This is a genomic window from Azospirillum argentinense, from assembly GCF_000632475.1.
GTDB classification, from domain to species: domain Bacteria; phylum Pseudomonadota; class Alphaproteobacteria; order Azospirillales; family Azospirillaceae; genus Azospirillum; species Azospirillum baldaniorum.
Map to the genome: position 1 here is coordinate 875,172 of NZ_CP007795.1, position 55,913 is coordinate 931,084.

A 55,913-nucleotide genomic window follows, 5' to 3' on the forward strand; every position below is an offset into this window, starting at 1 on the left:
GTTGTGCGAAACGACGCAATTCGGGTTGCATCGACCATGAACAAGAACAGGCATCCCGGCGGCCCTTCGCCGGACATGCGCAAACTGTCGGACGCCCTGGCCTTGGCCCAGAAAGGCGATTTGGCACGCGCCGTCGCGTTGTACGAACAGGCGACCAGGGGCGCCGCCCTGACCCTGCAGATCGCGGGGTTCGGGCGGGACCTCCATGCGGCGGTCGGCAACGCCGCCTTCGGAAGCCAGCGCTACGACGACGCCATGAGCGCGTTCGAGCGGGCGCGTCGTTGCGATCCGCATCACCCCGGAATCCTGCTCAACATCGGCAACACCCTGTTCAGGATGGCCGCTTATGACCGGGCCGCCGGGGTGCTCGAGCAGGCGCGGTCGCTGCATCCGGCGAGTCCGGACACGCTGCTCAGCCTCTCGGCAGTGCTGTTCCAACTGGGACGCCTCGCGGAGGCGGAGCGTTTGGGCCGTCAGGCAGCGGCGGTGGCGCCGAACGCTCCGGCGGTGTGGTTCAATCTGGGGACCGCTCGCAAGGGGCAGGACAAGCTGGCGGCCGCCGCAGAGGCCTACCGCCGCGCGCTGAGGATCATGCCCGGGAACCCGACCGCGACGGTCGGGCTGATCCAGACCAAGCAACGGTCCTGCGACTGGTCCAGCTTCGACGACGACGCGGTTGCGCTGGATTCCATCGCTGCGCAGGGCGCGCCGGTCCAAGCCTCCATGATGCTGTCCCACCGCGTTTCCGCCCGGTCGCTCCTGGCGGCGGCGCGGGCGCACGCGCAGACGATCCGGTCGAAGCCGGTGCGGCCGAAGACGAAGCCCGGCAAAGCGGACGTCGCCACCATCGCCTACCTGTCGAACGATTTCCGCCAGCACCCGGTCGCGCAGCTGCTGGCGGAGGTGCTGGCGCTGCACGACCGGTCGCGCTTCCGCGTGCTCGCCTACAGCTATGGCCCGGACGACGACAGCGTCGAGCGTGGCCGCATCCGCGAAGGCGTCGACCGCTTCATCGACATCGACTCGCTGTCCGCGGAGGAGGCCGCCGAGACGATCCGTCGGGATGGCGTCGACATCCTGATCGACCTCAAGGGCTACACCGGCCACCCGCGGCCGCACATCCTCGCCGCCCGGCCGGCACCGGTGCAGGCCCAGTTCCTGGGCTATCCGGGCACCATGGGCGCCCCCTGGATCGACTACATCGTCGCCGATCCCGTCTCCCTGCCGCCGGAGTTGGAAAGCGGCTTCACCGAGGCGGTCGCGCGGATGCCGCGCTGTTTCCTGCCGCGGGACCGGCGTCATGGGGTCCCGCCAGCACCGCCGCGGCCGGCCTGCGGTCTTCCGGCGGGCGGCTTCGTGCTCGCCTGCTTCAACAACGCCTACAAGATCACACCCGAGATCTGGGCCGTCTGGATGGCGTTGCTGCACAAAATCCCAGACGCGGTGCTGTGGCTTGCCCGGACAACCGCGGAGGCTGAGCAGAATCTGCTGCGAGCCGCCCAATCGGCAGGGATAGCCACGGACCGCATCGTCTTCGCGCCCTGGGCGCCGACCTTGGGGGATCACCTGTCCCGGCTCCAGAACGCCGACCTGATGCTGGACACCCTGCATTACGGCGCCCACACGACGGCGAGCGACGCGCTGTGGGCCGGGCTTCCGCTGGTGACGTGCCAGGGACACACGTTGCAATCGCGCGTGGCCGCCAGCCTTCTCCACACCGCCGGCCTGCCCGACTTCGTGACGGGGTCCCTGGCGCAATACGAAAGGGCGGTTCTTCATTGGGCGAACAACCGCACCGGTCTGGAGGCGGTTCGGACCCGACTGCGCGCCGAGCGCGACGGCGGGCCGCTGTTCGACATGAACGCCTACACGCGCCTGCTCGATCAGGCGTTGCTGACGATGCTGGAGCGCCAGCGCCAAGGCAAGCCGCCGGCGACATTCACGGTCGCCGGGTAAAACAGCGCGCAAAACGAAAAAGGACCGCTCCAGAGGAGTCGGTCCTTTTTTCCGGCCCGGATGGGCGGGCCGCCGCGTCGTGGGGCCGAAAGGCCCTGGCGCCGGTCATTCGCGCATCAGCGTCGGCAGGTCGAGCGTCGAGGTGCCGGCCGCCGGGGCGTAGGTGCCGGACGAGACAGCTTGGAATACGATATACAGCGGAGTGGCCGAGAACCAAGCGCTGGCGAATTCCGTAACACCCTTGGCGATGCTCGACAGAAGGCCGTCGTGATGGCTGTGATGGGCGGAAGCGTATGCCATGATGTGTCTCCTCTTTGCTGATGGGGTTATTGTGCCGTGGTATACCCGATACCAGAAGCGCTATGCCCGCAGAGCAGCAAGACCGAAAAATTACAGCTTCCTCAAGCGTTTAGGAACAAAACAGTCGGCTTGGCGAACCAAAAAATGGATACTCCGGTATGACTTCTGCCACATGATTGCGTATGTGTTTGCCGGGGAATCGCGTACTCTCCCATCATTACCCCCGGAGATAATCTGGAGAGCCGTCTGTGCCGGTGCATGAGTGGCCGCAGATCGTGCGCGCGTTGCGAAGGCTGCACGGCCTGACCGCCGCGCAGTTCGCCGTCATGCTGGCCACCACCGAGGAAACCGTCACCCGCTGGGAGTCCGGCACCACCCTGCCCGACCCGCGGGAACAGGCGCTGTTGCGCGACGTGCTGACCGGCCATTTCCGGCACCACCCCACCTTCCTCGGCCTGAAGGCGATGGTGCGGAGCATGGGTGAGAAATGCACCCTCTACACACCCGGACTAATCGCGCAGGCTGTATCCCCGCCGCTGGCGCAATGGCTCGAGCGGCACCGCTTCGACATCGTCGGCTCCTCCCTGCTGCCGCGCATCGACGGGCTGACCGCGGAGATGATGGAGCGCTACGCCCTGCCCATGCTGGAAGGGGCGAGCGACGCCCTGTCGGTCACCTACAACGACCGGGCCGTGGCCTTCCGCAACGCCGTCATCAACCGGCGGCTGAGCGTCGTCCCGGTGGACGGCGTGCGAGTCCTGGTGCTGGTGGACCGGGTGCTCTACCTGGACGATGGTCGGGACACGCCGGACCCGGATGTCCACATGCTCACCGCCGACCAACTGGTCGACGACTGACCGGCCCTTCGAAGGTCCGGCTTGCCCCTGGCGGCGTTGTCTGCTCCATGGACGCCGGTACGGAGGGGAGCCAAGGCCTTGAGCACGGGACTGATTGCACTGTTGGACGATGTGGCCGGGTTGGCGAAGGTCGCCGCCGCCTCGCTGGACGACGCCGCGGGGCAGGCGGCGCGGGCGGGGGCCAAGGCCGCCGGGGTGGTGGTGGACGACGCCGCGGTGACGCCGCGCTATGTGGTCGGCTTCACCGCCGACCGTGAACTGCCGATCATCGGCAAGATCGCGCTGGGCTCGCTGAAGAACAAGCTGGTGTTCCTGCTGCCCCTGGCGTTGGCGCTCAGCCTCGTGGCGCCCTGGGCGATCACACCGCTGCTGATGCTGGGCGGCGGCTTCCTCTGCTACGAGGGGGCGGAGAAGGTGTGGGAGGCGCTGCGTCCACACGCGGCGCACCACGACGCCGACGGAGCGGGCGCCGCCGGGCAGGACGCCGCCCAGTTCGAGCGGGAGAAGGTCAACAGCGCCATCAAGACCGACCTGATCCTGTCCGCAGAAATCATGGCCATTGTCCTGTCCACGGTCGCCGCCGAGACTTCGTCCTTCTGGATGCAGGCCGCCGTCCTCGCGGTCGTCGGGGCGGGCATCACCGGCCTCGTCTACGGCGCGGTGGCGCTGATTGTGAAGGCGGACGACGTCGGCCTGTCGCTGGCGCAGAACGGACGTCCGGCGGTCAGCCTGCTGGGGCTGCGCACCCCCTCCCCCGACGCGCCAGGCGGCGCCGACCGGGCGCTCGCCCCGGTGACCCAGGCAATCGGGCGTGGACTGGTCAAGGGGATGCCGGTCTTTTTGAGGCTGCTCGCCCTGGTCGGCACCGCGGCCATGCTGTGGGTCGGCGGCGGCATCATCATCCATGGGCTGGAGGGCTTCGGCCTGACCGCGGTCGGTCACGCGATCCATGGTGCCGCCGTGGCGGCGGGAGAGGCCGTGCCGGCAGCGAAGGCCGCGGTGGAATGGCTGGTCGGGGCGGCCGGAGCCGGGGTCTTCGGCCTGTTGCTGGGTGCCCTGCTGATCCCCCTGGTGCACAAGGTGATCGAACCGCTCTGGCGCATGGTGACGGGCAAATAGGGCGGCTGGGAGCGAAGCGCGAAGGGGCGGCCCTGCCCGGACCGCCCCTTGGCGTTTGCCCTTCACACGCGGCCCTGCCCCGTTTCCACAATGACAAGGACGCTCCATGGACGGGGCTTGGTGTGCCCGGACCGGCCGTGGGTCCGCCGAGAGATCGGAGCGCTATATACTAGTATATCAGAGCCCCGTCCCTTGGCAAGCCCCCCTTTCCCCTCACATCAGCATGTTCGGCAGGAACAGCACCAGCCCCGGCCACAGCGTCAGCACGGCGACCAGCAGGACGATGGTGCCGACGAAGGGCAGCGATTCGACGACATACTCCTCGATCGGGCAGTCGAGCAGGCTGCACACCGTGTACATGGCCACGCCCACCGGCGGCGTCATCGAGCCCAGCGTGACGATGGTCATCATCAGGATGCCGAAATGCACCGGATCGACACCCAGCGGCGTGACGATGGGCAGGAAGATCGGCGTCAGCAGCAGGACCAGCACCGTGCTTTCGACGAACAGGCCGGCAATGAACAGGAAGATCAGAATCAGCGCCACCACCAGCAGCGGATTGCTGGTCAGTTGGGTCATCGCCTCGGCGATGGTCTGGGGCGCCTGCTCGAAGATGATGGCGTAGCCGACCATGCCCGAGAACAGGATGATGAGCATGATCAGGCCGGTGTCCACCACCGCTTCCTGAAGCGCCTCGGCCACCCCAGCCCAGGTCAGTTCCCGGTGCAGGAGGAAGCCGACCACGGCGGCGTAGACGACGGCGAAGGCGCCGACCTCCGACGGGGTGAACAGGCCGCCGCGGATGGCGAACAGCAGGGCCACCGGGAACAGCAGCGCCCATTTGGCATCGGCCACCGCCCGCCACACGGCGCGCAGGGTCGGACGCTCGGCCATTTCCGGGCGGTAGCCGCGGCGGCGGGCGATCAGCCACACGGTCAGCATCAGCCCGGCCATCATCATGAAGCCCGGAATGACGCCGGCCAGGAACAGCCGCCCGATCGACACGTTGCCGACGAAGCCGTAAAGGATCAGCCCAAGGCTGGGCGGGATCGTCGCGGTGATCAGCGAACCGACCGCGATGGCGGCGGCGGTGAAGCCCTTCGAGTAGCCGCGGGCGATCAGGCTGGGGCCGAGGATGCGGGCCTCCATCGCCGCGTCGGCCACCGCCGAGCCGGAGACGCCGCCCATGAGTGTGGACAGCACGATGCAGACCTGCGCCAGCCCGCCGGACATCCAGGACACCAGCACGTTGGAGCAGTTGATCAGGCGGCTGGTGATGCCCGTCCGGTTCATCATGTGCCCGGCGAGCACGAAGAAGGGCACGGCCAGCAGCGGGAAACTCTGCGAAGCCGAGGCGACCTGCTGCACCCCGATGGACATCGGGATGATGTCGTTCGTGGCGAAGAAGGAGAAGCCGGCGATGCCGATGGCGAAGGCGATCGGAAGCCCAAAGGCCATCAGCGCGAAGAAGGTGACGGCAAGCAGGGTCACGGCACGACCTCCTCGATGTCGCCGGCCTTGGGGGCCGGCGCGAAGACCGGTTTGGGGTGGCTGCGCAGTTCGCGCAGCGTTTCCAGGATCTGAGCGGTCAGCGTGATGGCGAGCAGCAGGCAGCCCACCGGCACCGCGGCGGTCACGAAGGCGTAGCTGATGCCGCTGTCGCCGAACTGGCGTTCCAGGTTCAGCATGGTCAGCCGGTAGCCCATCACCGTCATGGTGACGAGGAAGGCGAGGACCAGCACGCCCAGCACGAGGTCGAGCACGGCCCGGGTGGAGTTCGGCAGGCGCTTGACCAGATAGTCGATGCCGATGTGGGCGCGCTTGCGCAGCGCCATGTCGGCGCCGAGGAAGGCGACCCAGACGAACAGGAGCTGCGCCACGTCCACCGACCAGACCAGGGGATGGCCGAACCAGCGCATGACGCCGGCTGCGAAGACGAGCAGAACAATGGCGGCGAGGAGAAGCATCGCCAGGACGGCTTCCCCCTTGTGAAACAAGGACGACATGATGGCGGTCCCTTGATGGCAGCGGACGGCTTTGGATTCAGAAAGCATCGCCCCCACCCCGACCCTCCCCCGCCCTTTCGTCGGGAGAGGGTGCCTTCCGCAAGGGCGGCCGAACCGACCCCCCGTCAGTTCTGCAGCAGCTTTTCCACGTCCTTGTGGAGTTCGGCGTAGCCCAGCTTCTCGTAGACTGGCGCGGTGGCCTTGCGGAACGGCGTCACGTCGATTTCCTCGATCGTCACGCCCTTCTCCTTCATCTGCTTCTCGAAGTCGGCGAGCGACGCCTGGGTGGCGCGCGACGCGCTGTCGCCGGCCTTCAGCGCCTCTTCCTTCAGGATCGTCTGCTGCTCCGGCGGCAGCTTGTCGAACCAGGCGGCGCTGGTGACGAGTCCGGTGATCAGATTGATGTGGCCGGTCTTGGTGACGCGGTTCGTCACCTCGTACAGGCGGGCGCCGAAGCTGGCCGGGTGCTGGGCCTCGACGCCGTCGATCACCTTCTGCTGCAGGCCGGTGTAGACCTCCGACCAGCCCATCGGGGTCGGGGTGGCGCCCATGGCGCGGATCGTCTCCATCCACACCGGGGCGCCCGGCGTGCGCATGCGGATGCCGGCGAGGTCTTCCGGACCCTTCACCGGCTTGTTGGTCAGCAGGTGCCGTTCACCCTGCCACCAGTTGAAGGACAGCACCTGATGGCCCGACGCCTTGCGCAGCTTGTCCGACCACTGGTCGAACATCGGCGAGGTGACGACCTTGCGGATGCCGTCGTAGCCCTGGGCGAGGTACGGGCCGCCCAGGACGCCGAACTCCTTCACGAAGACGGCGAGGCGCCCGCCGTCCACGACGACCGCGACACCGGCCCCGGCGCGGGCCTGCTCCAGCACGTCCTCGTCCTTGCCGAGCTGCGAACCGGGAAACAGGCGGACGGCCATCTTGCCGCCGGACCGCACCTCGACGTTCTTCTTGAACTCCTCCAGCCCCTTGTAGAGCGGGTCCTGCTGGGCCAGCGCCGTGTTGACGCTGAGCGTGTAATCGGCGGCCAGCGCGCCCCCGGCGACGGTGGCCAGCGCAAAGCCGAGGGCGGCCACGCGCCAGGTGCGGGTGATGATGCTCATGTTTCCTCCCTTTGAGGACAACGCCTCTTGCACGGAGGCGATTGTTCGGTACGCGACTGGTATGGTAGTATACAAGAATGGTGTTGTCCATGGGATTGCAAACGGTGCAGGATGAATCCGCCGTCCAGGATCGTCCGGGCGGGCATCGGCGGGACGGACTGCAAAAAGAAGGGATGGGGAGAGCATGTTGAGGAGGATCGAGCCGGATTCGACGGAACCGGTGGCGCGCCGCGTCTTTCGGGAATTGCGTCATGCCATCGTGACGATGCAGTTCCAGCCTGGCCAGCCGCTGTCCGAGCAGGAGGTCGCCGGCCAACTCGGCGTCAGCCGCCAGCCGGTGCGCGAGGCCTTCATCAAGCTGAGCGAGTCCGGGCTGGTCGTCATCCGCCCGCAGCGTGGCACCTTCGTCGTGAAGATCTCGGCCAAGCAGGTGATGGACGCCCGTTTCGTCCGTGAAGCGGTGGAACTGGCCGTGGCCCGCAAGGCCGGCGAGGGGTTGCCCGCGCGCGCCGTCGCGGAACTGGAGACCAACCTGAAGGCGCAGCGGGAAGCCGCCCAGAGCACCAACCCGGCGGCCTTCCTGGAATTGGACGAAGCCTTCCACCGCACCATCGCGCTGGGGGTCGACTGCGAATACGCTTGGCGGGTGGTGGAGGAAACCAAGGCCCAGATGGACCGCGTGCGCTATCTCAGCCTGCCGCAGGCGACCCCGTTGGACCGGCTGATCACCCAGCACGAGCAGATCGTCGAGGGCATCCGGGCGCGCTGTCCCGACGCCGCCGAGGTCGCCATGCGCGTGCACCTGCGCGAGATCCTGAACTCCCTGCCCGAACTGGCCCAGCGCTTCCCCGATCTGTTCGACAGCGATTCCGCTCCGGCCGAACCGATCGCCGAATCCGCATGAACACTGGGATCGCAGCGCTGCAGAATCCCCAATAGCAGCGCTGTGAGGAGCGCTACGAATACTTCGCTTCGTCAAGGATTCGACTTATAACAGCGCTATGTTGCGCTGCAATATCGATATGGAAGGCATGCGAATTGCGCGGTTTGTCTTTGAGGCGCGCGGTGCGAACATTGGCTCAACACGACAACGGGGCTCGCCCCGCCGCCCGCCAAAGCCAATCGGAGCCTTGCCATGAAGATCCACATCATCGCCCGCCTCGTCATCGTCAGCGGCTTCGCCCTCGCCTCCCTGCTGACCGCCGCCATCCAATAATCCGCCCCTCCACATCAAAAAGGGCCGCGCGGCCCGGGTCTTCCCGGATCGCGCGGCCCCATGGTGTGAGACGAGGGGACGCCGGGCTCAGTCGGCGTGGGCACCGCTCGGCACCGCCGGGGGCGTGACCTTGTTCCGGCCCCACTGGCCGAGGACCACCAGCACCACGATGAAGGCCGTGATGTCGAAGACCGACAGGCAGACGAACAGCGGCTCGTAACCGATCGTGCTGGCGAGCTGGCCGATGATCAGCGAGAAGATCATGCCGCCCATGTAGCCGGCCATGCCGCCAAAGCCGGTCGCCGTGGCGACGTCCTGCTTCTCGAAGGTGTCGGTGACCAGGGCGTAGAGCAGGCTCGACAGCATCTGGTGCGCGAAGGCGCCGACCGAGAACAGGAAGATGGCGGTGATCGGGCTGCTGGTCAGGCCGATCAGGGCCGGACCGATCATGCACACCGCGCCGATGCCGATGCCGACGATGCGCGAGTTGACCAGCGACATGCGGAAGCGCTTGGCGAAGAAGGGCGACAGGTAGCCGCTGAGAACGCAGCCGATGTCGGCGAACAGGAAGGGCAGCCAGGCGAACAGCGCGAACTGCTTGATGTCCATGCCGCGCGTGCTGACCATGTAGAGCGGGATCCAGAAGCTGAAGGTCTGCCACGCCGGCTCGGTCAGGAAGCGGGCGGCGGCGATGCCCCAGAACTTGCGCATGGTGACGACGCGCTTCATCGAGGGCTTGGGAAGCTCAACGTGCTCCTGGCCGTCCAGGATGTAGGCGTGCTCCTCCTTGGTCAGGCGCGGGTGGTTCTCCGGGTTGCGGTACAGCGCCAGCCACAGCATCGACAGGCCGACGCCCAGCAGGCCGGTGACGACGAAGGCGATCTGCCAGCTCCAGGTCACGGACAGCCAGATCACCAGCGGCGGGGCGATCATGGCGCCGACGGAGCTGCCGGTGTTGAACCAGCCCGTGGCGATGGAGCGCTCCTTGGCCGGGAACCACAGGGTGGCGGTCTTGGCGCCCGACGGCATGGCCGCGGCCTCGCTGATGCCCAGCAGGCCGCGGAAGAAGGCCATCGACTGCCAGCCGCCGGAGAAGGCGTGCAAGGCCGCGGCGCTGCCCCAGACGAAGGCGAACATCGCGTAGCCGAACTTCAGGCCGACGAGGTCCGTCACATAGCCGGCGATCGGCTGCATCAGGCTGTAGCAGAGCTGGAACACGCTGACGATGTAAGAATACTGCTCCGTTGTGAAGTGCAGTTCTTCCTTGAGCATCGGCGCCAGGATGCCCAGCGTGTTGCGGTCGATGTAGTTGATGATCGTCCCCAGCATGATGAGCGCCAGGACTTTCCATCTCAGACCACGCACTATCTTCATGACTTCCTCACTTGCCTGTTCATCGGCAGGCATGGGCGCACGCCTTTCCCTTCCGGGAAACTCCTGGCGATTGCAATTATTGGATGGGGCCCAGGGCTTGAACGCTGGCACGCGGTGGGCTCCGCATATGCGGCATATATTAATATATCAGTTCGGCGTGCAAGCGCTAAGTCGGCCGGCCTGTCCTGACCGACAATATGTCGCATACCAGATGGCAGAAAAAGCAAAGGGGCACAGCCCTGTCCAGCGCCGCGCCCCTGTCAGACAACCCCTTGAACGGGAATTAGAATTGGCTCTCCGCAACCTTCTTGACCAGGAAGTCGCGGAAGACCGCGATGCGCTTGGAATGGCGCAGTTCCTCCGGATAGACGAAGAAGGCGTCCACCTTCGACCCCGACTGGTCCGGCAGCACCCGCACAATGTCGTTCAGACCGGTCACCAGATAGTCGGGCAGAGAGCCGACGCCCAGCCCGCTCTCCACGGCGCGGAAGATCGCGTAAAGGTTGTTGACCTGAAGGACCGTCCGGTCGCGGGCGACCGGATCGGTCACCAGATCGCGCAGCCAGTGGGTGTTGGCGAAAGGCGCACGCAACTCCTGCGGATAGGTCACCAGATCGTGGGAGGCGAGATCGGCCACCGTCTGGGGCTCACCCTTGCGGTCCAGATACCGGCGGTGCGCGTAGAGGTGGGAGCGGAAGGTCATCAGATGCCGCTGGATCAGGTCCGGCTGGCGCGGCGGGCTGACGCGGATCGCCACGTCGGCTTCGCGCATGCCCAGATCCAGCTCCGTGTCGGTGATCAGCAGGGTGAGCTGGATGTCCGGGTAGAGCGCCAGGAATTCCCCGATGCGCGGAGTCAGCCAAGTCGAGCCGAAGGCGGCCGTGGCCGTCACCTTCAGCGGCCCCTTGGCGGCGTCCTTGCTCTCGCTCAGCATCGCCTGGGTCATCGACAGCTTCGCGAAGATGTCGCGCGCCGCGTGGTTCAGCAACTCGCCCTGCTCGGTCAGGATCAGGCCGCGAGCGTGCCGGTGGAACAGCGGAACGCCGAGGCTGTCCTCCAGCGCGCTGATCTGCCGGCTGACCGCCGATTGGCTGAGGTTGAGGGCCTCGCCGGCGTGGGTGAAGCTGCCGGCCTCGGCCACAGCGTGGAACACCCGCAACTTGTCCCAGTCCATCATCCCGTCCTGCTTCCCGATGCCTTTGCCTGTTGGGCGGGGTCTGTCAGCGGAAAAATTCGCCGCTCGCCCCTGTTCCAATACTCTTTATGGCAAAACGCGGCCCAGGTCTTCCATCGCGAACGTCAGAGAAAGACGCCGCGGACATTAGACGTCTAATTTTTTGCCCACCTCACTCCGCCAGATGGCCCAACGGCAGGGCCGTGCGGTAGCGCACCTGCTTCAGGGCAAAGCTGGACCGGATGTTGGCGACTCCGGAAATCCGCGTCAGATGCTCCTTCAGAAAGCGTTCGTAGCTGGCAAGGTCGGGCACCACCACGCGCAGCAGGTAATCGGCGTCGCCGGTCATCAGGTAGCATTCCATCACCTCCGGCAGCGCCATCACGGCGGCCTCGAAGGCGTCGATCCGCTCCTCCACCTGCCGCTCCAGGCTGACGCTGACGAAGACGTTCACCGGGAGATCGACCGCAGCGGGATCGACCAGCGCGACGTGGCGGGTGATGACGCCCGCCTCCTCAAGCGCCTTGACCCGGCGCAGGCAGGGAGACGGCGACAGACCGACGCGCTCCGCCAGATCGTTGTTGGGCATCCGCCCGTCCTGCTGGAGCAGGGCCAGGATCTTCCGGTCGATGCGATCGAGTTTGATTTTTGGCATTTTGTGCTGTCTGTCCCGATTTTGCGCAATTGGATGCTAAACCGGCGTCGCTTGCGGCGCCACTTTGCAAACTCCTGCCGCAGCACAAATGATAGGCTTCACCGATCATCGACCGCCGTTCCATCAAAAATGGAAGATTGAAGGGGAACAGACATGGACGCGACCATTCCGAACCACGCCAACCTCGCCTGCCTGCGCGAGCTGGAGCGCAAGGTTCTCTGGCTCGCGTCCTGGACGATCCACAACGCCAACCACGTACGCCCCAACCAGGACGGGCTGAAGATCGGCGGGCATCAGGCGTCCTCGGCCTCGCTGGCGACGATCATGACGGCGCTCTATTTCCAGGCCCTGCGCCCGGAGGACCGGGTGGCGGTGAAGCCGCACGCCAGCCCGATCTTCCACGCCATCCAGTATCTCCTGGGGAACCAGACGCGCGAGAATTTGGAGAATTTCCGCGGCTTCAAGGGCGCCCAGTCCTACCCGTCGCGAACCAAGGACGTGGACGACGTGGACTTCTCCACCGGCTCGGTCGGGCTGGGGGTGGCGCAGACGCTCTTCGCCGCGCTGGTGCAGGACTACGTGAAGGCCAAGGGCTGGGCGAAGGACCTCCCCGAGGGGCGCATGGTGTCGCTGGTCGGCGACGCCGAGATGGATGAGGGCAACATCTTCGAAGCCCTCCAGGAAGGCTGGAAGCACGGGCTGCGCAACACTTGGTGGATCGTCGACTACAACCGCCAGAGCCTGGACGCGGTGATCCGCGAGGGGCTGTGGGAGCGGCTGGAGAACATCTTCCGCGCCTTCGGCTGGGACGTGGTGATCCTGAAGTACGGCGCCCTGATGCAGGCGGCCTTCCAGGAGGAGGGCGGGCAGCGCCTGCGCGCCTGGATCGACCAGTGCCCGAACCAGCTCTATTCCGCGCTGACCTACCAGGGCGGGGCGGCGTGGCGGAAGCGGCTGCTCGACGATCTGGGCGACCAGGGGCCGGTGACCCGGCTGATCGAGCGCCGCAACGACGAGGAACTGGCCCTTCTGATGGGCAATCTCGGCGGCCACGACCTGCCTTCTCTGCTCGACGCCTTCGCCCAGGCGCGCACGCACGACCGGCCGGTCTGCTTCATCGCCTACACCATCAAGGGCGCCGGCCTGCCGCTGGCCGGCCACAAGGACAACCATTCCGGCCTGATGACCCCGGCGCAGATGGAGGCTTTCCGCGCCGCCAACGCTGTCCGTCCGGGCCATGAGTGGGACCGCTTCGAAGGGCTGAATCGGCCGGCGGATGAGTTGGACGCCTTCCTGAAGCGGGTGCCCTTCGCGGCCAAGGGGCGGCGGCGCTATGGCGCCGCGGCGGTCCCGGTGCCGGCGGCCCTGGCGGCTCCGGCGCAGAAGGCGCTGTCCACCCAGGCGGCCTTCGGCCTGATCCTGAACGAGTTGGGGCGCGAGAAGTCGGAGCTGGCGGAGCGCATCGTGACGACCGCGCCGGACGTGACGGTCTCCACCAACCTCGGCGCCTGGGTGAACCGCCGCGGCCTGTTCGCCAAGAGCGCTCTGGCCGACCTGTTCAAGAAGGAGCGCATCCCCTCCACCTACACATGGGACTTCTCCCCCGACGGCCAGCATTTCGAGCTGGGCATCGCCGAGTCCAACCTGTTCATCCTGCTGTCGGCGCTGGGCCTGTCGCATTCGCTGTTCGGGGAGCGGCTGTTGCCCATCGGCACCGTCTACGACCCCTTCGTCATGAGGGCGGCGGACCAGATGAACTACGCCTGCTATCAGGACGCGCGGTTCCTGCTGGTGGCCACCCCGTCCGGCGTGACGCTGGCCCCGGAGGGCGGGGCGCACCAGTCCATCGCCACGCCGCTGGTCGGCATGGCCCAGGACGGTCTGGCCTGCTTCGAGCCGGCCTTCGCCGACGAGCTGGCCGTCACCATGCGCTGGGCCTTCGACTACATGCAGCGGGAGGGCGAGGGCGAGCCCGACGAGCGGACTTGGCTGCGCGACGAGACCGGCGGCTCGGTCTATCTGCGCCTGTCCTCCCGCGTGCTGGAGCAGCCGACCCGCACCATGGACGCGGAGTTGGAGAACGGCATCGTCCAGGGCGCCTACTGGCTGCGCCGTCCCGGCCCCAACGCCCAGGTGGTCGTCGCCTACAGCGGCGTGGTAGCGCCGGAGGCCATCGAGGCGGTGGGGATGCTCGGCGAGGATCGCCGCGACGTCGGGCTGCTGGCCGTCACCTCCGCCGACCGGCTGCACGCCGGCTGGAGCGCGGCGCAACGGGCGCGCGAGCGCGGCAAGCCCCACGCACGCTCCCACATCGAACGCCTGCTGGAGGGTGTGCCGTCCCATTGCGCGCTGGTGACGGTGCAGGACGGGCATCCGGCGGGGCTGGGCTGGCTGGGCTCGGTCCACGGCCACCGCACGCGGGCGCTGGGGGTGGAGCATTTCGGCCAGACCGGCACCATCGCCGACCTCTACCGCCATCACGGGATCGACGCCCAGGCCATCGTCCGTGCCGCGGAGGCGCTGTCCCCCGGCCGGCCGGTCCGTTACTTGAAGGCGGTGTAGCCTTAATCGCGCGCCGGCTGCGTCCGTCCTGTGAAAGGCCGCGGCGCACGCCGGACGCTCGCGCGAAGAATCATGTGCCCTTGGCGGCGTCGGTGTCGCTGTCAGCGCCACCACCTTCGAGCGACCGCAGCGGGCTTTCCGCTGCCGGAACGAATTTTCCCAGGCAGAAAAATAATCCCCGGCACCGGCCACAAAAGAGGAGAAACAGGCGCGTCAAAATGACGCTGTAAGTTAGTTAGATAACTAACCGCAAACAACGCCATCAATATCAATGACTTCAATAATTGATATTATAATAAATTGCACTCTCCTGAATGCTTTCGATTTCAAATGTATACGAGAGTAACCGGTTTTGAAATGCGCTCCATTGACTCCAGCACACGCTGCTGGCGAAAAACATAGGCCGTCATGCGGCTAATAATATGGAGGCACTTACGATGACGACTTGGTACGGAACTTCCGGAAATGACATTTACGACGCCCCTTCGGGACCGAACATACTGTTCGGACTGGGTGGGAACGACGACATCCTGGGAAACACCGACGCCGACTACATTGATGGTGGCGACGGAAACGACACGCTGTATGGCAGCTTCGGGAACGACAGCCTGTATGGCGGCAGCGGGAACGACACGCTGTACGGCAACGACAACAACGATCTCCTGAGCGGTGACATCGGGGACGACTTCCTCTACGGCGGGAACAACAACGACACGCTGTACGGTGGGGCTGGCAACGACACGCTGTTCGGGGATTACGGGTCGGACATCGGCCAGGACGTTCTGGCGGGCGGAACCGGCAACGATGTCCTGTACGGCGGCAACGACAACGACAACTACCTCTACACCTGCAATTCGGACGGCATCGATCTCATCTCGGATTCGCAGGGCGATTATGATCGTCTCCGCTTGAACGGCCCGACGGCGCCCAACCAGCTCGAATACTACCGGGCCAGCACCTTCGGCGGCGATTCCAACGACCTTCTGTTCTTCACCAAGGCCGACGCCGCCGACGGCACCATCAGCGAGTACATCATCATCGACGACTTCTGGAACGGCGCCGCCGCCGGCGCCGGCCGGATCGAGTATCTGAACCTCAGCGGCACGGATTACTGGTTCAACACCGTCGTCTGGGGTCTGTAAGGTCGTTGGAGGGCTGGGCCGGCCCCAGCCCTCCTTCCGATAGGCCCATGACGCCGCACGCCGCGCGACACCACATAAGGAGTCTGTCGAGCAACGGTCACAGCGCGAGGCGAGGTCGGGATGAGCTGGTCGATCCCCATCGGCACCGTGAAGGGCACGGTGATCCGCATCCACATCACCTTCTTCCTGTTCCTTCTGTGGATCGGCGCCGCCTACCACGCGCAGGGCGGCTGGCCGGCGGCGCTGGAGGGGGTGGTCTTCCTCTCGCTGCTGTTCCTCTGCGTCCTGCTGCACGAGTTCGGCCACGTCTTCGCCGCCCGGCGCTACGGCGTCCGCACGCCGGACATCACCCTGCTGCCCATCGGCGGGGTGGCGCGTCTGGAGCGGTTACCGGAGAAGCCGTCGCAGGAGCTGGTGGTGGCGCTGGCCGGGCCGGCGGTCAATCTGGTGATCGCGGCCTTGCTCTACGCGGCGCTCGGCGGCTTCGTGCCGGCGGGGGCGGCGGAGGTGCAGAACGCCGGCATCGACGTGCTGTCCCGGCTGGCCGTGGTCAACCTGTTCCTAGCCCTGTTCAATCTGATCCCCGCCTTCCCCATGGACGGCGGGCGCGTTCTGCGGGCGGTGCTGGCGAGCCGCATGGGCTATGTCCGCGGCACCCAGGTGGCGGCCTCCATCGGGCAGGCGGTGGCCATCGGGCTGGGGCTGCTCGGGCTGTTCGGCAACCCGATGCTGCTGTTCATCGCGCTGTTCGTCTATCTGGGCGCCTCGTCGGAGGCGCACGCGGTGCAGATGCGCGAGATCACCCACGGCGTGGTCGTGTCCGACGCCATGGTCACCCGCTTCGAGACGTTGCCGCCCTCCGGCGTGCTGGAGGACGCGGTGCAATGCCTGATCCGCACGACCCAGCACGAGTTTCCCGTGGTGGACGGGGCCGGCACGCTGCGCGGCGTGCTGACCCGCGACGACCTGATCCGCGCCCTGCGCGACCGCGGACCGGACACGCCGGTGCTGGAGGTGATGCGCCCCGACATTCCGGTGATCCACCGGCACGGCAAGCTGGAGGAGGCGCTGCGGCTGATGCAGGAGAAGAGCCTGCCCGCGGTCGGCGTCGATGACGGGAACGGGCGGCTGGTCGGGCTGGTGACGCCGGAAAATGTGGGGGAGATGATGATGGTCCAGGCCGCCCGGCACGCCCTTCGCCGCTGACCGCCTCCCCCTTCCGTTGCACGGCCTCTCCCTTCGGGAACAAGCGGCGGCCGGGGTCATTGTGCTAGGACAGCGGATGCCCCCACACCGGAAGGGAGGATGACATGGCGATGCGCTCCACGCGCCGGGCGGCGCTGGCTCTGGCCGGATTCGCCGGGATGACCGCCGCCATGGCGGGGCGGAAGGCCGGGGCGGACCAGCCCGGCGTCCACCGAGTCGCCATCCAGGTCAGCAGCAACGACCCGGCGCTGATGAACATGGCGCTGAACAACGTCAAGAACATCATCGAGTATTACAAGAACATCGGCGAGACGGTGGAGGTCGAGCTGGTCACCTTCGGCCCCGGCCTGCACATGCTGCGCGCCGACCGCTCGCCCGTGAAGGACCGGCTGGCGTCGCTGAAGGGCAGCCTGCCGACCCTGACCTACTCCGCCTGCGAGAACACCCGCAACGGCATGATCCGCGTCGAACAGGGCGAGGTCCCCATGGTGCCGGAAGCCAAGCTGGTGCCCTCCGGCGTCGTCCGCCTGATGCAGCTTCAGGAGGAGGGCTGGTCCTACCTCCGCCCGTAACCGGGCCGTTTTACTCCGCCGCGATGTCCTTCAGGAGGGCCGCGGTCACCGGTCCCACGGTCCCGGCGCCGATGATCTGCCCGTCGACGCGCAGCAGCGGGCGTACGCCAAGGCTGTTGGTCAGGAAGGCTTCCCCAGCCCCCAGCAGGTCAGCGACGGAAAGCGGCGCCTCACTGGCATCGCCCCGCTCCAGGATCAGGGCGCGGCGGATGCCCGGCAGCGCGCCCTCGGTGACCGGCGGGGTCAGCAGACGCCCGTCCCGGACGATGAACAGATTCGCCACGCTGGATTCGGCCAGACGGCCCGCGCTGTTGAGCAGGAGCGCCTCTCCCGCGCCGCGCGTCGCCGCCTCCTGCCGGGCGAGGATGGAGTCCAGGTAGTTCAGCGACTTCACGCGCGACAGCGGCGAATGCTCGTTGCGCCGGGTGACACGGGCGATGACCGCCTCCACCGGGCCGGCGGGCGGTGGAGCGGGCGCCAGCGTCATCAGCAGTGTCGGCACGGCATCCACCGGCGGCAGCACGCCGCGCGCTCCGGTCCCCCGCGTCAGCGTGATCCGCAGCACACCCTCCACGCAGCCCTGCGCCGCGATCAGCGCTTCGGCGGCGGCCAGCGCCGCCGCGTCGTGGGGAAGCGGCAGGCCGAGCAGCGCCGCGCTGTCCGCCAGCCGGGCGAGATGCCGGTCGAGATGGCAGGCTGTGCCGCCGGCCACGCGGATCGTCTCGAACAACCCGTCACCCAGCGTGAAGCCGCGGTCCGCCGGGTCAATGCGTGCCTCTTCCGCCGACAGCAGGCGCCCGTTCAGCCAGACGACGGTCATGTTGACGCCTCCCCCAGCGCGCGGAGCTGGGCGCGGATCTTGACCATCATCTCCTCGTGCTCGTCCGCCGGGTCGGAATCGGCAACGATGCCGCCGCCGGCCTGGGCGATCACCGTATCCGGCGTGATCGACAGGGTGCGGATGACGATGCTGCTGTCCATCGCGCCGTCGAAGCCGAGCCAGGCGACGGAGCCGCAATAGGCGCCGCGCCGTGCCACCTCCAGCTCGTCGATGATCTGCATGGCGCGGATCTTGGGAGCCCCGGTGATCGAGCCGCCGGGCAGCGCCGCCCGCAGCAAGTCCACCGCCCCCAGGCCGGGCCGCAGCCGCGCCGTGACGACCGAGACGAGGTGATGCACGCTGGCGAAGCTCTCCAGCCCGTAGAGCGTCGGCACCCGGACGCTGCCCACCCGCGACACCCGACCAAGGTCGTTGCGCAGCAGGTCGGTGATCATCAGGTTTTCCGCCCGGTCCTTGACGCTGGCCACCAGCTCCGCGGCGGCGGCGGCGTCCGCGGCGGGGTCGGCGTAGCGCGGGCGGGTGCCCTTGATCGGGCGCGTCTCCACCTCCCCGGCGGCGCTGAGACGGATGAAGCGCTCCGGCGAGGCGCTGGCGATGCGCAGGCGCGGGCCGCAGTCGAGATAGGCGGCGAAGGGCGCCGGGCTGATCGCGCGCAGCCGCCGGTACAGCGCGTAGGCGTCCAGCCCGCAGCACCGCTCGGCCAGGAAGCGCTGCGTGAAGTTGGCCTGATAGATGTCTCCAGCCCGGATGTACTCCAGCACCCGCTCCACCCGTGTCAGATAGTCGTCGCGCTCCAGCTCGCTCCGCCAGGGGGCGGTCGGGACGGGGCCGAGGGGGGACGCTCCGCCGCCCTCCAGCCGGGCCGCCAGGGCGCGGGCGCGGCCCTCCGCCTCCGGGCGGGCGGCGATCACCCAAGCGCGTCGCTCCGCATGGTCGAAGGCGGCCACCACGTCGTAGAAACCGAAGGCCATCTCCGGCTGGCCGCCGGGGTTGGCGTGGCGCGAGCGGATGCGCTCCAGCCGCAGCCCCGCCTCGTAGCCGATGAAGCCGACCGCTCCACCACAGAAGGGTGCCGGTTTCAGCAGTCCCTCGGGCGGCCCCTCGGGCCGGGCGTGGCGCGCCAGTTCCTCCGCCAGCACGGCGAAGGGGTCGCCTTCGACCCGCCGGCCGTCGAGATACGCCCGCCCGTCCAGCGACTCCAGCGTGCGGAAGGGCTCCGCCGCGATGTAGCTGTAGCGGCCGTGGGCCGGGTGCGGGGCGGCGCTGTCGAGCAGCATCGACCAGGGCTGTCCGGACAGGGCGCGGAAGGCCTCCGCCGGATCGGCGCATGACAAGGGGATCGCCAGCATGGCGGCGGAGCTTCCTCTAAGACCGGCCTTCACATGAGAATGGTGGCGCCGCCGTCCACCACCAACACATGCCCATTGACGTAGGACGCGGCGGGCGAGGCCAGGAAGACCGCAGCCCCGGCGATCTCCTCCGGTCGGCCCCAGCGGCCGATCGGGGTGCGTCCCTCGAAATAGGCGGACAGGGCCGGGTTGCCGGTGATGCCGGCGTTGGTCTCCGTCGCGAAGAAGCCCGGCGCGATGGCGTTGCTGGTCAGGCCCTTCCCACCATATTCGGCGGCGAGCGCCCGCACCATGCCCGCCAGCCCGGCCTTGGCGGCGGCGTAGACCGCGTCGTTGGCGCGGGCGATCTGCCCGGAGATGGAGGTCACCGTGATCAGCCGCCCGAAGCCCTGGGGCAGCATCAGCCGCGCCGCCTCCCGCGCCAGGATCAGACCGGCGGCCAGATCGACGTTGAGCAGGTCGCTGATTTCCTCATCCGCGAAGTCGGTCAGCGGCTTGCGGTTGCGCTGCCCGACATTCTGGACCAGCACGTCCAGCCGCCCGTGCTCCCGGTCGATCCGCGCGAAGGCGTCCCGCACCGCCTCCCGGTCGGCCACGTCGAAGGCCAGCACCGAGGCCCGCCCGCCCGCCGCCGCGATGGCCTCGGCCAGCGGCTCCAGCCGCGCGGCGTCGCGCCCGTTCAGCAGCACATGGGCGCCGGACCCAGCCATGGCGCGGGCGATTTCCAGACCCAGCCCGCGCCCGGACCCGGTGACCAGCGCCACCCGTCCTTCCAGCGAGAACTGCGACAGATAAGGAAGATGCGGGGCGGTCATGGTCACCGATGCGGAGGACGTGGACGGTTTTTCAGATTTAGCAGATGCCCCGCCGGATGGCACCCCGTTCGGCGTCAGATTTCAGGCGTCAGGCGCGGGGGAGAAACTCCACCGTTTCCGCGATGGTCCAGCCGTCCGCCCGCATCAAGCGTCCGATGCGCCCGTACAGCGTGGCGCCGGGGGACACGCGCCCCTCCGCAACCCAAACATCGGCGGCGGGCACGGTCAGCAGGCCCAGCACCTCCACCGAGAAGGCAACGCCGTTGCGCGCCAGCAGGCGCCCGAAGGGCTCCGTCCCCTCGCGAAGCTGTTCGGCGAAGGCCGTGGGAAAGCCGTCGAGCGCGATGCGGATGCTTGCCAGCTCCACCGGCAACGCGTCCGGCCCGACGGTCAGCACGATGTCGCGCAGCAGCGCCGTCCCGTCCGGCTCAGTCCGCTGGCGCAGCACCCGCACGCCCACCGGCTCGCCCCACCGCTCCGACAGGACGGCGGTCATGCCGCGGTCGTGGTCGAGCAGCGCCCGATAGGGCGCCGGGACCGAGGCGGCGGGCAGCGTGGACAGCGCCCGCGCTCCGGCCCCCCATCCCACCGTCAGAGCCCGCGCGCGCGCCAGGACGGAGCCGGACTCGTCCACGGAGGAACAGCCGGCGGCGGAGGCGGACGAAAAGGAAGGCTTCATTCGAAATCGCGGTTCTGCGGAAGGATGCGGGCGAAAGGCGTGGGCAAATGGACTTGGCCGCTCCCGGCGGGGCAGCGGCCACGGGCCGGCATTCTAGGAACAGCGCCCGCCCAACCGCAATGCCGAAGGCGCACATCCCTGCGTCGTGTCCTCCGTTGCCCCCACACAGAAAAGGGTCGCCGCCCACAGCCCTGCCCCGCGACGCCGGCCTCTTGCGCTGGCCGTACGCTGCATTAGATCACGCTCATAAGGATGCCCGCCCTGGAGGGAAGCCGCGCCATGTCCGACCTTCTGCACGTCGCCTGCCCAAGCTGCGACACTCTGAACCGCATGCCACGCGGACGCCTGGACCAGCCCGGCGTCGGGAAATGCGGCCGTTGCGGGCAGCCGTTGTTCCAGGGCAAGCCGATCCCGCTCACCGCCGCCCGCTTCACTGCCCAGGCGGAGCGCAGCGACCTGCCGCTGCTCATCGACTTCTGGGCGGAGTGGTGCGGGCCGTGCCGGATGATGGCGCCGGTCTTCGAGCAGGCCGCCGGCCAGCTGGAACCTCACGTACGCCTCGCCAAGGTCGACACCGAGGCCGCGCCCGATCTGGCCGCCCGCTTCGGCGTGCAGAGCATCCCGACCCTCGTGCTGGTCCACCATGGGCGCGAGGTGGCGCGCACCGCCGGGGCGATGCCGCTGCCCGCCCTGCTCGGCTGGGTCCGGCAGGCGATGGCGGCCGTCTGACCTTTATTCCGCTTCCAGAAGCAGCCGGGTCAGGTCGGAGACGGAGGCGACCTCCAGCTTGTCCATGACGTTGTGGCGGTGGACCTCCACCGTCTTCAGGCTGAGGTTGATCTCCGCCGCGATCACCTTGTTCGGCTTGCCCTGCACCACCAGATCGGCGACCTGCCGCTCCCGCGGGGTCAGGCGGCCCAGCAGGGCGCGGACATGGGCTTTGCGCGCCTGCGCCTCCCACGCCCGCCGGGACGTCTCCAGCGCCTCGTGCACCCGGTCGAGGAGGAGCTGGTCGTTGAAGGGCTTCTCAATGAAGTCCACCGCCCCGGCGCGGAAGGCGCGGGCGGCCATCGGCACGTCGCCGTGGCCGGTGATGACCACGACGGCCAGGACGGAGCCGGCGCGGGCCAGCGTGTCCTGCAACTCCAGCCCGCTCATCCCCGGCATCCGCACGTCGGTGACGAGGCAGCCCGGCCGGTCGGCGCGCATGGCGCGCAGGAACTCCTCCCCGGAACCGAAAGACTCCACCGCCACGCCCAGCGAGCCGATCAGCCAGCCCAGCGAGTGGCGCATCGCCGGATCGTCGTCCACCACGTAGACGGTGCGGGCCGCATCAGCCTGCATTGACCTTCTCCTCCGCTGCGGGCAGGACGAAGCGCACGACGGTGCCCCCGCCCGGATGATCGGTGGCCCAGAGATGGCCGCCATGGCTTTCCACGATGGTCCGGCAGATCGACAGGCCGAGGCCCATGCCGCCGGGTTTGGTGGTAAAGAAGGGATCGAACAGGCGCGCCCGCGCGTCCTCCGACAGCCCGTGCCCGCGGTCGGCGACGGCGATCTCCACCCGCCCATCCGCTTCCAGGCCGGTGCGCACGGTAACGCCCCTGCCCTCCCACGCCGCGCCGTCCGCCCCATCATCCATAGCGTCCAGCGCGTTCTTGACGAGGTTCAGGACGACCTGCTCAATCTGCACCCGGTCGGCCAGGACCGGCGGCAGGCCGGGCGCCAGTTCGCGGGTGACCGGAATGTTGCCGCTGCGCGCGCGCCCCTCGCAGAGCTGCAGCGCCGCTTCCACTGCGCCGTTGACGTCGGCCGGCTCCAGCTGGACGGTACGCTTGCGCACGAAGTCGCGGATGCGGGCGATGATCTGCCCAGCGCGGTCGGCCTGGGCGGCGATGGCGCGGGAGGCTTCGGCGAACTCAGCGGTGCTGCCCACCCCGGCCTCCAGCCGCCGCGTGCAGCCGCGGGCGTAATTGGCGATGGCGCCCAGCGGCTGGTTCAGCTCATGCGCGATGTTGCTGGCCATCTCGCCGAGGATGGAGAGGCGGGCGACGTGGTCCATCTCCTTCTGCCGTTCCCGCGCGGTGTCCTCGGCGCGGCGGCGCTCGGCCATCTCGCGGCGCAGTTCGCGGTTGGCCGCGCGCAGCTCGGCGGTGCGCACCTTGATGAGATGCTCGACCCGCAGCGAATGGACCGCCCACCACAGCAGGGCCAGCGCCGTTAGCGCCAGCCAATGCCAATGCTCGCGCGCGAGGTCGAGCAGGGTGACGTCGCGCAGATGCTCGTAGGGGCCGATGCGCAGGCTGCGGAACAGCCCGTGGACCGGCTGATAGTCCATCGGCACCGTCCAGCCCTCATAGCCGCCGGCCAGCGCCGCCGGATGGCCGTCCGGCATCTGGAACAGCGCGACCACCACCGCCTTCGCCAGATCCTCCGGCGTGTTGGCCAGCCGGGCGAGCGGCCAGTCGGGATAGAGGCCGGTGGACAGGGCGCAGCCGAACCCCAGCTCCGTCCGGGCACCGACGACCTGAAAACCCGCGCGGTCGAGGTGGCCTTCCTGGGCCAGCTCCTCCAGCACGCAGGCGCGCAGCACGCCGGCGTCCACCGCGCCGTCGCGGACGGCGAAGGCGACGCGGTCCACGGGGAACCCGGAGAAGCGCAGCTCCTTCAAGTCGGAATAGGGATCGACCCCGGCCGTCAGCATCGCGCCCCAGGCGACCTGGAAGCCGCCGAAGGCGTCGGGGTCCACCGCCATCACAGTCTTTCCCTTGAGGTCGGCCAAGGACCGGATGTCGTCGCGCCCGGCGCGGACGATCAGAGCGGACCCCACCGCTGCCCCCGACGCGCCGGAGCGGGAGGAATGGAGCGTGGCGATGCGGGTGACGCCGTGGCGGGCCTCCAGCTCCACGTAATTGCCGGTGTTGGTCAGCACGAAATCGACGCTGCCGGCAGCCACCGCCGCGTCCATGCCCGGCAGGTCGAGCGGCACCATCTCCGCCCCGCGCTGCGGAAAGCGGTCCGCCAAATAACGGACGGTCGGTTCCCAGACGGCGTTCGCGTGGTCGCCACCACGGTAGGCCAGCACGCCGACGCGGATCGGCGGCTCCGCCGACCGGGCGGGAAGCCCGGCGGAGAGCACCCCCAGCAGCGCCAGCATCAGGCAACCCGGGCGGACCGTGAACCGCATGGCATCCTTCGGACGGGTGAAGACGTGGGGAACCGCCGGAACGGCCCCCGACGCGCCGCATACACCCTTACGCTGCCGCTTTCAATCCGCGTGGCCGCATGCGCTCAGGGGAAGGCGACGCCGGGGCGCAGGCCGATCCGCTTCAGCACGATCGCCAGCGGACAGAAGCCGGTGAAGGCCGCCTGAAGCAGGTTGGCCCCGACGAAGGCGGTCAGCCACAGCCAGTTCGGGCCGTGAATCTGGGACAAGGCGAGGCTCAGCAGGATCATAGTTCCGGCGAAAGCCATGACGACGCGGTCGATGCTCATGGTGTGGTCTCCTCTGTGCTGGTTGGCAAGGTCATTTCATTCGTTGCCACTAATTTAGTAATCTCTAATATATAGAGTCAAGACACACTGAGTTCCGTTCCCCCCGTCCGAAGTGGCCCGCCATGCCCCCGCTCGCTCCTCCCACACACGCCAGCCCGCGAGGCGCTGCTCGTCCTGCTTGTGGTCCTCCTGCCCCTGTCCGCGACGGCGGCCGAGCCCGGCAGCCTGACCGTGCAGCCGCGCCCGGTGGAGGACCTGAAGGCCGTCTTCGCCACGGTGGAGAGCATGCGCGAGACGCTGGCCCGCACCCGAATCGGCGGCACGGTGGCCGACCTGACGGTGACGGAGGGCGACAAGGTGCCCCTCGGGCAGGTCATCGCGACCGTGCGCGACCCCAAACTGCCGCTCCAACTCGCCGCGCTGGACGCGCGCATCCAGGCGCCCCGGCGCTGGCGCGCGGTGCTGTTCGGGCCGTTCCGTTCGACACTTCTGACGGTGCTGGTGATCCCGGCGATCTACATCGTCCTGCGCGGGGACGCCGCCGACCGTCGCGACCGTTCCAACTTCCAGGGATGACCATGCTCAAGACCCTTCTCTCCCGTCTCGGCCTCAACCGGAGCGCCAACGCCATGAGCGACCAGATCAAGACCGTCGACGCCGCCACCGTCATGGGCTGGCTGAAGGACGGATCGGCGGTGATCGTCGATGTCCGCGAGCCGCACGAGCACCGCGCCGGCCACATCCCCGGCGCCACGCTGGTGCCGCTGTCGCAGTTCGACCCGGCCCACGTGCCCGACGCGACGGGCAAGCATCTTGTCTTCCATTGTCAGAGCGGGCGGCGCTGCGGCCCGGCCTCAGCCAAAATGGTGGCCGGCGGCTACACCGGAGACATCCACCGGCTGAGCGGCGGCATGGCCGCCTGGATGGCCGCGTCCGGCCCGGTCAAGCGCTGAGAGGAGTGTTTCAAGGGCTGGGGTCCGCATCGGCCACGCAGCGCGCGCCAACGCAGAACTGGCGGTACAGCTCCAGCAGGATCGGACGCACCCGGTCCGACCCGATGCGGTAGTGGATCGAGGTGCCGTCCCGCCGGGTGGCGACCAGCCCCTCGTCCCGCAGCTTGGCAAGATGCTGCGACAGGTTCGACGTCGACAGGCCGAGCTGCCGCGCGAGGTCGCCCACCGCCATCTCCCCGTCCAGCAGGCTGCACAGGATCATCAGCCGGTGGCGGCTGGCGATGGAGCGCAGGAAGGTTTCCGCCTCGGTTGCCCGCTCTTCCAGCTCGGCGGGGTCGAGCGGCGGCTCAACGACTGGCTCGGCAGGTGGCTCGGTGGACGACATGGGCCTCATCCGCCCTTCAAATAAGATATATCTAATTTATGGGCCGCCCCCCGCCGATCAAGCGGTTTGTGAGCAGCCTTCCTGAACCGCGGTTGAACGCCCCGTTCAGGCGAGGCTCAGCCGCGCCCTGCCATGATCCCTCCTGTTCGGGCGGACCTCCCGCCCCTTGCGATGGAGACAGGATCATGCGCCCTTCCACCACCCTCCCCGTTCTTGCCACCCCCGTCCTGGCCGCGGCCTTCGCCGCCCTTCTGCTGTCCGGCCCCGCCGACGCCGGCGAGCGGCACCGCACGGTCCAGGCCGCCTCGCCGCAGCCGGTCGCCGAGGTGCTGCGGACCGGGGGCGGCACCGTCTCCGGGTCGGTCGCCGCGGTGGGCGTCAACTGGATGACCGTTCAGGACGACAGCGCACGGACGGATGTCAGGATGCGCGGCGCCCTGCCGCAAGGCATTGCCCAAGGCGCGCCCATCACCGTCACCGGACGTGCCCACAAGGGCGGGCTGCTGGCCAGCGAGGTCATCCTCGCCGATGGCTCCCTGCACCGGCCGTCCCGCGACCGCGACGACGATTGACCGCACAAAGCGTCCCGCCCCGGGATTAAAAGGCCCTCCCGAAACGAAAACGGAGCAGGAATTCGGGAAAATCCAGTCCACGGGGTGGAGACGTGACGTTCAGCCTGCGCGACCAACTGTCGAATCAACTGCGCTCCCTGCGCCGCTACGCCCTCGCGCTGGCGCGCAACCGCGACGACGCGGAGGATCTCGTGCAGGAGACGCTGGTGCGCGCCATTTCCGGCTCCCGGACCTTCCGGCCGAACGGCGACCTGCGGTCCTGGCTGTTCGGCATCCTGCACAACGTCCACGTCAACGGGGTGCGGCGGGAGCAGGTGCGGGCGCGCGGCGCCTCGGCCATCGAGGCAATGACCTACGGGCAGATGCCGCCCAACCAGCCCGACCATGTCGAGCTGATGCGGACCATTGAGGCCTTCTCCACCCTTCCGGACGAGCAGCGCCGCGTCCTTACCCTCGTCGCCGTTGAGGGGATGAGCTACCAGGAGGCCGCCCGCCAACTGGACATCCCGCTGGGCACGCTGATGTCGCGCCTGGCCCGCGGGCGGGAAGCGCTGCGCGTGGAGATGGGGCACCGGGATCGTGCCCAGCCCGCCCTGCGGGCGGTGAGGTGAGCCATGGGCGGTGATCCCATCAGCCTCAACCAGGACGCCGACCTGCATCTCTACATGGACGGCGAAATGGAGCCGGGCCGCCGCGCCGCCTTCGAGGCGCAGTTGGCCGCCAACCCGGCCCTGGCCGCCAAGCTGCATGAATACCGGCACCAGCAGGAAATGCTGAAGCTGGGCCTGGACATGATGGCCGCCGTTTCGGTGCAGGAGACCGAAACCTTGGCCGGGCGCCTGCGCTGGCGCCTGGACATGGACCGCTTCTCCCGGCGGGTCGCCCCGCTGGCCGCCGCCATGCTGCTGGTCATGGGGGGGTGGAGCCTGACCGTGTGGGTGCAGTCGGGCGCGGGCACCGGGCCTCAGTTGGCCGGCGAGATCGACGACGTCCCCGCCTTCGCCGACGAGGCGGCAGAGGCGCATTCCAAGGCCGTCGCGCTCAACACGCTGCAGCCGGCCCCACCCCAGATGGACGCCACGCCGGTCCCGGCGCAGACCGCCCAGGTGCCGCTGCCGGAGGGCCGCGGCATGACGGTGGCGCTTCCCGCCATCGGTCCGGAACTGACACTGATCCGGGCCAGCATCGTGCCATGGAACCATGGCACCGCTCTCCAGTTTCTCTACAGGGAACCGGACGGCGAATTGCTGACCCTCTTCGTCGCGTCAGGCGAGCCGGCGCAGGACGGCACCCTGCAAACCGTGGTGCACGACAGCCTGCGGCTCGTCTACTGGCGGGCCGGGCTGGTCGCCTACACCGTCACCGGCAACAAGGCCGACGGCGATCTGCTGACCGTCGCCAAGAAGATGGCGGACAGCATCCGCCGATCCTGAGCACCGCCCCGAGACCCTGTCGGGCGGAGCCCCACCGAACCTGTGGAGCCCAGCCATGAGCCTGTACACCGATCCGGACGAGCGGAACGGCCATCCGCTGGACATGGTCGAAACCTTCGTCGCCCGCGAGCATTGGGAACCGATCCTGCGGCAGGCCGCCTTCAACGGCATGGTGCTGGGCGCGGTCACCCTGCTGCTGGGGCTGGACGCGCTGCCCGGCCTCGCCATCATCCACATCATCACCTTCGCGTCGGGCATGGCCCAGGGCTTCCTGGCGCTGCGCCTGGAGGAGAGCGGGCAGGACGAGGCCGCCGTCGCCGTGGGGCGCCGCTCCATGGCCGCCTTCACGCTGGCCTCGGTCACACTGTTCCTGATGCCCTTCGCAGCCTGATCCGCGCAGAAGTCACGCGCGGAACCGGCCGTTCCGTGCCATGGTCCCCGTCCCGCCGGGGACCTCTCCTCGAATGAGGATTTCAAGCCAGGGAATGGGACAGCCGATGCGGCGCAGGCAGACACGCTCCGGGAGCCGGATGCAGATCCGTGCGCCCTATCTCGACCCGGTGCGTGTGGGGGAAACCTCGGGAAACCTGCGCTGCCGCTGCTGTGGGCGGCCCGACGGAGTCGTCGTGCGCTGCCTGCCCGACGGTCGCTGGTACGACGGGGTGGACGAGACGTGGCGCGACGGCCGCGGGCGCCGCGTGCCCTGGCCGGAGGCCACCGAATACGCCGCCACCACCGACATCTTGGTCAGCGTCGAGGCGCTGCGCATCACCCGCTCGGCGGTCGAGCGGGTCCGCCTGCTGTGCAACCGCTGCCGCCGGCTGGAGGGCGCCGTTCATGGCCGCGCCCGCGCCCGGATCAGCATCCTGCTGCGCCGGGCCATCGGCGACCTGTTCCTCGGCCGCTACGACGATCCCGCCGTCCTCACGGCGCTGGTCGCCCTGTACCGCAAGGACGGCTGAGCGATGATCGCGCCTCAGCCGGCGTTGTCTTCGGCCATCCCGCCGTCGAGCCGTGCCGCCAGCTCCCGCCGCGCCAGCAGTTCCGGCGCCACCGACGCCGCGGGAACCGCTGTGGGCAGGCGACCGTAGGCGCCGATGCCAAAGGCCCCGGCGTCGCCGACGATCCACTCCTCGGCCGGCGGGGACGGAGGCGGGGGCGTTTCGATCTTCCGGAACAGCGCGGCGGCGGAGGCCAGCGCGGAGGAAGCGGTGAGCGGGATGGTGGAATTCGCGCGTTCGGTCCGGCCCTGCATGGCCAGGACTTCATCGTGTGCATCGGACATCGGACTCTCCCTCACCGCGTGACGAAGGGTAACGCTGGAACTGTGGCATGGAAGTCACGCTCCGTCCAATTGCACGAACGGATGAACCGCCGCTTGGACAACAGTCCGCCCCCACCGCCGGTTCATAAGCAATTAGGGGGAATACATTCCGGGGAGGCCGCGCGACCATCCCGGCTGTTCATCCTTGCGGCACGGCAATGGGGAGTGACGGCAGACGTATGGGACGGTTCTTGCGCTGGACGGCGGCCCTGCTGCTTCTGACCGCCATGGGCGGGGCGGCGATGGTGGGAACGGGCGCGGTCACGGTTCCACCCCGCTACGCCCCCTGGGCGCCGCTGGACATCGCGGAGGCGCCGAACCTGCTGACCCGCCTCAAGCTGTCCCGGCTGGACGGCGCGCCCCGGCAGTGCCACGCCGTTCTGGGCGACGCGGGCCTGCGCTTCAGTCCGGTGACCGACCGGCAGACCGGTCCGGGCTGCGGCCTGACCGACGCGGTGCAGGTCAGCCGCTCGGCGGTGGCCTTCAACAGTGGCTTCACCGTCACCTGCCCGCTCGCCGCCGCCTGGATGCTGTTCGAGACGCACACGCTCCAGCCCGCGGCGCAGCGGCATTTCGGGCAGCGGGTGACGCGGGTGCGGCATCTGGGGAGCTACGCCTGCCGCAACGTCTACGGCCGGGCGGAGGGGCGCCGCAGCGAGCACGCCACCGCCAACGCCCTCGACATCGCCGGTTTCACTCTGGCCGACGGCACCACCATCGCCCTGCCCGGCGACTGGAGTCCGGCGGATGGACGTAAAGGCGCCTTCCTACGCGAGGTGCGCGATGGTGCCTGCGAGGTTTTCCGCGCGGTGCTGGGCCCCGACTACAACGAGGCCCACCGCGACCACTTCCACCTCGACATGGGCCCCTACCGCGTCTGCCGCTGAGCCTGCGCCGCCGGGATCAGACGCTGTGGTAGGCCAGCACCCCGTCGGCGCGCGTCTCGGTGCGCAGCTCGCCGCGCCCGACCATGTGGTTGATGTGGGCCAGCGCCTCGCCGAAGGCGAAGCTCAGCTGGTGGGAATCCAGCGCGCGGCGGAACAGCACCGGCACCAGCTCCTTGCAGCTCAGCGGCTTGGCACGGCAAGCCTCGGAGATTTGCGCGCAGCGGTCGGCGTGATGGGCCTCCAGCGCGCGGGTGCGGTGGTCCAGCCCGTAGAAGGGCAGCCTGTGACCGGACAGGACCAGCGCGTCCGCCGCCACCTCCTCCCGGATCGCCGCCAGGGACGACAGGTAGAGCCCCAGCGGGTCGGCCTTGGGCTGCATCGCCGAGACGCTGACGTTGGGGGAGATGCGCGCGATGACCTGATCGGCGGCGAGGAACAGCCGGTCGGCGGCGCAATAGAGCATCGCCTGTTCCGGCGAATGACCGCCGCCGGTCAGGATGCGCCAGTCGCGCCCGCCCAGCCGCAGGGTCTGGCCGGGGATCATCCGCTCGAAGCTGGGCGCCAGCCCGGTCGTGCGGTTCAGGTAGCTGAGGCCGCGGCCGAGCATCTGCTGGATCTCGTCGGGCGACAGGCCGCCGGTCTGGTAGAAGGTCTCCTGCGCCTCCAACGCCTGGGGGTCGCGCCCTTGTTGCAGAAGCTTGGCGTAGTAATACTCGCTCTGGGTCATGTGCAGCGGCGGGGCGAAACGCTCGTGCAGCCAGCCGGCCAGACCGACATGGTCGGGATGGAAGTGGCTGACCACCAGCCGGACGATCGGCTTGCCGCCCAGCGGGCCGCGCAGCAGACGGTCCCAGCAGTCGCGGCTGACGTCGTCGCCAAGCCCAGTGTCGAACAGCGCCCAGCCGTCCCCTTCCTCGAAGAGGTAGAGGTTGACGTGGTCCAGCGCGTAGGGCAGCGGCAGGCGCAGCCACAGCACACCCGGCGCCACCTCCCGGACCGTTCCATTGTCCGGTGCTTCGGAAAACGGATGGCGGATGAGTTCGGCGTCGTCTTTCACCCTGATGATCCTCCTGCGCTGCGGTGCCCCCAACCTCTTGGCTACCCGTTGGTTCGCGTCCGGTCAACTATCCGCAGATAGAACATTCAGACCATTGACGCACCTCGTGTTTCGTTCCATGCCCACTCCGCCGCGGGAGCATCGGGGGATTCGCGACGAATGGGCCGCGCATCGGTTAACCAAAGGGCATTGCCAAAGGAGAATACCCGGATGACCACCGCAACATTCAGGATCATCCGCCACGCCGACGGGCCGGTTTTCTTCGACGACCGGACGATCACACTCGCGGAGGCGCAGATCATCATCAACGACGCCATCGCACGGGGCGATCTGGAGGTCGGGTCCTTCCTGCGCATCGACGACGAAGAGCTGGTGATCGAACACGAGGTTGCGGGGTAGGCGGCGCGCCGCCCACCCCGACCCGTTCGAAGCCGTCAGCTCCCAGGTCAGCTTCCCAGGTTAGCTCATGGCGACAAGGCTGGCGTTGCCGCCGGCCGCCGCGGTGTTGACGCTGATCGACCGCTCGTTGAGCAGCAGGTCGAGATCGTAGCCCTCGCCCCGACCCGCCGCCAGCGCCTCGGCGGTCGCCGCCTGCACCAGCAGGATCGGGCCAGGCAGCTCCGCGACGCGCCGGTTGATGGCGGTCACGCGCTCACGGTCGCCCTCGACCAGAACCGCGGCGAGCGGCCCGACGTCCCGCCAATCGGCCGTGGTCCGCACCCGCGCGGCCAGCGCCGGGGGCAGGCCGTGCAGCAGCTCGGCCAGCTCCGGCGGGGCGTCCACCGCGGCGCTGTTGCCCGTCGCCAGGACCGCGCCGAGTTGGAGCAGCAGGCCCGTCCGCGTCTGCGGCAGCAGCAGGACACGGCCCCGCCCATGCAGTTCATAGAGGTTGCGCTCGCCCACCGGGCCGTTCAGCTCCGCCCCGCCGCCGATGGCGCTGCGCGCCGCATAGCCGGCGCAGCGCGACGCCTCCGCCGTGAAGCCCTTGGCGCGCAGCCATTCGCCGTAGGCCAGCCCGGCCCCGCGCGCCGCGTCCGGACCGCGGAACTCAAGCCAGCCCTTGGGACGGCGGCTGAGCAGGCGGGAGAGGTAGAGCGGACCGCCCGCCTTGGGTCCGGTGCCCGACAGGCCGTGGCCGCCGAAGGGCTGCACCCCGACCACCGCGCCGATGGTGTTGCGGTTGACGTAGACGTTGCCCGCGCCGATCCGCCCGGTGACCCGCTCGATGGTCGCATCGATGCGGGTGTGCAGGCCAAAGGTCAGGCCGTAGCCGGTGGCGTTGATGGCGTCGACCAGCGCGTCCAGATCGTCGCGATGGAAGCGGACGACGTGGAGGACCGGGCCGAAGACCTCCCGCTCAAGCTCATGGATGCCGCCGATTTCGATCACGGTCGGGGCGACGAAGGTGCCGTCCGCCGTCTCGGCGGGCAGCGGCAGGAACTCCACATTGCGGCCTTTGGCGCGCATCGCCTCGATATGGCCGGCGATGGTGGCGCGGGCCTCCTCGCTGATGACCGGACCGACATCGACGGCCAGCCGGTCCGGGTTGCCGATGCGCAGTTCCCGCATGGCGCCCTTCAGCATGGCGAGCGTGCGGTCGGCCACGTCCTCCTGCAGGCAGAGGATGCGCAGGGCGGAGCAGCGCTGGCCGGCGCTGTCGAAGGCGGACGCGATCACGTCGCCGACCACCTGTTCGGCCAGCGCGGAGCTGTCCACGATCATGGCGTTCTGGCCGCCGGTCTCAGCGATCAGCGGGATCGGCGCGCCGTCCGGCAGCAGGCGCCCGGCGAGCTGGCGCTGGATCAGCCGCGCCACCTCGGTGGAGCCGGTGAACATCACGCCGCGCACCGCCTCGTGCCCGACCAGGGCGGCGCCGACCTCGCCCGCGCCGGGGAGAAGCTGGAGCGCCCCGGCGGGGATGCCCGCCGCGTGCAGGATGCGCACGGCCTCGGCGGCGATCAGGGGGGTTTCCTCGGCCGGCTTCGCCAACACCGGGTTGCCGGCGGCCAGCGCCGCGGCGATCTGGCCGGAGAAGATGGCGAGCGGGAAATTCCACGGGCTGATGCAGACCACCGGCCCCAGCGGGCGGTGGGTGGCGTTGTCGAAACGGTCGCGCGCCTGCGCCCCGTAATAGCGCAGGAAGTCGATGGCCTCCCGCACCTCGGCGATGGCGTTGGGCAGCGACTTGCCGGCCTCGCGGACGATCAGGCCGAGCAGGGTCGGCATCCGCTCCTGCATGGTGTCGGCGGCGCGGAACAGGCAGGCGGCGCGCTCCTCCGGCGGGGTGGCGGCCCAGGCGGACGCCGCCGCGACGGCGTGGCCGAAGGCCTCCGCCACCAGGGCCTCGCTCGCCTCGGTCACCGAGCCCACCACGTCGCGGCGATCGGCCGGGTTGCGCACCGGCTGGGCCTGCCCCGCCCGCTCGCCGTCCGCCAGCAGCGGCGCGGCGGTCCAGGTCATTTCGGCGCTGGCCGACAGGGCGGCGGACAGGCGGGCCAGCTCCGTCTCGTCGGACAGGTCGATGCCGGCGGAATTCGCCCGCTCCGGCGCGTAGAGGTTTCGCGGCAGGGCGATCAGCGCGTGCGGCGCGCCCGTCGGGGCGATGGCCCTGGCGACCGCCACCGGGTCGGCGACCAGCTCATCGACCGGGACTGCCGGATCGGCGATGCGGTTGACGAAGGAGCTGTTGGCCCCGTTCTCCAGCAGGCGGCGGACCAGATAGGCCAGCAGCGTCTCGTGCGTGCCGACCGGCGCGTAGATGCGGCAGGGCCGCTTCAGCGGGCCGACGACCTCCTTGTAGAGCGGCTCACCCATGCCGTGCAGGCACTGGAACTCGTACTTGCCGACCTGGAAGTCGCTGCCGGACATCTCATAGATGGTGGCGAGCGTCTGGGCGTTGTGGGTGGCGAACTGCGGGAACACCGCCTCCGGGGCGGCAAGCAGCTTGCGGGCGCAGGCGACGTAGGAGACGTCGGTGTAGACCTTGCGCGTGTAGACCGGGAAGTCGGGCAGCCCGTCGAGCTGGGCGCGCTTGATCTCGCTGTCCCAATAGGCGCCTTTGACCAGACGGATCATCAGCCGGTGGCCGCTGCGCCGCGCCAGATCGATCAGGAAGTCGATGACGTAGGGGCAGCGCTTGCCGTAGGCCTGGACGACGAAGCCGATGCCGTTCCAGCCCGCCAGATCCGGATCGAAGCACAGCGATTCCATCAGGTCGAGCGACAGCTCCAGCCGGTCGGCCTCCTCGGCGTCGATGTTCAGGCCGATGTCGTAGCCCTTGGCGAGCAGCGCCAGCGCCTTCACGCGCGGCAGCAGCTCGTCCATCACCCGGTCGGCCTGGGCGCGCGAATAGCGCGGGTGGATCGCCGACAGCTTGATGGAGATGCCCGGCCCCTCATAGACGCCGCGCCCCGCCGACGCCTTGCCGATGGCGTGGATGGCGTTCACATAGTCGGCGTAGTAGCGCGCGGCGTCCTCCGCCGTCAGCGCCGCCTCGCCCAGCATGTCGTAGGAATAGCGGAAGCCCTCGGCCTCCATCGGGCGGGCGTTGGTCAGCGCCTCCTGGATGGTCTGGCCGGTGACGAACTGCTCGCCCATCATGCGCATGGCGAAATCGACGCCGCGGCGGATCAGCGGTTCGCCGCCGCGCGCGATCAGGCGCGTCAGGGCGGAGGACAGCGCCGGCTCGCCGCCCGCCGAGGTCAGCTTGCCGGTGATCAGCAGGCCCCAGGTGGCGGCGTTGACGAACATCGAGCCGCCCTTGCCGAGATGGGCCTGCCAGTCGCCCCCGGCGATCTTGTCACGGATCAGCGCATCGCGCGTGGCGTGGTCGGGGATGCGCAGCAGCGCCTCCGCCAGACACATCAGCGCCATGCCTTCCTGGCTGGACAGGCTGTATTCGTGGATCAGCCCTTCGACGCCGCGTCCCCGCGGCTTGGCGCGCAGGGCGGTGATCAGCTTGCGGGCGGTGGCCGCCGCCGCGGTGACGATGCCCGGCGGCAGCGACGCCTGCTCGAACAGGAAGGGCAGGCATTCCGGCTCGGGCCGGCGGTAGGCGGCGGTGATCGCGGCACGCAGTTCGGTCGCCGGGCGGATCGGCGGCGCGAAGTCCGCGAAGGGCGCCACGCCGCCGGGGGCGGCGGACGGGGGGGCGGTCCGGGTGTCGGCCCGGGTGGCGGTCGGGTTGGTCATGCTGTTCATCGGTGTCGTCCGCTCGAATCCGCAGGCCGGGGGCGAGCCGGTCCCTGATGGTGAAAAGGGGTGTGCTTCTCAGGCTTTCGGGTCAGGCTTTCGGGCCGGTTCCGCCCAGTTCGGCGGCACGCTGGGCCGCCGCGCGCAGGGTCGCGTTCAACAGACTCTGGAGGTGGTCATCGGCCATCAGCTTGGAAAGGCCAGCCGCCGTGGTCCCGCCGGGCGAGGTCACGCCGGCGCGAAGCTCGGCCGCCGGCTGGCCGGTGGCGCCCATCAGCGCCCCCGCCCCCTCGACCGTGGCGCGGGCCAGCCGCTCCGACACGTCGGCGGGCAACCCGACCTCCACCCCGGCGCGGGTCAAACACTCCACGAGGTAGAAAACATAGGCGGGGCCGGAGCCGGACAGCGCCGTGGCGGCGTCGACCAGAGCCTCGTCGGCCAGCCACTCCAGGCTCCCGACCGCGGTCAGCAGGGACGCGGCGCGCTCCTTCCGATCGGCCGGGCAGCCCGCCTCGGCCACCGCGACGGTGGCGCCGCGCCCGACCGCCGCCGGAAGGTTCGGCATCGCCCGCACCACGCTGCCCGCCGCCGGGAACAGGCGGCGCAGGTCGGCCAGCGTCTTGCCCGCCATAATCGAGAGCACCAGCGTGTGCGGCGCCAGAGTCGCCTGCACGCCCGCGGCGGCACTCTCCACCATCTGCGGCTTGACCGCGACCACGAGGGTATCAACTGGGGCGGCATCGACCGCGGCGCTATCCGCCGGATTCACGCGGACGCCAGTCCGCGCGGCCAGTTCGACCAGATCCGGTGCGGGGCTGGGATCGGCGACCGAGATGGCGGAGGCCGGCACGCCCTGCGCCAGCCAGCCGCGCAGCATGGCGCCGCCCATGCGTCCGGCACCCAGCAGAAGGATCGTGCCGCCGCCCGGCGCCGATCCGGCGCCATCCGCAGCATTGGGGCCAATGTCGAAGGTCACGGTGTCTCTCACCCGATCCAATTCGTCTTTTCAAAGCCGCAGCGTCCGCTTTGTTTTGCTTGTTCCACTGCGGCATCCGCAGACTATCGCGGAGTTCGCCGTGCCTCCACGGTTGTTTTTGCCTTTTGGCCGCGATATCAACGGATATAGATGGCATGGAGCGCAGAAATGACGGAGCTTGACCGGACCGACCGGCGCATCCTGGCGATTTTGCAGATGGACGGGCGGATTTCCGCCGTGGATCTGGCGGAGCGGGTCGGCTTGTCGCCCACGACCGCTGGCGAGAGGATGCGGCGGTTGCTGAAGGACGGCTATGTGACGGGATTCACGGCGCGGCTCGATCCGCACCGGCTGGGCTTCGGCCTGATGGTGTTCGTCGAGGTGCTGCTCGACAAGACGACGCCCGACGTGTTCGACCGCTTCGCCCAGGCCATCCGACACGCGCCGGAGGTCCTGGAGTGCCACATGGTGGCCGGCGGATTCGACTATCTGGTGAAGACGCGGGTGGCCGACATGGCGGCCTACCGGCGGTTCCTCGGGGATGTGCTGCTGTCGTTGCCCGGCGTCCGGGAAACCCGAACCTACGCGGTGATGGAGGAGGTCAAGAACGACGGCCCCCTCCCCCTCTGACTCACTTCATGTAAGGGGTCCGGTCAGGACACCCGAACGGGAGCCACCGGGCGGCGGGCCGGAAGAATGACCCGCACCGTGGCGTGCAGCGTGGCCATGCCCAGCACCGACAGCGCGGTCAGGAAGCCGGTCAGCAGAAGCGCCAGCACCAGAAAGACCATCGTCTCCATGTCATCTCTCCTTGCAATGCATGGAGGGAAGGCTACGCCCGGACCGGCTCCGGCGGATTGACCCGAGTCAATGGATGGTCTGATTCCGGAGACATCCCCTTTATTGTCCGCATCGCTGCCATCGTTGGCTGCGCACCGCTCTTCCCGGCATCGCCGCTGCGATGGGTATCGACAAGGCATTTCCCACCGGTTGTGACGCTGAATCACCCCGCCACCGGGGCGGATCGGCCTCACTGTGACCTGGATGTCACGCATTTGAGATTTATTATCCTAAAATCGTCCCATTTAAGGCCACAGCGAAGTGGGTAGTCTTAAGGGGTAAGCCAAAAGGCGAAAGCGCTAACCGAAAGGATGGGGACGCACCGACCGCGTGCCGGCCCCGCTGGCCACCAATCGCGGTGGCGCCCCCGCAAGGAAGAGAGTGCAGACCATGGACGATCTGGGTATCGACCTTCACCACCAGGATCTGACCGACCACACCAACTACGCTGGCGATCTCGGCGCCGACACGTCGCATCTGACCATCAGCGAGACCCCTGTGTCCACCGCCGATCCGTTCGCGACGCCGGCCAGCCTCCTCCAGGCGCAGGCTCTGCAGACCGCGCAGCCGCTGGCCCTGGCCGACGCCGCCGCGACCGCCGACAACGCCACGAAGATCGTCATCAACGCCGCCGGCAATGTGGCGGGTGGTGTCGCCCCGCACTTCAAGGTGATGGTGGACGGCAAGGTCATCGGCGAAGGCTCCGCCGGCACCGATGCCAAGGACTTCACCTTCAACGCCAACGTCACGGCGGATCAGGCCCACAAGATCCAGATCCAGTACGACAACGACGGCTTCGTGAACGGCCAGGACCGCAACCTTATCGTCAACAAGATCACCATCAACGGCCATGCGCTCGACGCGGCCGACCCGTCGGTGACCTACGACAAGGGCGCGCTGGACGGCAAGGATGTGGTGAAGGGCCAGTCCGGCATGTGGTGGAACGGCACGCTGGTCGTCGCCGCGCCCAAGGACTTCTTCCCCGCGGCGACCGCCGAGGCGGTGACCGGCGCCACGAAGATCGTCGTCAACGCCGCCGGCAACGTGGCGGGCGGCGTCTCCCCGCACTTCAAGGTGATGGTGGACGGCAAGGTCATCGGCGAGGGCTCCGCCGGCACCACCGCCAAGGACTACAGCTTCACCGCCGACATCGCGCCCGGTCAGGCCCACAAGGTCCAGATCCAGTACGACAACGACGGCTTCGTGAACGGCCAGGACCGCAACCTGATCGTCAACAAGATCACCATCAACGGCAACGCGGTCAACCCGACCGACGCCTCGGTGACCTACGACAAGGGCGCGCTGGACGGCAAGGACGTGGTGAAGGGCCAGTCCGGCATGTGGTGGAACGGCACGCTGGTCGTCGCCGCGCCCAAGGACTTCTTCCCCTCCTCGACCACGACGCCCACCACACCGACGACGCCCACCACCCCCACGACTCCGACCACGCCGACCACGCCGACGGCCCCGCCCGCGCCGTCGAACCCGGGCGGCGGCACGTCGGATTATCCGGCGACCCCGGCCTCGCAGGTCTTCTACATCGACGCGACGCACGGCAACGACAGCAACTCCGGCCATGACCCGAACCAGGCCTGGAAGTCGCTGGCCAAGGTGAACGCCACCAACTTCGCCGCCGGCTCGCTGGTCCTGTTCGAGCGCGGCGAGACCTGGACCGACAGCCTGCTGGTCTCGACCTCCGGCACCTCCGACAAGCCGATCATCTACGGCGCCTACGGCACCGGCGCCGACCCGATCATCAAGGCCAAGAGCGGCGCCAGCTTCGCCGTCAGCCTGAACAACAAGGACAACATCACGTTCGACAACCTGACGATGACGGGTTCGAACGACACCGGCCTGCTGCTCAACGGCGGCGCCAACAACGTGAAGGTCACCAACTCCCAGATCATCGACAACCGCGGTTCGGGCGTGGTGATCAGCGGGACCTCCAACAACCTGCGCATCGATCATTCGACGATCGACGGCAACGGTGGCTACGGCCTCGTCCACTACTCCGCCGACAACGCCAACCAGTACTTCACCAACAACATCATCAGCGACAACGGCTGGCGGACCGATGCGGTGTATTCGGGCTGGAACGGCCGCATCCTGAGCGGCGAGATCGCCGGCAACACGATCTTCAACAACGGCAGCGGCGGCGGCGACGGCCGGTCGCACGGCCTGTACCACGACCACAGCCAGGCCAACAGCACGCTGAAGATCCACGACAACGTGATCTACTCGAACCCGCGCGGCGCCGGCATCCTCGCCAAGTCGAGCACCGAGATCTACAACAACACGATCTACGGCAACTCGAACGTCGGCATCTCCCTCGGCCAGAACCAGACCACCAACGTCACCTACAAGATCTACGGCAACGAGATCTTCAACAACAACGGCGGCATTCTGGAGCACCTGAAGGGCAGCGGGTCGATCACGCTGAGCCTGTACGACAACACCTTCTACAACAACAACGGCCGTGCAGCGATCAACATCGCCGACAGCATCAAGCAGACGGTGACCAACAACACCATCTCCTCGGTCTCCAAGGCCAACCCGATCATCTGACGATCGGGGGTTCCAACCCTTCGGCAACGTCCGCGCCCGGCCCCTTGTGGCCGGGCGTTGGCGTTTAAAGGCGGCGTTTCAGGGCAGTGTTTCGGGACGGCGTTTCGGGCTTCCGCTCACGACACAAAACGGCAATAATCGAAAGCACAGCCCGCCCGGCGATGTCGCCCCGGTCGCTATTTCTTGTGCATTGCACAATAAGATGCGCCTTACCCGAGTGATGAAGAGCGGCCTCCATCCCTCATCGCCGGTTTTTCATGACGATCAGCCGTTATTTCTGCTCAGTGCGCGCGGCATCCCCCGCTTTCTCCCGAATCCACCAAAGTGGCAGACGGCTTTCCCTTTGGGACGCTGCGAAGGGGATATTTATCTTGCACTTTATGTAGGTTTACCCGCCTTCCGCCCTTTGATAGCGTCCACAGACCTATTCCGTGCCTATGCGTGCATCGGCACCGGCCGATACGACGGCCAGGGGTGTCCTAGTCCGGGATGCGGACCGGAGGAAGACCCCGACAGAACCGACCAGGAAAGGGACGAGACAGGGCAAAAAAGGCACTGACAACGACGACAAGGACGGGACGGCTGGCGCCGCACAAGCGCCCAACCGACGGCCACGGGGAAGGAACGCCGAAACCGCTTCCGCGCGCGTGCCGCGGGAGCGGGGCTCAGGGCGGCACGCACACGCCTCCATTCCCAGGGCCGCGGTGTCCGTGGTCATGGCCATCGCGCGTCGCTCTTCGCGGGCGGCGCGCGATGGCCGGACCACCGGTCGCCGTCCGCGTCGCCACGACAAGAGGGGTGGAGACCAGGTATGAATCACGTGAGCGGACCGAGGGACGGTCGGGACACTCAATCGATCAGCGTGCTTATAGCCACCTACGCCGGCGAGAAGGCGGACAACCTTCAGGCCGCGCTGGAGAGCGTCTATACGCAGACGCTTCTCCCGCGCGAATGCGTGCTGGTGGTGGACGGACGGATCGGGGAGGAACAGGAGAAGGTCATCGCCCGCTATCAGGCGTCCAACGCCTGCCGGCTCGTGGTGGTGCGACGGCGCAACCAGGGGGGCTTGGCCCGTGCGCTGAACGATGGGCTGCAATATTGCACGGGCTATCTGGTGGCCCGCATGGACAGCGACGACATCTGCCTGCCCCACCGCTTCGAGACGCAGGCGCGCGCCTTCGCCGAGCAGGGGTCGCTGGACGCGTCCTTCTCCTGGCATGCGGAGTTCGAACAGGACCCCGGCGCCATCACCTGCGTGAAGCGCAGCCCGGAGACCCATGAGGAAATCAGCCAGGGCATGAAGTGGCACTGCGTCCTGTCGCACCCCACCATGATGGTGCGGCGGCGGGCGCTGAACGCCATCGGCGGCTACCGCTCCTGCTTCGGCAATCTGGAGGACTACGACCTCTATGTCCGCCTGCTTCAGGCCGGGGCGCGGATGGAGACGGTGCAGGAGGCGCTGCTCCTCTTCCGCACCAGCATGGCCCAGCGCGTCCGGCGCGGCGGGTTGCGCTACGCCGTCAACGAATGGGCCTTCCGGGTGTGGTGCTGGCGGTCGGGATTCCTGACCAACTCGGAATTCCTGGCGACGGCCTCGCTTCAGATCGGCTTCCGGCTGACGCCGCCGGGCCTGAAGAGGATGCTGTACCGCTTGGTCCGCACGCCGACCGAGGCGCAGGCCATGGCCCGAATCCACAGCGCCATGATGCAGCCCAAGCGCCTCGCCCCCGACGGCGCGGACGCCCTCTGACCCTCTGCCCTCTGACCCTTCCGCGGGAGGACATGAATGAGCGTTGCCGACGTGATTTCCGGTGGCGGGTTGGGCCGGCGGCTCCGGTGGACGGACGCGCTGCGCAACCCGCTGGGGACCGCCTGCCATCACGCCTACGGCAGCCCGGTGCTGGCCGTCGTCTACCACGCCGTCTGCGACACGGTGCCGGACCATCTGAAGCATATCTACCGGCCCCGCACGCCCAAGGAGTTCACGGAGGATCTCGACTTCCTCCTGAAGCACTTCGAGCCGACGGACCTGCCCACGGTCACCGGGGCGGCCCTGGGCGGGCCAGAGATCCGCCGCCCGTCGCTGCTGGTCACCTTCGACGACGGCATGCGCGAGGTCGCGGAGGTGGCAATGCCCATCCTGCGCCGCAAGGGCATCCGTCCGGCGCTGTACCTCAACCTGAACTTCCTCGACAACAGGACGCTGTTCTACCGGCACAAGGCGAGCCTTCTGGCGGAGCGGCTGAGCCGGCTGGCGGAGGCCGATCCCCGCCGCGCCGTCTGCGCCGCCACCCTGGCGCGGGCGGGCGCCGTCGCCGCCGACCCCGCCGCGGGCGTCATGAAGGTGAGCTGGCACCAGCGCGCCGTGCTGGACGAGATTGCCACCGTGCTGGAGTTCGACACGGCCGGCTTCCTGGCGGACGAGAAGCCCTATCTGACCCGCGACGAGATCGCCGACCTGATGGCGGAGGGGGTGTCGATCGGCGCCCACGGTTTCGACCATCCCAACCACCGCCTGTTGACGCCGGAGCAGCGGAAGGAGGAGGTGACGGGCAGCGTCGCCGGCATCCGGGAGCTGTTCGGCCCGGGCTGCGGCTCCTTCGCCTTCCCCTATTCGGACGAGGGCCTGCCCGAGGCGCTGTTCGGGGAACTGTACGGCGATGGGGTCGACGTCACTTTCGGCACCTCATGGCCGCGCCGTGGCGGTCCGCAACGGCGGATTCAGCGGATCTGCTTCGAGAACGGTCCGGCGCCCGCGAAGCAGCAGCTGGTCAAGCGCCTGCTGCGCGGCGGTGCCGGCAACATGAAGCGCGCCCTGGCCGGATGAACGGTCTGGCCGAATAAGCGGTCCGACCTATGGAAGGCTCCCTCCTCCGCCATGGGGAGGGAGTTCTTGCCGTTGGCATAGGCATTACGAAAGAACACCACTCAGCAATTCCAAAGAGAATGCCTATTCCTCCCTTTGGAATGCCCCCTTATCGTAGCCTGATCGCTTAAGCGTGATCCCTTTTCATTTCCCTTTATTTGTCCGCGATGTAACACAAAATACCGCAACAGGGACACGTTGCGGTTTTAATCGCCGGCCCTTCCGCTTATCAGGCCCCCCGCGAGGAGATCGCTATGATCGAGCAAGCCACGCCGGCCAGCACGAACCTGCTTGTTGGGGTTGCGGACGTCCTTCCGACGGACGCCGCTCCGAAGGCGACGGACCGCGCCGCTCCCCCCATGCTCGATCTTCAGCGGGCGGGATGGGCCTTGCTGTGCACCGGCTGCGCGTTGGCGGCCTGGGGCCTCGCCTACGCGCTGATCCGCGTCGCCGTGTAAGGCCGCGCGAGACGGACCCATGGATTCCCTGCCCCCGCCTCCCCCCGCCATCGAGCGTCCCGCCCAGCCGTCGCTGTTCGTCAGCGCGCGCCGGAACGCTGAGGATGCACCGGTCTTTTACGTCGATGCCACGGACGGCGACGACCGCCGGTCGGGCCGCGGCCCGAAGGAGGCGTGGAAGACGCTGGAGAAGGTGAACGCCACCGCCTTTCCGCCGGGAAGCCGCGTGCTGTTCGAGCGCGGGGAGAGCTGGCGCGGCAGCCTTCTGGCCTCCTCCTCCGGCACGACCGACCGGCCGATCACCTATGGCGCCTATGGCAAGGGCGACGCTCCGGTGATCGACGCGCGGGGTTCCTCGGTCGCGGTCAATCTGAACGGGCGGACGAACGTCGCCTTCGACGGGCTGACGATCACCGGCGCGGCCGACACCGGCCTGCTGCTCGGCCCGCGGGCGCGCAACGTGTCGGTGACGAACGTGACGGTCGCGGGCAACGGCGGCTCCGGAATCGTCGTTGCCGGCACGTCGGATGGACTGCGGATCGACGGGTCGGCCATCACCGGCAACGGCGCCTATGGGATCGTTCATTACGCCGCGGATAACACCGACCAGGTCATCACGCGCAACACCATCGCCGACAACGGCTGGCGCAAGGACGGCGGCGTCTATTCCGGCTGGAACGGGCGCATCCTGACCGGCGAGATCGCCCACAACCGGGTCTTCAACAACGGCGTCAACGGCGGCGAAGGCCGCTCCCACGGCCTCTACCACGACCAGGGGCAGGCCGGCAGCGCGCTGAAGATCCACGACAACCTGATCCACGACAACCCGCGCGGCGCCGGCATCCTGGCGAAGTCCAGCACCGAGATTTACCGCAACGTCATCTTCCGCAACGCCGATGCCGGCATCTCGCTCGGCCAGAACCGCGGGATCGACGTCACCTACCGGGTCTACGACAACGAGTTCTACGACAACAACGGCGGCGTCCTGCAGCACCAGAAGGGCAGCGGCTCGATCACGCTGGAACTGCGCGACAACCTCTTCCACCGCAACGGCAAGCGGGCCGCCATCATCATCGCCGACAGCATCGGCAAGACCGTCACCGGCAACCGGGTCAGCAACGACGCCAGAGCAGAAACCGAAACCAGGGCCGGGACCACCGCCAACCAACCATTGGTCAACCAACCATCGGCCAAACAACCATCGGGAGGACCTGTGCAGGAAGCATCCGGAATGCGGCCGGAATCCGTGCGCTGACCTTGGCCCCGACGTCCGCGGGCGAGCCGCGGGCCGGGCAAGGGACGGCGCGTTCGAACAAGGGGGGGCATGTGAGCACCAGCAGCAGCACCGTCGGTCAGTCGATCACCGACCGGCTGAAGAAAACCGTTTTCCGTTTCGACGCTTCCGACACGGGGGAGTTGCGCGGCTTCCAGCGCAAGATGTTCGGGGAACGGGTCTGGCAGGTGGACGAAGCCTACAACCGCTGGCTCTTCGACGAGGTGCCCGACCGGGACGCGGATGGGCCGCAAGTCTGGGTGTGCAAGCGGCAGGGACAAATCGTCGGCCAGCAATGCGGGATTCCCTTCCGCCTGAAGGCGCGGGACCGGGAAATCCCGGCCTCCTGGGCCAACAGCCTGATGGTCCTGCCGGAATGGCGGATGCGCGGCGCCTTCACGCCCCTGGCGGAAGCGCAGCTCGACAGCCGTCCTCTGGCGATGGCCATCCACATTTCCGATTCCGCCTACAAGGCCTACAGCAAGGCCGGCTGGATCGACATCGGCGCCCTGCCCGCCTACGTCTTCCCGCTGGACACGCGGCGATGCCTGGAGGCGTCCTCGCTTCAGGGCCGCATGCGGACCATCGGGGCGATCGCCGGGCCGGCCCTGCACGGCGCACGGATCGGCGGCCACCTGCTGAGCCGGGCGACCGGCGCGCGGTTCGAGGAGATCGGGCGGTTCGACGGGCGGGCCGACGCCATCTGGCGGCGCGCCTCCCCGCATTACCCGCTGATCGCGTTGCGCGACCTGACGCATCTGCGCTGGCGCTACGACGCGATTCCCTGCGCCTCGGACTACCGCCGCTTCATCCTGACGCGCGGGGACGAGCCGCTGGGCTACGTGGTCCTGCGCCGTGAGACCTGGCGCAAGGAGCCCTGCCTCGCCGTCGTGGATTACCTGTGCGAGCCGAAGTGGCTGTGGGTCTTGCTGAGCCACACGCTGCGCATCGCCGCGACGGAGCGCGCGACCGCGCTGATCTGCCGGACGCTGAACACGCGGGCGGAGCGGACCTTCCTCGCCATGGGCATGATGAAGGTGCCGGACCGCGTGGGCTTCCCGGTGCGGGTGATGGCGCATCCCGGCCCCGACGCGGGGATCGATCGGGACGAGTTCGCCGACCGCGGCAACTGGCTGCTGACCATGGGCGACGGCGACGCCAGCTTCCTGATGCACAACACGTTGCCGGAGGCCGCCGGGCTGCAACCGGAAGGAGTCGCCGTCCAGGGATGACCGGGGTGCGAAGGAGCCGTCCGGCCGCCGACGCGCCGGTCCGGCTCCTTTCGTCTATTCTGCCCGTGGTTACTCAAAAGGGGCTAATGAAGCACCTTTCGGGATGGTCATCCCGAAAGTCTCACAAGAAAGGTCACCCGGTAAACTGACGGTAGTTCGGCCTTTTACGACGTTTACGGCTGCCCCTTTTTCTATCACGATTGCTGGGTGCTTAGACAAAGCAGCCTAATGTATTCGGTGAGAGGAAACGCCGATCGATCAGTCTTATGAACAGCAAAAGCCAAGGCCCGATTTCAGATCCGGACCTTGGCTTCGGTTTTGTGTCGGTAAAATTGATCTCAGAATTACAGCGCGAATAACGGTGAAACCTCTACGAACAAGAGAGTCGGAAAAGGAGACGTCTTATGTCGAGCAATGAGTTTGCCGACCTGTTGGTGAGCGGGGGTTCGGTCGGCACGTCCGGCATTCCGGAAGCTCTGGCGACGCTGGAGTCGAAGATCGCGGCGGGCACCGCCAGCGTCGGCGTCATCGGCCTGGGTTACGTCGGCCTGCCTCTGGCGCGGCTGTTCGCGCGGGCCGGCTTCTCGGTGACGGGCTTCGACATCGATCCGGAAAAGGTCGCCAGCCTCAACGGCGGCACCTCCTACATCGGCACCGTGTCGACCGACGAGGTCCGCGGGATGCTGGAGGAGGGCCGCTTCACGGCCACGGCGAACTTCCAGTCGCTGGCCGACATGGACGCCATCGTCATCTGCGTGCCGACGCCGCTCACTCGCAACCGCGAGCCGGACATGAGCTGCATCGAGGTCACCACCCGGCAGATCGCCCAGGTGCTGCGCCCCGGCCAGCTGATCGTCCTCGAATCGACCACCTACCCCGGCACGACTCGCGAGGTCGTGCGCCCGATCCTGGAGAAGACCGGCCTCAACAGCGGCACGGACTTCCTCCTGGCCTTCTCACCGGAGCGCGAGGACCCGGGCAACGAGACCTTCACCACCGCCCGCATCCCGAAGATCGTCGGCGGCGAGGACCCCAACGCGCTGCGCATCGCCTGCTCGATGTACGGCCGCGCGCTGGAGCGCGTGATCCCGGTCTCGTCGCTTGAGGCGGCCGAGGCGGTGAAGCTGACCGAGAACATCTTCCGCTGCGTCAACATCGCGCTCGTCAACGAGCTGAAGGTCGTCTACGACGCGATGGGCATCGACGTCTGGGAAGTGATCGAAGGCGCCAAGACCAAGCCCTTCGGCTACATGCCCTTCTACCCCGGCCCCGGCCTGGGCGGTCACTGCATCCCGATCGACCCCTTCTACCTGACCTGGAAGGCCCGCGAGTTCGACGTTGCTACCCGCTTCATCGAACTGGCCGGCGAGATCAACACCCGCATGCCGCATTACGTGGTGGAGCGGCTGTCCCAGGCCATGGACTCCAAGCTGGGCCGCGCGCTGCGCGGGTCGCGCATCCTCGTTCTGGGCGTCGCCTACAAGAAGAACATCGAGGACATGCGTGAAAGCCCGGCGCTGAAGATCATCGATCTTCTCCAGGACCGCGGCTGCGAGGTCTTCTACTACGACCCGCACGTGCCGGAGCTTCCGGAGACGCGCCGGCTCGCCCGCATGGCCGGCACGCCGTCGGTCGCGCTGGAGGAAATCCAGGAAGGCGCCTTCGACGCCGCGATTCTGTGCACCGACCACGACTCCTTCGATCTGAAGGCCTTCCTGGACGGGCTGCCGCTGATCGTCGACACCCGCAACGCCTTCGGCAAGGCGGGCATCGTCGACGAGAAGATCGTGAAGGGCTGACCGCCGGCCTGGACCCTAACCGACCGATCCTCAGGAGAATGGGATGGCCGCGTACACTCATGTAGACGGAGCCCTGGGGTCCGAAGCCAGCACCCGGGAGGTCGCGCTCCGCGACCTCCTCCAGGTGCTGCGCCGGCGCCGGAGCACGATCATCGCCAGCGTCCTGTGCTGCACCGCGCTGGCCACCACCGGTGCCCTGCTCTATGAGCCGCGGTTCACCAGCCAGGCCGTGCTCATCATCGACCCGCGCACGACGGAGGTCACGGACATCAACGCCGTGATCTCCAACCTCCCGCGCGAGGCGGCGGCGATCCGGACCGAAATCGACATGATCACCTCCAGCGCCACCGCCGCCAAGGTGGTGGACCGGCTGGGGCTGGTCCATGACCCGGAGTTCAACGGCGCCATCGAACGGCCTTCGGCCATCGACCGGGCCATCGCCGGGATCAACGACACCGTCGGCTACGACCTGTCGCCGCTGCAACAGCAGATCACCGGTTATCTGAACTCCGTTGGCATCGGCGTGAAGGAGCCGACCACTGCGGAGAAGGAGCGCGCCGCGGTCATCGCGGACGTTCGCCGCGGCCTGTCGGCGACCAGCGACGCGCAGTCCTACACCATCGTCGTCTCCTTCAAGGCGAAGGAGGCGGACAAGGCGGCGCGCATCGCCAACGCCTTCGTCGACGAGTATCTGCTCGACCAGCTCCAGACCAAGCAGGAGGTCACCCAGCAGGCCAACAAGTGGCTGGAGGACCGCATCAACGAGCTGCGCGCCCAGGTCGAGGTGTCGGACAAGGCGGTGCAGGATTACCGCGCGCAGCAGGGCCTCGTGCTCGGCAGCGCCGGCGGCGAAACCTTCCTGTCGCAGCAGTTGGCCGAGCTGAACCGCGCCCTGGTCGTCGCCCAGACGGAGCGTGGCCGGGCGGAGGCACGGGCACAGAACGCCCGGATCGTCGCGCGCAGCCCGACCGAGGGCAACGCGGCGGAGATTCTTGGCTCGCCGCTGATCCAGCGGCTGGGCGAGGAGGAATCGGGCATCGCGCGGCGGCTGGCCGAATACCGCACCCGCTACGGCGACCAGCATCCGGCGGTGCAGGCCTACGTCAACCAGTTGACGAACCTGCGCCAGAAGATGCGCGAGGAAGCCACCAAGATCATGGCGGTCATCAACAACGAGGTCGAGATCGCCCGCGCCCGCGAGCGCGAGCTTGAGGCCGCGTTGAAGAAGCTGACCGCCGAGACCGCGGGCGAGCTGGGCGCCAACGTCCGTCTGGCCCAGTTGCAGCGCGAGGCCGACGCCAACCGCCGCGTCTATGAAGGGCTGCTCCAGCGTCTCGTCGAAACGCGCGAGCAGGACGATCTTCAGCAGCGCGACGCCCGCGTCGTGTCCAAGGCGGAGCCGCCGCTGGAGCCGTCGACGCCGGGCAAGAAGCTGTTCGTCGGCGGCGGTCTGGCCGTGGGCCTGCTGATCGGCATGTTCCTGGCCTTCCTGCGCGACCATCTGAACAAGACCTTCCGCAACACCCAGCATGTGGAAGAGACGATCGGCGTGCCGGCCATCGGGCTGGTGCCGTCCCTGCCGCATCACAAGAACGCCAAGCCGGAAGACTATGTCCTCGACCGTCCGCGGTCGGAGTACAGCGAGGCGGTGCGCGCCATCGGCGTGTCGCTCTACGCCCGCGGCGCCCTGAACACCGGCTCCGTGGTGATGGTGACCTCCGCCGTTCCCGGCGAGGGCAAGACCACCGTCTGCCTCACCCTGGCGCGCATGCTGGCGGCGTCCGGCCGGCGGGTCCTGCTGCTGGAATGCGATCTGCGCTGCCCACGCATCGGGAACGTGCTGGGCGACAACGCCCCGGGCGACCTGAGCGACCTGATCGTCGGCAAGGCGGAATGGCAGGACGTGGTCCAGGTGGATGGCCGCAGCGGACTGCACTACGTCGTCGGCCGCCCGCATTGCGACCACCCGCAGGAGCTTCTGGGCTCGGAGAAGCCCATCCGCCGCAGCGTGGCCCTGGTCGGCACGACCATCTTCGGCCTCTATGTCGGCCTGTCCTACGGCGAGGTCGCGCTCGCCCGGCTGATCCACCGCGCGGTCTTCGTGCTGGCGGTGCTGAGCGCACTTTTGGCGGTCGGCCTGCCGAGCTACGGTCTGATGCCGGCGGAGCAGGGGTCGCAGTGGCGCGGCGTCTTCTCCCACAAGAACGGCCTGGGCGACGCCATGGCCTTCGGCCTGACCGCCGGGCTGTTCGTCCTGCGCTCCCGTCCGGTGACCGACACCATGGCGCTGGTCTGGCGGCTGGGCACCTTCGCCATCATGGCCGGCTGTCTCGCCATGTCGGGCTCCGCCACGGCGCTGATCGTCGCCACGGCCGGCATGACCCTGGTCATGCTGGTCACCCACCGGCAGGACGCCGGGTCGCTGGCGCTGGAGCTGTACGGCGGCACCATGGTCATCATGCTGGCCGCCATCTTCGCGCTGCTGAACCTGGAAAGCATCACCGCGCTGCTCGGCCGCGACATCACGCTGACCGGGCGCACGCTGATCTGGGACTTCGCGATCCGGATGATCGAGCAGCAGCCGGTGCTGGGCTACGGCTTCAGCGCCTTCTGGTCGGGTCTGGACGCGCCGGGGGCGCTGTTCTGGCGCACCTCGGGCCGCTTCGACATCCACGCCCACAACGGCTTCATCCAGACGACGCTGGACGTCGGCCTGCTCGGCCTCGGCCTCTTCCTGGTGGCCTATGTGATCTACCTGTCGCGCATCGCCCGGATCGTCCCGGTCGACCGCAGCGGGGCGGCGCGCTGGCACATCGTCTTCGCCATGATGCTCCTGCTGGGCAACGTCGCGGAAAGCAGCCTGCTGATCCAGAACGGCCTGCTGTGGTTCCTCTTCACCGCCTTCCAGACGCGGCTGGCCAAGACGGTCCACGCCCACGCCCTGACCCCGCGTCCGGCGGCGGGACGGCGGCCCAAGCTGCAGAACGGAATCCCGGTTGCGGAGTCGCGGTCATGATGTCGAGCGGCTTCGCCTTCTTCGCGACCCGGATCGCCGTCGGCATCCTGGGCTTCGCGGCGGTCGCGGTCTTCTCGCGCATCGTCACGCCGGAGGCCTACGGCCATTACGCCCTGGTGATGGCTGCGGCGGCGGCGATCAACGCCTGCGGCTTCTCCTGGATGGGCCTGTTCGTCCTGCGCAAATGCGGCGGCGACGCGGCGGAGCGGGACGCCTGGCTCTCCACCGTGGTCACCGCCTTCCTGGTGGTGGCCTGCGGGGTGCTCGCCATCCTGGGCGCGGTGGTCGCCTTCTACCCCGGCATGAACGGCATCGACTATGTGCTGTATCTGCCGGTCATCGCGATCCTGATCTCCTGGTTCGACCTGTCGATCCAGATGTCGCGGGCGCGGCTGAAGGGCTCGGTCTTCGCGGCCAAGTCCTTCGCCAAGGCGCTGTTCGGGCTGGCGCTCGGCTCCGCCTTCGTGCTGATCGGCTGGAAGGAGGAGGGGCTGCTGCTCGGCACCAGCATCGGCTTCCTGCTGGTCACCGCGATCTGGCTGCGCTCCGACCTCAAGGGCATCTCGCTGCGCTGGCCGGCGCGGGAGCGGGTCGGCCTCCTGCTGACCTTCGGCGGCCCGCTGATGCTGAGCCTGATGGTCGGCTGGGCGCTCGACTTCGCCGACCGCTTCCTGATCTACTGGTTCATCGGCGAGGCGGCGGCCGGCGCCTACGCCATGGCCTTCGACCTCGCCAAGCAGCCGATCATGCTGGTGGCCTCGGCGGCCTCGCTGGTCACGCTGCCGATGGCGTCGCGCGCCTTCGACAGCGCCGGCCCGCGCGCCGCGCGCCCGATCATGGCGCAGAACCTGACGATCCTGCTGCTGGTCTGCCTGCCGCTGGTGCTGATGGAGGTCATCTCCGCCCAGGGCATCGTCGGGCTGCTGCTCGGCGAGGCGTACCGCGAGACCGGTGCGGCAATCATGCCGCTCGTCGCCCTGTCGGTCTTCATCAGCATCCTGCGCATCTATCACTTCGACCTGTCGCTGCACCTGACCAAGAAGACCGGCTACATCCTGAAGCTGACCATGCTGACGGCGGTGCTGAACATCGGCGCCAACCTGTTCCTGATCCCGCGCTTCGGGGTGATCGGGGCGGCCTACGGCTCGCTGGCGGCGCAGCTCGGCTGGGTGGTGGCCGCGGTCATCCTGATGCCGCGCGCCGGCGTGCTGGCGGTGCCGGTGAAGGATCTTCTGAAGGTGACCACCGCCGCCCTGCTCTTCGCCGCCGGGCTGAAAGTCGCGGCGATGGAAAGCGACCTGCTGCTCGTCCAGCTCGCCCCGGCGGGCAGCCTCTATCTGCTGGCCCTGGCCGTGCTCAACCCCGCCAACCTGATGGGTCAGGTGCGGATCGCGCTGGCCCGGCTGAAACGCACCCGATCCCCGGCATGAACCCCATGAACAGGCGTGAGGAAGGAACAGGCATCATGTCGAAAAAGCTGGTGGTTTGCGTGTGCACCTACCGCAGGCCGAAGGATCTTCACCGCACGCTGCTGTCGCTGGAGGGGCTGACCTTCAACCCCGACGCCCCGCTGGACGTCGAAGTGCTGGTTGTGGACAACGACCCGGCGCGCTCCGCCGAACCGCTGTGCCGCGAGATGGCGCAGGACTGGCGCTTCCCCATCCGCTACGCGGCGGAGCCGGTGCCGGGCATTCCCGCCGCCCGCAACCGCTGCCTGGACGAGACCACGGACGCCGACCTGATCGCCTTCATCGACGACGACGAGGTGGCGAGCCCCGGCTGGCTGGACTGGCTGGTGACGGCCATGGAGCGCACCGGCGCCGCCGTGGTCGCCGGCCCCGTCCTTCCGATCTACGAGAAGCGCCCGCCCGACTGGCTGACCAAGGGCCGCTTCCACGACCTGCAGCGCATGCCCACGGGCAGCGAGCCGGCCTATTGCGCCACCGGCAACGTGCTGTTCCGCCGCTCCATCCTGAAGGGCGGCGTGCGCTTCGACCCGGAGCTGAGCCTGTCCGGCGGCAGCGACGTGCTGTTCTTCGAGCAGATCCGCCGCCAGGGCCACCGCATCGTCTGGTGCGACGAGGCGACCATCGAGGAGCATGTGCCGGCCAGCCGCATGACCGCGCGCTGGATCCTGCGCCGCGCCTTCCGCCTGGGCACCTGCGTGTCGCTGACCGAGGCCAAGCTGAACGGCCAGCGCCGCACGCTGGTGAAGCGCTCCACACTGGGGCTCGCGCACATCGCGCTGAACCTTGCCGCCCTGCCGCTGGTGCCGATGGTGATGGCCTTCGACACGAGCTGGCCGATCCGCCGTCTCCAGAAGATCTGCGTCGGCAGCGGCTATCTCTACGGCCTGATGGGCTTCCAATATCTGGAGTACAAGCGATGAAGGACGTTGCGGCGAACAGCGGGGCGATGAAGGGCGGCGCGGCGGAAGCCCCGCCCGTCACCGTCAGCGCGGTCATCCCGACGCGCAACCGCCCGCATCTCGTGCTGAACGCCGTGGAGAGCGTGCGCGCCCAGACGCTCAAGGACGTCGAGATCATCGTCGTCGTCGACGGTCCGGACCCCGCCACCGTCGCGGCGCTGGAGGCGGTGGAGGACCGCCGCCTGCGCATCGTGCAGAACCCGGCGTCGCTCGGTCCCGCGGGGGCGCGCAACGCCGGCGTGCAGGCGGCGCTGGGCGAGTGGATCGCCTTCCTGGACGACGACGATTCCTGGGCGCCGGAGAAGCTGGAACGGCAGCTCGCCGCCGCCAAGGCGTCGGGCGCCAAGTTGCCGGTGGTCTCCTGCAGCACCAGCGTCAGCATCGGCGAGCGCCGCTACGTCTGGCCGCAGCGCCGGCCGGAGCCGGGCGAGCCGATCAGCGACTATCTGATCGACCGCCGCAGCCCGCTGTCCCGCCCCGGTTATCTCGCCACCCCGACGATCATGGTACCGCGTTCGCTGGCGCTCGCCGTGCCGATGCCGGACTACCGCCATTTCGAGGATTGGGGCTGGCTGTTCCGCGCGCTGGATCAACCCGGCGCGGAGCTGGTCTTCGTGGATGAGCCGCTGTGCTTCGTAGAGATCGACGAGGGCCGCGCCTCGCTGCATTCGGTCGACGACTGGCGGCAAGCCTTCGAGTGGGCGCGCACGCACCGTCCGCTGATGACCGGCAACGCCTACGCCGCCTTCCTGATGACCAAGGTCGTCGGCATGGCCCGCCGCGAGGGCGACTGGAACGCCGTCCGCCGCCTGCTGGCCGAGGCGACGCGGGCGGGCGATCCGAAGATGCGGCATTATCTGATGTTCTTCGGGACCTGCGTGGTGCCGCCGTCCTTCCACCGCCGGGTGCGCGCGGCGACCCATTCGGACGCCGCGACGGCGTGAGGCCCCCACCCTAACCCTCCCCCGCTATCGCAGGGGAGGGAATCAATCTCCCTCCCCCGCCCAGCGGGGAGGGCCGGGGTGGGGCAAGCGCTCCCCTCCCCCCTCTTCACATCACAACGGCCAGCAGCAGCGGCAGCGTCAGGAACGACAGCGCCGTGGACCCCAGCACCATCCCGGCGACCTCCTGCGGCGCGTTGTTGTAGCGCAGCGCCCAGAGATAGTTGAACACCGCCACCGGCATGGTGCTTTCCAGCAGCACGACGCCGCGCATCGTGCCCTCCAGGCCCAGCACCTCCACCACCGCCAGACCGGCGGCGAAGCCGAGCAGCAGGCGCAGCGCCGACATGGCCAGCGACCGCATCATCCCCTGCATCCGCAGCCCGGCAAGAGCCACCCCCAGCGAGAACAGCATCAGCGGCACCGCGCAGTTGCCGAGCAGCGTCGTCGTGTTGGTCACCCATTGCGGCGGCTGGACGCCGGTCAGCAGGACAAAAACGGCCAGCGCGACCGCGTAGATCACCGGAGTGCGCAGCACCTGCTTGGCGTCCGTGCGCCCTGCCGCCAGGGCCGGGCCGATGGTGAACTGGAGGACGGCGAGCGTCGCGAAGAACAGCACCGCCAGCCCCATCCCAGTCTCCCCGAAGGCGAACAGGCAGACGGGAATGCCCATGTTGCCGCCGTTGGGAAAGCTGAGCGCCGGCAGATAGACGCGCAGCGGCAGGCGGCTGGCGAGCAGGATCGGCGTCGCCATCAGCCCGGCCAGCGCCATGCTGCCGACCGAGGCCGCCGCCATGGTCAGCAGGTCGTCCCCGCCCAGCGTCAGGCGGGCCAGCGAGGAGAAGACCAGACAGGGGGTTGAGACGTTGATCGCGAAGGTGGTGATGAAGGCGCTGTCGTAGGGCAGCTTGGCGCGGCTCCAGCCGAAGCCGAGGGCGGCGATCAGGAACACCGGCACGACGACGGCGGCGATGCTGGACAGGGGGGCGAGCAGATCCATGGTCAGCGCGCAGCCTGCGTGCTGGCGGTGTGGAACCAGCCCAACCCGTCCTCGGTCCGGGCGCGGGGGCGGTACTCGCAGCCGACGAAGCCGCGGTAGCCGGTGTCGGCCAGAACCTCGAACAGATAGGGATAGTTGACCTCGCCACGGTCGGGCTCCTGGCGGTCGGGAACGCCGGCAATCTGCACATGGGCGGTGAGGTCGGCGTTGGCCCGGATGCGGGTGGCGAGATCGCCCTCGCTGATCTGGCAATGGTAGAGATCGAGTTGGAGTTTCAGGTTCGGCGCCTCCACCGTCTCGATCACCCGACGGGCCAGCGCGGTGCCGTTCATCAGATAGCCGGGCATGTCGCGGTTGTTGATCGGCTCCACCAGCAGCGTCAACCCGGCCTCCGCGCAGGCCGCCGCGGCATGGCGGAGGTTGTCCGTGTAGAGCGCCAGAGCTGCATCGTGCCCCTCCGGCGGGATGCCGGCCATGCAGTGCAGCAGCCGGTTGCCCAGCACCTTAGCGTAGGCGATGGCGGTCGCCACGCCCTCGCGGAACTCCGCCTCGCGGCCGGGCAGGCTGGCGATGCCGCGCTCCCCCGCCGCCCAGTCGCCGGGGGGCAGGTTGAACAGCGCCTGGGTCAGCCCATGGGCGTCCAGCGCCGCCTTGATCCGCTCCGCCGGCACGTCGTAGGGGAACAGGAACTCCACCGCATCGAAGCCGGCCGCCGCCGCGGCGCCGAACCGCTCCAGGAAGGGCCGCTCGGTGAACATCATGGACAGGTTGGCGGCGAACCTCATGGCGTCCGTCCCCCGGTTCTTATCGGCATGGTCCCCTCCCGCGTCGTCTGGGCCGCCGTGGCGGCCGGTTGCTCCGACAATGCAGCAGGCGGACGGTCCGGACAATCGCCGGCCTATGCCGCACACGCTTGTCAGGTGACCGCCCATACCGGTTGCGCGGGATTGCGGGTGACACGCACAGTGCACGGCCCTTGCCGCAGCCGGACCCGACGGATGATGAAGCGACTCGCCTCCACCGCCCTGACCCTCCTTCTGGCCACCCTGGGTGGCGGGCTGTTCGCCTTGGCGGGGCTTCCCGCGGCGTGGCTGATGGGGGCGATGACCGCGGTGGCCGGTGGGGCGCTCGGCGGGTTGACGCTCCGCCTGCCCTCCCCGCTCGGCACCGCCGCCTTCGTTCTGCTCGGCATCTCCATGGGCGCCGGCGTGACGCCGGACACGCTGCACCAGATGGCCTCCTGGCCGCTCAGCATGGCGCTGCTTGCCGGATCGGTGATGGCCTGCCTGT

Annotated in this window: 53 protein-coding genes (1 of these 53 only partly in view); 31 read left to right on the forward strand and 22 right to left on the reverse strand. The window is 68.4% G+C overall.

Features of this window, described 5'->3' with window-relative positions; genetic code table 11:
• Positions 1-36: 36 nt before the first annotated feature.
• Positions 37-1,956 (forward strand): O-linked N-acetylglucosamine transferase, SPINDLY family protein, encoded by a 1,920-nt coding sequence (locus ABAZ39_RS26245; RefSeq protein ID WP_051658561.1) that lies wholly within the window; start codon positions 37-39, stop codon positions 1,954-1,956.
• Between the two features lie 105 nt (positions 1,957-2,061).
• Here the strand turns inward: ABAZ39_RS26245 and ABAZ39_RS26250 are convergent, their stop codons facing one another.
• Positions 2,062-2,256 carry a hypothetical protein gene (locus tag ABAZ39_RS26250; RefSeq protein ID WP_040137020.1) on the reverse strand — a complete coding sequence of 65 codons (195 nt, stop codon included), beginning with the start codon at positions 2,254-2,256 and terminating at the stop codon, positions 2,062-2,064.
• A 248-nt stretch (positions 2,257-2,504) separates the two neighbouring features.
• On the opposite strand from ABAZ39_RS26250, the gene ABAZ39_RS26255 reads away from it, so the two are divergent.
• Both ABAZ39_RS26255 and ABAZ39_RS26260 read left to right on the forward strand, forming a co-directional pair.
• Positions 2,505-3,113: a helix-turn-helix domain-containing protein gene (locus ABAZ39_RS26255; protein WP_040137022.1), complete on the forward strand. Its 609-nt coding sequence runs from the start codon at positions 2,505-2,507 to the stop codon at positions 3,111-3,113.
• A gap of 78 nt (positions 3,114-3,191) precedes the next feature.
• On the forward strand, positions 3,192-4,232 hold the full coding sequence (locus tag ABAZ39_RS26260) for a DUF808 domain-containing protein (RefSeq protein WP_040137024.1): 1,041 nt from the start codon (positions 3,192-3,194) through the stop codon (positions 4,230-4,232).
• 213 nt (positions 4,233-4,445) lie between these two features.
• Here ABAZ39_RS26260 and ABAZ39_RS26265 read toward each other — a convergent pair whose 3' ends face one another.
• The 3 genes from ABAZ39_RS26265 to ABAZ39_RS26275 form a co-directional block, all read right to left on the reverse strand.
• Positions 4,446-5,723, reverse strand: a complete 1,278-nt coding sequence (locus tag ABAZ39_RS26265) for a TRAP transporter large permease (RefSeq protein ID WP_040137026.1) — start codon at positions 5,721-5,723, stop codon at positions 4,446-4,448.
• The gene (locus tag ABAZ39_RS26270) at positions 5,720-6,238 is read right to left on the reverse strand and encodes a TRAP transporter small permease (RefSeq protein WP_040137330.1); all 519 of its coding nucleotides are present in this window, start codon (positions 6,236-6,238) and stop codon (positions 5,720-5,722) included. Before ABAZ39_RS26270 ends, ABAZ39_RS26265 begins: the two co-directional genes overlap by 4 nt.
• 125 nt (positions 6,239-6,363) lie before the next feature.
• Positions 6,364-7,347: a C4-dicarboxylate TRAP transporter substrate-binding protein gene (locus ABAZ39_RS26275; protein WP_051658562.1), complete on the reverse strand. Its 984-nt coding sequence runs from the start codon at positions 7,345-7,347 to the stop codon at positions 6,364-6,366.
• A 184-nt stretch (positions 7,348-7,531) separates the two neighbouring features.
• Here ABAZ39_RS26275 and ABAZ39_RS26280 point away from each other — a divergent pair, with 184 nt between their 5' ends.
• Complete coding sequence (locus ABAZ39_RS26280) at positions 7,532-8,251, forward strand: GntR family transcriptional regulator (protein WP_040137029.1); 720 nt, start codon at positions 7,532-7,534, stop codon at positions 8,249-8,251.
• A gap of 399 nt (positions 8,252-8,650) precedes the next feature.
• Here ABAZ39_RS26280 and ABAZ39_RS26285 read toward each other — a convergent pair whose 3' ends face one another.
• The 3 genes from ABAZ39_RS26285 to ABAZ39_RS26295 form a co-directional block, all read right to left on the reverse strand.
• On the reverse strand, positions 8,651-9,937 hold the full coding sequence (locus ABAZ39_RS26285) for an MFS transporter (RefSeq protein WP_040137030.1): 1,287 nt from the start codon (positions 9,935-9,937) through the stop codon (positions 8,651-8,653).
• A 283-nt stretch (positions 9,938-10,220) separates the two neighbouring features.
• Positions 10,221-11,111, reverse strand: coding sequence for a LysR family transcriptional regulator (locus ABAZ39_RS26290; RefSeq protein ID WP_040137332.1), 891 nt, complete (start codon positions 11,109-11,111; stop codon positions 10,221-10,223).
• A 172-nt stretch (positions 11,112-11,283) separates the two neighbouring features.
• On the reverse strand, positions 11,284-11,766 hold the full coding sequence (locus ABAZ39_RS26295; protein ID WP_040137032.1) for an Lrp/AsnC family transcriptional regulator: 483 nt from the start codon (positions 11,764-11,766) through the stop codon (positions 11,284-11,286).
• Positions 11,767-11,919: 153 nt separating this feature from the next.
• Here ABAZ39_RS26295 and ABAZ39_RS26300 point away from each other — a divergent pair, with 153 nt between their 5' ends.
• The 4 genes from ABAZ39_RS26300 (at position 11,920) to ABAZ39_RS26315 (ending at position 17,248) form a co-directional block, all read left to right on the forward strand.
• Positions 11,920-14,328 carry a thiamine pyrophosphate-binding protein gene (locus ABAZ39_RS26300; protein ID WP_040137034.1) on the forward strand — a complete coding sequence of 803 codons (2,409 nt, stop codon included), beginning with the start codon at positions 11,920-11,922 and terminating at the stop codon, positions 14,326-14,328.
• A 437-nt stretch (positions 14,329-14,765) separates the two neighbouring features.
• Entirely contained in the window at positions 14,766-15,470 is a 705-nt protein-coding gene (locus tag ABAZ39_RS33450) for a calcium-binding protein (RefSeq protein ID WP_051658563.1), read from the forward strand.
• A gap of 120 nt (positions 15,471-15,590) precedes the next feature.
• Positions 15,591-16,676, forward strand: a complete 1,086-nt coding sequence (locus tag ABAZ39_RS26310) for a site-2 protease family protein (RefSeq protein WP_040137036.1) — start codon at positions 15,591-15,593, stop codon at positions 16,674-16,676.
• A gap of 104 nt (positions 16,677-16,780) precedes the next feature.
• Positions 16,781-17,248, forward strand: coding sequence for a DsrE family protein (locus tag ABAZ39_RS26315; RefSeq protein ID WP_174439757.1), 468 nt, complete (start codon positions 16,781-16,783; stop codon positions 17,246-17,248).
• Between the two features lie 10 nt (positions 17,249-17,258).
• On the opposite strand, the gene ABAZ39_RS26320 is transcribed toward ABAZ39_RS26315, so the two are convergent.
• The 4 genes from ABAZ39_RS26320 to ABAZ39_RS26335 form a co-directional block, all read right to left on the reverse strand.
• The gene (locus ABAZ39_RS26320) at positions 17,259-18,068 is read right to left on the reverse strand and encodes an aminotransferase class IV (protein WP_040137038.1); all 810 of its coding nucleotides are present in this window, start codon (positions 18,066-18,068) and stop codon (positions 17,259-17,261) included.
• The gene (gene pabB / locus ABAZ39_RS26325) at positions 18,065-19,438 is read right to left on the reverse strand and encodes an aminodeoxychorismate synthase component I (protein ID WP_040137040.1); all 1,374 of its coding nucleotides are present in this window, start codon (positions 19,436-19,438) and stop codon (positions 18,065-18,067) included. The genes ABAZ39_RS26320 and pabB overlap by 4 nt, the downstream gene beginning before the upstream one ends.
• 29 nt (positions 19,439-19,467) lie before the next feature.
• On the reverse strand, positions 19,468-20,253 hold the full coding sequence (locus ABAZ39_RS26330; protein ID WP_040137042.1) for an SDR family oxidoreductase: 786 nt from the start codon (positions 20,251-20,253) through the stop codon (positions 19,468-19,470).
• Positions 20,254-20,341: 88 nt separating this feature from the next.
• Positions 20,342-20,932, reverse strand: a complete 591-nt coding sequence (locus tag ABAZ39_RS26335; RefSeq protein WP_040137044.1) for a hypothetical protein — start codon at positions 20,930-20,932, stop codon at positions 20,342-20,344.
• Positions 20,933-21,211: 279 nt separating this feature from the next.
• Here ABAZ39_RS26335 and trxC point away from each other — a divergent pair, with 279 nt between their 5' ends.
• On the forward strand, positions 21,212-21,661 hold the full coding sequence (trxC, locus tag ABAZ39_RS26340; RefSeq protein WP_040137046.1) for a thioredoxin TrxC: 450 nt from the start codon (positions 21,212-21,214) through the stop codon (positions 21,659-21,661).
• A gap of 3 nt (positions 21,662-21,664) precedes the next feature.
• On the opposite strand, the gene ABAZ39_RS26345 is transcribed toward trxC, so the two are convergent.
• The 3 genes from ABAZ39_RS26345 to ABAZ39_RS26355 form a co-directional block, all read right to left on the reverse strand.
• Complete coding sequence (locus ABAZ39_RS26345; RefSeq protein WP_040137048.1) at positions 21,665-22,276, reverse strand: response regulator transcription factor; 612 nt, start codon at positions 22,274-22,276, stop codon at positions 21,665-21,667.
• A complete protein-coding gene (locus ABAZ39_RS26350) occupies positions 22,266-24,119 on the reverse strand; it encodes a sensor histidine kinase (RefSeq protein WP_081863338.1) in 1,854 nt (617 codons plus the stop codon). The genes ABAZ39_RS26345 and ABAZ39_RS26350 overlap by 11 nt, the downstream gene beginning before the upstream one ends.
• Positions 24,120-24,223: 104 nt before the next feature.
• Entirely contained in the window at positions 24,224-24,427 is a 204-nt protein-coding gene (locus ABAZ39_RS26355) for a YgaP family membrane protein (protein ID WP_040137050.1), read from the reverse strand.
• A 180-nt stretch (positions 24,428-24,607) separates the two neighbouring features.
• Here ABAZ39_RS26355 and ABAZ39_RS26360 point away from each other — a divergent pair, with 180 nt between their 5' ends.
• Both ABAZ39_RS26360 and ABAZ39_RS26365 read left to right on the forward strand, forming a co-directional pair.
• Positions 24,608-25,003 carry an efflux RND transporter periplasmic adaptor subunit gene (locus ABAZ39_RS26360; protein ID WP_040137052.1) on the forward strand — a complete coding sequence of 132 codons (396 nt, stop codon included), beginning with the start codon at positions 24,608-24,610 and terminating at the stop codon, positions 25,001-25,003.
• Positions 25,004-25,005: 2 nt separating this feature from the next.
• Entirely contained in the window at positions 25,006-25,380 is a 375-nt protein-coding gene (locus ABAZ39_RS26365; RefSeq protein WP_247881753.1) for a rhodanese-like domain-containing protein, read from the forward strand.
• Between the two features lie 10 nt (positions 25,381-25,390).
• On the opposite strand, the gene ABAZ39_RS26370 is transcribed toward ABAZ39_RS26365, so the two are convergent.
• Positions 25,391-25,765 (reverse strand): ArsR/SmtB family transcription factor, encoded by a 375-nt coding sequence (locus tag ABAZ39_RS26370; protein ID WP_040137056.1) that lies wholly within the window; start codon positions 25,763-25,765, stop codon positions 25,391-25,393.
• Positions 25,766-25,950: 185 nt separating this feature from the next.
• Here ABAZ39_RS26370 and ABAZ39_RS26375 point away from each other — a divergent pair, with 185 nt between their 5' ends.
• The 5 genes from ABAZ39_RS26375 (at position 25,951) to ABAZ39_RS26395 (ending at position 28,732) form a co-directional block, all read left to right on the forward strand.
• Positions 25,951-26,337: a cytochrome c maturation protein CcmE domain-containing protein gene (locus ABAZ39_RS26375; RefSeq protein WP_040137057.1), complete on the forward strand. Its 387-nt coding sequence runs from the start codon at positions 25,951-25,953 to the stop codon at positions 26,335-26,337.
• 92 nt (positions 26,338-26,429) lie between these two features.
• Positions 26,430-26,948 (forward strand): sigma-70 family RNA polymerase sigma factor, encoded by a 519-nt coding sequence (locus ABAZ39_RS26380; protein WP_051658564.1) that lies wholly within the window; start codon positions 26,430-26,432, stop codon positions 26,946-26,948.
• A 3-nt stretch (positions 26,949-26,951) separates the two neighbouring features.
• Positions 26,952-27,770 carry an anti-sigma factor family protein gene (locus ABAZ39_RS26385; protein WP_040137059.1) on the forward strand — a complete coding sequence of 273 codons (819 nt, stop codon included), beginning with the start codon at positions 26,952-26,954 and terminating at the stop codon, positions 27,768-27,770.
• A 55-nt stretch (positions 27,771-27,825) separates the two neighbouring features.
• The gene (locus tag ABAZ39_RS26390) at positions 27,826-28,161 is read left to right on the forward strand and encodes a hypothetical protein (protein ID WP_014242024.1); all 336 of its coding nucleotides are present in this window, start codon (positions 27,826-27,828) and stop codon (positions 28,159-28,161) included.
• Positions 28,162-28,300: 139 nt separating this feature from the next.
• Entirely contained in the window at positions 28,301-28,732 is a 432-nt protein-coding gene (locus tag ABAZ39_RS26395; protein WP_051658565.1) for a hypothetical protein, read from the forward strand.
• Between the two features lie 14 nt (positions 28,733-28,746).
• On the opposite strand, the gene ABAZ39_RS26400 is transcribed toward ABAZ39_RS26395, so the two are convergent.
• A complete protein-coding gene (locus tag ABAZ39_RS26400; RefSeq protein ID WP_040137061.1) occupies positions 28,747-29,055 on the reverse strand; it encodes a hypothetical protein in 309 nt (102 codons plus the stop codon).
• 218 nt (positions 29,056-29,273) lie between these two features.
• On the opposite strand from ABAZ39_RS26400, the gene ABAZ39_RS26405 reads away from it, so the two are divergent.
• On the forward strand, positions 29,274-29,981 hold the full coding sequence (locus tag ABAZ39_RS26405; protein ID WP_040137063.1) for an extensin-like domain-containing protein: 708 nt from the start codon (positions 29,274-29,276) through the stop codon (positions 29,979-29,981).
• A 16-nt stretch (positions 29,982-29,997) separates the two neighbouring features.
• Here ABAZ39_RS26405 and ABAZ39_RS26410 read toward each other — a convergent pair whose 3' ends face one another.
• The gene (locus ABAZ39_RS26410; protein WP_051658566.1) at positions 29,998-31,038 is read right to left on the reverse strand and encodes an MBL fold metallo-hydrolase; all 1,041 of its coding nucleotides are present in this window, start codon (positions 31,036-31,038) and stop codon (positions 29,998-30,000) included.
• A gap of 210 nt (positions 31,039-31,248) precedes the next feature.
• Here ABAZ39_RS26410 and ABAZ39_RS26415 point away from each other — a divergent pair, with 210 nt between their 5' ends.
• Positions 31,249-31,437: a hypothetical protein gene (locus ABAZ39_RS26415; RefSeq protein ID WP_040137066.1), complete on the forward strand. Its 189-nt coding sequence runs from the start codon at positions 31,249-31,251 to the stop codon at positions 31,435-31,437.
• A 60-nt stretch (positions 31,438-31,497) separates the two neighbouring features.
• Here the strand turns inward: ABAZ39_RS26415 and putA are convergent, their stop codons facing one another.
• A complete protein-coding gene (gene putA / locus ABAZ39_RS26420; RefSeq protein ID WP_040137068.1) occupies positions 31,498-35,238 on the reverse strand; it encodes a trifunctional transcriptional regulator/proline dehydrogenase/L-glutamate gamma-semialdehyde dehydrogenase in 3,741 nt (1,246 codons plus the stop codon).
• Between the two features lie 82 nt (positions 35,239-35,320).
• On the reverse strand, positions 35,321-36,118 hold the full coding sequence (gene proC / locus ABAZ39_RS26425) for a pyrroline-5-carboxylate reductase (RefSeq protein ID WP_247881768.1): 798 nt from the start codon (positions 36,116-36,118) through the stop codon (positions 35,321-35,323).
• Positions 36,119-36,373: 255 nt separating this feature from the next.
• On the opposite strand from proC, the gene ABAZ39_RS26430 reads away from it, so the two are divergent.
• Positions 36,374-36,835, forward strand: a complete 462-nt coding sequence (locus tag ABAZ39_RS26430) for an Lrp/AsnC ligand binding domain-containing protein (RefSeq protein WP_014242014.1) — start codon at positions 36,374-36,376, stop codon at positions 36,833-36,835.
• A gap of 23 nt (positions 36,836-36,858) precedes the next feature.
• Here the strand turns inward: ABAZ39_RS26430 and ABAZ39_RS36285 are convergent, their stop codons facing one another.
• Positions 36,859-37,005 (reverse strand): hypothetical protein, encoded by a 147-nt coding sequence (locus tag ABAZ39_RS36285; protein ID WP_014242013.1) that lies wholly within the window; start codon positions 37,003-37,005, stop codon positions 36,859-36,861.
• A 430-nt stretch (positions 37,006-37,435) separates the two neighbouring features.
• Here ABAZ39_RS36285 and ABAZ39_RS33455 point away from each other — a divergent pair, with 430 nt between their 5' ends.
• From ABAZ39_RS33455 to ABAZ39_RS26485, 11 genes are all read left to right on the forward strand, one after another.
• Positions 37,436-39,610 (forward strand): carbohydrate-binding domain-containing protein, encoded by a 2,175-nt coding sequence (locus ABAZ39_RS33455; RefSeq protein WP_051658567.1) that lies wholly within the window; start codon positions 37,436-37,438, stop codon positions 39,608-39,610.
• 862 nt (positions 39,611-40,472) lie between these two features.
• Positions 40,473-41,360 (forward strand): glycosyltransferase, encoded by an 888-nt coding sequence (locus tag ABAZ39_RS26440; protein WP_051658568.1) that lies wholly within the window; start codon positions 40,473-40,475, stop codon positions 41,358-41,360.
• Positions 41,361-41,396: 36 nt separating this feature from the next.
• The gene (locus ABAZ39_RS26445) at positions 41,397-42,437 is read left to right on the forward strand and encodes a polysaccharide deacetylase family protein (protein WP_040137072.1); all 1,041 of its coding nucleotides are present in this window, start codon (positions 41,397-41,399) and stop codon (positions 42,435-42,437) included.
• A 293-nt stretch (positions 42,438-42,730) separates the two neighbouring features.
• A complete protein-coding gene (locus ABAZ39_RS26450) occupies positions 42,731-42,934 on the forward strand; it encodes a hypothetical protein (protein ID WP_040137074.1) in 204 nt (67 codons plus the stop codon).
• A gap of 19 nt (positions 42,935-42,953) precedes the next feature.
• A complete protein-coding gene (locus tag ABAZ39_RS26455; protein ID WP_040137076.1) occupies positions 42,954-44,189 on the forward strand; it encodes a right-handed parallel beta-helix repeat-containing protein in 1,236 nt (411 codons plus the stop codon).
• 71 nt (positions 44,190-44,260) lie between these two features.
• Complete coding sequence (locus ABAZ39_RS26460; protein ID WP_051658569.1) at positions 44,261-45,439, forward strand: GNAT family N-acetyltransferase; 1,179 nt, start codon at positions 44,261-44,263, stop codon at positions 45,437-45,439.
• A gap of 404 nt (positions 45,440-45,843) precedes the next feature.
• On the forward strand, positions 45,844-47,238 hold the full coding sequence (locus tag ABAZ39_RS26465) for a nucleotide sugar dehydrogenase (RefSeq protein ID WP_051658570.1): 1,395 nt from the start codon (positions 45,844-45,846) through the stop codon (positions 47,236-47,238).
• A 43-nt stretch (positions 47,239-47,281) separates the two neighbouring features.
• Positions 47,282-50,254: an O-antigen ligase family protein gene (locus tag ABAZ39_RS26470; protein ID WP_040137078.1), complete on the forward strand. Its 2,973-nt coding sequence runs from the start codon at positions 47,282-47,284 to the stop codon at positions 50,252-50,254.
• Positions 50,251-51,684, forward strand: a complete 1,434-nt coding sequence (locus ABAZ39_RS26475; RefSeq protein WP_040137080.1) for a lipopolysaccharide biosynthesis protein — start codon at positions 50,251-50,253, stop codon at positions 51,682-51,684. The genes ABAZ39_RS26470 and ABAZ39_RS26475 overlap by 4 nt, the downstream gene beginning before the upstream one ends.
• Positions 51,685-51,719: 35 nt before the next feature.
• Entirely contained in the window at positions 51,720-52,643 is a 924-nt protein-coding gene (locus ABAZ39_RS26480; protein ID WP_051140669.1) for a glycosyltransferase family 2 protein, read from the forward strand.
• Positions 52,640-53,626, forward strand: coding sequence for a glycosyltransferase family 2 protein (locus tag ABAZ39_RS26485; RefSeq protein WP_051658571.1), 987 nt, complete (start codon positions 52,640-52,642; stop codon positions 53,624-53,626). Before ABAZ39_RS26480 ends, ABAZ39_RS26485 begins: the two co-directional genes overlap by 4 nt.
• A 106-nt stretch (positions 53,627-53,732) precedes the next feature.
• On the opposite strand, the gene ABAZ39_RS26490 is transcribed toward ABAZ39_RS26485, so the two are convergent.
• Together ABAZ39_RS26490 and otnI are read right to left on the reverse strand one after the other, a co-directional pair.
• The gene (locus ABAZ39_RS26490; RefSeq protein ID WP_040137081.1) at positions 53,733-54,623 is read right to left on the reverse strand and encodes an AEC family transporter; all 891 of its coding nucleotides are present in this window, start codon (positions 54,621-54,623) and stop codon (positions 53,733-53,735) included.
• A 2-nt stretch (positions 54,624-54,625) separates the two neighbouring features.
• Complete coding sequence (gene otnI, locus ABAZ39_RS26495; protein WP_040137083.1) at positions 54,626-55,408, reverse strand: 2-oxo-tetronate isomerase; 783 nt, start codon at positions 55,406-55,408, stop codon at positions 54,626-54,628.
• Between the two features lie 213 nt (positions 55,409-55,621).
• Here otnI and ABAZ39_RS26500 point away from each other — a divergent pair, with 213 nt between their 5' ends.
• Positions 55,622-55,913, forward strand: partial view of an AbrB family transcriptional regulator gene (locus ABAZ39_RS26500; protein WP_051658572.1) — the 5' end (the start) only. Its footprint extends 737 nt past the window's final position; only the first 292 of its 1,029 coding nucleotides appear in the window; it begins with the start codon at positions 55,622-55,624; its stop codon lies off the right edge, out of view.

Bases quoted from the DNA above. Each gene is read 5' to 3' on its own strand.
- ABAZ39_RS26245 (WP_051658561.1), top strand. From the start codon at position 37: ATGAACAAGAACAGGCATCCCGGCGGCCCTTCGCCGGACATGCGCAAA.
- ABAZ39_RS26250 (WP_040137020.1), bottom strand. From the start codon at position 2,256: ATGGCATACGCTTCCGCCCATCACAGCCATCACGACGGCCTTCTGTCG.
- ABAZ39_RS26270 (WP_040137330.1), bottom strand. From the start codon at position 6,238: ATGTCGTCCTTGTTTCACAAGGGGGAAGCCGTCCTGGCGATGCTTCTC.
- ABAZ39_RS26275 (WP_051658562.1), bottom strand. From the start codon at position 7,347: ATGAGCATCATCACCCGCACCTGGCGCGTGGCCGCCCTCGGCTTTGCG.
- ABAZ39_RS26280 (WP_040137029.1), top strand. From the start codon at position 7,532: ATGTTGAGGAGGATCGAGCCGGATTCGACGGAACCGGTGGCGCGCCGC.
- ABAZ39_RS26285 (WP_040137030.1), bottom strand. From the start codon at position 9,937: ATGAAGATAGTGCGTGGTCTGAGATGGAAAGTCCTGGCGCTCATCATG.
- ABAZ39_RS26290 (WP_040137332.1), bottom strand. From the start codon at position 11,111: ATGGACTGGGACAAGTTGCGGGTGTTCCACGCTGTGGCCGAGGCCGGC.
- ABAZ39_RS26295 (WP_040137032.1), bottom strand. From the start codon at position 11,766: ATGCCAAAAATCAAACTCGATCGCATCGACCGGAAGATCCTGGCCCTG.
- ABAZ39_RS26300 (WP_040137034.1), top strand. From the start codon at position 11,920: ATGGACGCGACCATTCCGAACCACGCCAACCTCGCCTGCCTGCGCGAG.
- ABAZ39_RS33450 (WP_051658563.1), top strand. From the start codon at position 14,766: ATGACGACTTGGTACGGAACTTCCGGAAATGACATTTACGACGCCCCT.
- ABAZ39_RS26310 (WP_040137036.1), top strand. From the start codon at position 15,591: ATGAGCTGGTCGATCCCCATCGGCACCGTGAAGGGCACGGTGATCCGC.
- ABAZ39_RS26315 (WP_174439757.1), top strand. From the start codon at position 16,781: ATGGCGATGCGCTCCACGCGCCGGGCGGCGCTGGCTCTGGCCGGATTC.
- ABAZ39_RS26320 (WP_040137038.1), bottom strand. From the start codon at position 18,068: ATGACCGTCGTCTGGCTGAACGGGCGCCTGCTGTCGGCGGAAGAGGCA.
- pabB (WP_040137040.1), bottom strand. From the start codon at position 19,438: ATGCTGGCGATCCCCTTGTCATGCGCCGATCCGGCGGAGGCCTTCCGC.
- ABAZ39_RS26330 (WP_040137042.1), bottom strand. From the start codon at position 20,253: ATGACCGCCCCGCATCTTCCTTATCTGTCGCAGTTCTCGCTGGAAGGA.
- ABAZ39_RS26335 (WP_040137044.1), bottom strand. From the start codon at position 20,932: ATGAAGCCTTCCTTTTCGTCCGCCTCCGCCGCCGGCTGTTCCTCCGTG.
- trxC (WP_040137046.1), top strand. From the start codon at position 21,212: ATGTCCGACCTTCTGCACGTCGCCTGCCCAAGCTGCGACACTCTGAAC.
- ABAZ39_RS26345 (WP_040137048.1), bottom strand. From the start codon at position 22,276: ATGCAGGCTGATGCGGCCCGCACCGTCTACGTGGTGGACGACGATCCG.
- ABAZ39_RS26350 (WP_081863338.1), bottom strand. From the start codon at position 24,119: ATGCGGTTCACGGTCCGCCCGGGTTGCCTGATGCTGGCGCTGCTGGGG.
- ABAZ39_RS26355 (WP_040137050.1), bottom strand. From the start codon at position 24,427: ATGAGCATCGACCGCGTCGTCATGGCTTTCGCCGGAACTATGATCCTG.
- ABAZ39_RS26365 (WP_247881753.1), top strand. From the start codon at position 25,006: ATGCTCAAGACCCTTCTCTCCCGTCTCGGCCTCAACCGGAGCGCCAAC.
- ABAZ39_RS26370 (WP_040137056.1), bottom strand. From the start codon at position 25,765: ATGTCGTCCACCGAGCCACCTGCCGAGCCAGTCGTTGAGCCGCCGCTC.
- ABAZ39_RS26375 (WP_040137057.1), top strand. From the start codon at position 25,951: ATGCGCCCTTCCACCACCCTCCCCGTTCTTGCCACCCCCGTCCTGGCC.
- ABAZ39_RS26385 (WP_040137059.1), top strand. From the start codon at position 26,952: ATGGGCGGTGATCCCATCAGCCTCAACCAGGACGCCGACCTGCATCTC.
- ABAZ39_RS26390 (WP_014242024.1), top strand. From the start codon at position 27,826: ATGAGCCTGTACACCGATCCGGACGAGCGGAACGGCCATCCGCTGGAC.
- ABAZ39_RS26395 (WP_051658565.1), top strand. From the start codon at position 28,301: ATGCAGATCCGTGCGCCCTATCTCGACCCGGTGCGTGTGGGGGAAACC.
- ABAZ39_RS26400 (WP_040137061.1), bottom strand. From the start codon at position 29,055: ATGTCCGATGCACACGATGAAGTCCTGGCCATGCAGGGCCGGACCGAA.
- ABAZ39_RS26405 (WP_040137063.1), top strand. From the start codon at position 29,274: ATGGGACGGTTCTTGCGCTGGACGGCGGCCCTGCTGCTTCTGACCGCC.
- ABAZ39_RS26415 (WP_040137066.1), top strand. From the start codon at position 31,249: ATGACCACCGCAACATTCAGGATCATCCGCCACGCCGACGGGCCGGTT.
- putA (WP_040137068.1), bottom strand. From the start codon at position 35,238: ATGAACAGCATGACCAACCCGACCGCCACCCGGGCCGACACCCGGACC.
- proC (WP_247881768.1), bottom strand. From the start codon at position 36,118: ATGGGCGGCGCCATGCTGCGCGGCTGGCTGGCGCAGGGCGTGCCGGCC.
- ABAZ39_RS26430 (WP_014242014.1), top strand. From the start codon at position 36,374: ATGACGGAGCTTGACCGGACCGACCGGCGCATCCTGGCGATTTTGCAG.
- ABAZ39_RS36285 (WP_014242013.1), bottom strand. From the start codon at position 37,005: ATGGAGACGATGGTCTTTCTGGTGCTGGCGCTTCTGCTGACCGGCTTC.
- ABAZ39_RS33455 (WP_051658567.1), top strand. From the start codon at position 37,436: ATGGACGATCTGGGTATCGACCTTCACCACCAGGATCTGACCGACCAC.
- ABAZ39_RS26445 (WP_040137072.1), top strand. From the start codon at position 41,397: ATGAGCGTTGCCGACGTGATTTCCGGTGGCGGGTTGGGCCGGCGGCTC.
- ABAZ39_RS26450 (WP_040137074.1), top strand. From the start codon at position 42,731: ATGATCGAGCAAGCCACGCCGGCCAGCACGAACCTGCTTGTTGGGGTT.
- ABAZ39_RS26455 (WP_040137076.1), top strand. From the start codon at position 42,954: ATGGATTCCCTGCCCCCGCCTCCCCCCGCCATCGAGCGTCCCGCCCAG.
- ABAZ39_RS26465 (WP_051658570.1), top strand. From the start codon at position 45,844: ATGTCGAGCAATGAGTTTGCCGACCTGTTGGTGAGCGGGGGTTCGGTC.
- ABAZ39_RS26470 (WP_040137078.1), top strand. From the start codon at position 47,282: ATGGCCGCGTACACTCATGTAGACGGAGCCCTGGGGTCCGAAGCCAGC.
- ABAZ39_RS26475 (WP_040137080.1), top strand. From the start codon at position 50,251: ATGATGTCGAGCGGCTTCGCCTTCTTCGCGACCCGGATCGCCGTCGGC.
- ABAZ39_RS26480 (WP_051140669.1), top strand. From the start codon at position 51,720: ATGTCGAAAAAGCTGGTGGTTTGCGTGTGCACCTACCGCAGGCCGAAG.
- ABAZ39_RS26485 (WP_051658571.1), top strand. From the start codon at position 52,640: ATGAAGGACGTTGCGGCGAACAGCGGGGCGATGAAGGGCGGCGCGGCG.
- ABAZ39_RS26490 (WP_040137081.1), bottom strand. From the start codon at position 54,623: ATGGATCTGCTCGCCCCCCTGTCCAGCATCGCCGCCGTCGTCGTGCCG.
- otnI (WP_040137083.1), bottom strand. From the start codon at position 55,408: ATGAGGTTCGCCGCCAACCTGTCCATGATGTTCACCGAGCGGCCCTTC.